53 protein-coding genes and 2 tRNA genes (2 of these 55 cut by a window edge) are annotated in these 56,050 nt (G+C 74.3%); 32 read left to right on the forward strand and 23 right to left on the reverse strand.

The window, feature by feature from the left end; genetic code table 11:
- A protein-coding gene (locus ABT403_RS20145; protein WP_344166595.1) for a GAF domain-containing protein crosses the window boundary here: on the forward strand, positions 1–456 show its 3' portion. 90 nt of this gene lie to the left of the window's left edge; only the last 456 of its 546 coding nucleotides appear in the window; its start codon lies beyond the left edge, outside the window; its stop codon occupies positions 454–456.
- 7 nt (positions 457–463) lie between these two features.
- On the opposite strand, the gene ABT403_RS20150 is transcribed toward ABT403_RS20145, so the two are convergent.
- Positions 464–1,354: a transketolase family protein gene (locus ABT403_RS20150; protein WP_344166784.1), complete on the reverse strand. Its 891-nt coding sequence runs from the start codon at positions 1,352–1,354 to the stop codon at positions 464–466.
- A gap of 47 nt (positions 1,355–1,401) precedes the next feature.
- The gene (locus ABT403_RS20155; protein WP_344166597.1) at positions 1,402–2,103 is read right to left on the reverse strand and encodes a thiamine pyrophosphate-binding protein; all 702 of its coding nucleotides are present in this window, start codon (positions 2,101–2,103) and stop codon (positions 1,402–1,404) included.
- 125 nt (positions 2,104–2,228) lie between these two features.
- Here ABT403_RS20155 and ABT403_RS20160 point away from each other — a divergent pair.
- Both ABT403_RS20160 and ABT403_RS20165 read left to right on the forward strand, forming a co-directional pair.
- Positions 2,229–2,302, forward strand: a tRNA-Pro gene (locus tag ABT403_RS20160).
- A 234-nt stretch (positions 2,303–2,536) separates the two neighbouring features.
- Positions 2,537–3,841 carry a phosphatase PAP2 family protein gene (locus ABT403_RS20165; RefSeq protein WP_344166599.1) on the forward strand — a complete coding sequence of 435 codons (1,305 nt, stop codon included), beginning with the start codon at positions 2,537–2,539 and terminating at the stop codon, positions 3,839–3,841.
- On the opposite strand, the gene ABT403_RS20170 is transcribed toward ABT403_RS20165, so the two are convergent.
- The 3 genes from ABT403_RS20170 to ABT403_RS20180 form a co-directional block, all read right to left on the reverse strand.
- On the reverse strand, positions 3,745–4,764 hold the full coding sequence (locus ABT403_RS20170) for a SigB/SigF/SigG family RNA polymerase sigma factor (protein ID WP_344166601.1): 1,020 nt from the start codon (positions 4,762–4,764) through the stop codon (positions 3,745–3,747). The two genes, ABT403_RS20165 and ABT403_RS20170, sit on opposite strands and share 97 nt — an antisense overlap.
- A gap of 84 nt (positions 4,765–4,848) precedes the next feature.
- Positions 4,849–7,146, reverse strand: a complete 2,298-nt coding sequence (locus ABT403_RS20175; protein WP_344166603.1) for a SpoIIE family protein phosphatase — start codon at positions 7,144–7,146, stop codon at positions 4,849–4,851.
- Positions 7,147–7,155: 9 nt separating this feature from the next.
- Positions 7,156–10,119: a hybrid sensor histidine kinase/response regulator gene (locus ABT403_RS20180; protein ID WP_502966012.1), complete on the reverse strand. Its 2,964-nt coding sequence runs from the start codon at positions 10,117–10,119 to the stop codon at positions 7,156–7,158.
- 226 nt (positions 10,120–10,345) lie between these two features.
- Here ABT403_RS20180 and ABT403_RS20185 point away from each other — a divergent pair, with 226 nt between their 5' ends.
- Genes ABT403_RS20185 through ABT403_RS20215 form a run of 7 tightly spaced genes read left to right on the forward strand, consistent with a single transcriptional unit; the run spans position 10,346 to position 14,819 of the window.
- Positions 10,346–10,840 carry a hypothetical protein gene (locus ABT403_RS20185; protein ID WP_344166607.1) on the forward strand — a complete coding sequence of 165 codons (495 nt, stop codon included), beginning with the start codon at positions 10,346–10,348 and terminating at the stop codon, positions 10,838–10,840.
- Positions 10,837–11,220, forward strand: a complete 384-nt coding sequence (locus tag ABT403_RS20190; RefSeq protein WP_344166609.1) for an MrpF/PhaF family protein — start codon at positions 10,837–10,839, stop codon at positions 11,218–11,220. Before ABT403_RS20185 ends, ABT403_RS20190 begins: the two co-directional genes overlap by 4 nt.
- Positions 11,217–11,531: a monovalent cation/H(+) antiporter subunit G gene (locus tag ABT403_RS20195; protein WP_344166611.1), complete on the forward strand. Its 315-nt coding sequence runs from the start codon at positions 11,217–11,219 to the stop codon at positions 11,529–11,531. Before ABT403_RS20190 ends, ABT403_RS20195 begins: the two co-directional genes overlap by 4 nt.
- A complete protein-coding gene (locus ABT403_RS20200; RefSeq protein ID WP_344166613.1) occupies positions 11,528–11,818 on the forward strand; it encodes a Na(+)/H(+) antiporter subunit B in 291 nt (96 codons plus the stop codon). Before ABT403_RS20195 ends, ABT403_RS20200 begins: the two co-directional genes overlap by 4 nt.
- Entirely contained in the window at positions 11,815–12,543 is a 729-nt protein-coding gene (locus ABT403_RS20205; protein WP_425580299.1) for an MnhB domain-containing protein, read from the forward strand. The genes ABT403_RS20200 and ABT403_RS20205 overlap by 4 nt, the downstream gene beginning before the upstream one ends.
- Entirely contained in the window at positions 12,540–12,938 is a 399-nt protein-coding gene (locus ABT403_RS20210; protein WP_344166615.1) for an NADH-quinone oxidoreductase subunit K, read from the forward strand. Before ABT403_RS20205 ends, ABT403_RS20210 begins: the two co-directional genes overlap by 4 nt.
- Before the next feature lie 15 nt (positions 12,939–12,953).
- Positions 12,954–14,819 (forward strand): complex I subunit 5 family protein, encoded by a 1,866-nt coding sequence (locus ABT403_RS20215; RefSeq protein WP_344166617.1) that lies wholly within the window; start codon positions 12,954–12,956, stop codon positions 14,817–14,819.
- A gap of 30 nt (positions 14,820–14,849) precedes the next feature.
- Here the strand turns inward: ABT403_RS20215 and ABT403_RS20220 are convergent, their stop codons facing one another.
- From ABT403_RS20220 to ABT403_RS20230, 3 genes are all read right to left on the reverse strand, one after another.
- Positions 14,850–15,305, reverse strand: coding sequence for an iron chaperone (locus tag ABT403_RS20220; protein ID WP_344166619.1), 456 nt, complete (start codon positions 15,303–15,305; stop codon positions 14,850–14,852).
- Positions 15,306–15,373: 68 nt separating this feature from the next.
- The gene (locus tag ABT403_RS20225; protein WP_344166621.1) at positions 15,374–15,826 is read right to left on the reverse strand and encodes a pyridoxamine 5'-phosphate oxidase family protein; all 453 of its coding nucleotides are present in this window, start codon (positions 15,824–15,826) and stop codon (positions 15,374–15,376) included.
- Positions 15,823–16,179 (reverse strand): VOC family protein, encoded by a 357-nt coding sequence (locus ABT403_RS20230; RefSeq protein WP_344166623.1) that lies wholly within the window; start codon positions 16,177–16,179, stop codon positions 15,823–15,825. The genes ABT403_RS20225 and ABT403_RS20230 overlap by 4 nt, the downstream gene beginning before the upstream one ends.
- A 133-nt stretch (positions 16,180–16,312) precedes the next feature.
- On the opposite strand from ABT403_RS20230, the gene ABT403_RS20235 reads away from it, so the two are divergent.
- Positions 16,313–19,111 (forward strand): ATP-binding protein, encoded by a 2,799-nt coding sequence (locus ABT403_RS20235; protein ID WP_344166625.1) that lies wholly within the window; start codon positions 16,313–16,315, stop codon positions 19,109–19,111.
- 199 nt (positions 19,112–19,310) lie between these two features.
- Here ABT403_RS20235 and ABT403_RS20240 read toward each other — a convergent pair whose 3' ends face one another.
- Both ABT403_RS20240 and ABT403_RS20245 read right to left on the reverse strand, forming a co-directional pair.
- Positions 19,311–20,411, reverse strand: coding sequence for a carboxylate-amine ligase (locus ABT403_RS20240; protein ID WP_344166627.1), 1,101 nt, complete (start codon positions 20,409–20,411; stop codon positions 19,311–19,313).
- A 66-nt stretch (positions 20,412–20,477) separates the two neighbouring features.
- On the reverse strand, positions 20,478–20,708 hold the full coding sequence (locus tag ABT403_RS20245) for a hypothetical protein (protein ID WP_344166629.1): 231 nt from the start codon (positions 20,706–20,708) through the stop codon (positions 20,478–20,480).
- Positions 20,709–20,923: 215 nt separating this feature from the next.
- Between ABT403_RS20245 and ABT403_RS20250 the strand changes: the two genes are divergently transcribed.
- The gene (locus ABT403_RS20250; protein WP_344166631.1) at positions 20,924–22,990 is read left to right on the forward strand and encodes a SpoIIE family protein phosphatase; all 2,067 of its coding nucleotides are present in this window, start codon (positions 20,924–20,926) and stop codon (positions 22,988–22,990) included.
- A gap of 76 nt (positions 22,991–23,066) precedes the next feature.
- Here the strand turns inward: ABT403_RS20250 and ABT403_RS20255 are convergent, their stop codons facing one another.
- The 4 genes from ABT403_RS20255 to ABT403_RS20270 form a co-directional block, all read right to left on the reverse strand.
- Positions 23,067–23,708 carry a DUF305 domain-containing protein gene (locus ABT403_RS20255; protein WP_344166633.1) on the reverse strand — a complete coding sequence of 214 codons (642 nt, stop codon included), beginning with the start codon at positions 23,706–23,708 and terminating at the stop codon, positions 23,067–23,069.
- Between the two features lie 69 nt (positions 23,709–23,777).
- Positions 23,778–24,359, reverse strand: coding sequence for a DUF6153 family protein (locus ABT403_RS20260; protein WP_344166635.1), 582 nt, complete (start codon positions 24,357–24,359; stop codon positions 23,778–23,780).
- Positions 24,360–24,422: 63 nt separating this feature from the next.
- Complete coding sequence (locus ABT403_RS20265; protein ID WP_344166637.1) at positions 24,423–25,460, reverse strand: NUDIX domain-containing protein; 1,038 nt, start codon at positions 25,458–25,460, stop codon at positions 24,423–24,425.
- Between the two features lie 131 nt (positions 25,461–25,591).
- Positions 25,592–26,215: a LysE/ArgO family amino acid transporter gene (locus tag ABT403_RS20270; protein WP_344166639.1), complete on the reverse strand. Its 624-nt coding sequence runs from the start codon at positions 26,213–26,215 to the stop codon at positions 25,592–25,594.
- A 69-nt stretch (positions 26,216–26,284) separates the two neighbouring features.
- Between ABT403_RS20270 and ABT403_RS20275 the strand changes: the two genes are divergently transcribed.
- The 8 genes from ABT403_RS20275 (at position 26,285) to ABT403_RS20310 (ending at position 35,319) form a co-directional block, all read left to right on the forward strand.
- Positions 26,285–27,226 carry a LysR family transcriptional regulator ArgP gene (locus ABT403_RS20275; RefSeq protein WP_344166641.1) on the forward strand — a complete coding sequence of 314 codons (942 nt, stop codon included), beginning with the start codon at positions 26,285–26,287 and terminating at the stop codon, positions 27,224–27,226.
- A gap of 149 nt (positions 27,227–27,375) precedes the next feature.
- Positions 27,376–29,157: a serine/threonine-protein kinase gene (locus ABT403_RS20280; protein WP_344166788.1), complete on the forward strand. Its 1,782-nt coding sequence runs from the start codon at positions 27,376–27,378 to the stop codon at positions 29,155–29,157.
- Between the two features lie 32 nt (positions 29,158–29,189).
- Positions 29,190–29,582 (forward strand): TOBE domain-containing protein, encoded by a 393-nt coding sequence (locus tag ABT403_RS20285; protein WP_344166643.1) that lies wholly within the window; start codon positions 29,190–29,192, stop codon positions 29,580–29,582.
- A 73-nt stretch (positions 29,583–29,655) separates the two neighbouring features.
- On the forward strand, positions 29,656–30,738 hold the full coding sequence (corA, locus tag ABT403_RS20290; RefSeq protein ID WP_344166645.1) for a magnesium/cobalt transporter CorA: 1,083 nt from the start codon (positions 29,656–29,658) through the stop codon (positions 30,736–30,738).
- A 106-nt stretch (positions 30,739–30,844) separates the two neighbouring features.
- Positions 30,845–31,459 carry a GNAT family N-acetyltransferase gene (locus ABT403_RS20295; RefSeq protein ID WP_344166647.1) on the forward strand — a complete coding sequence of 205 codons (615 nt, stop codon included), beginning with the start codon at positions 30,845–30,847 and terminating at the stop codon, positions 31,457–31,459.
- Between the two features lie 118 nt (positions 31,460–31,577).
- Positions 31,578–32,387: a chitosanase gene (locus ABT403_RS20300; protein ID WP_344166790.1), complete on the forward strand. Its 810-nt coding sequence runs from the start codon at positions 31,578–31,580 to the stop codon at positions 32,385–32,387.
- 160 nt (positions 32,388–32,547) lie between these two features.
- Entirely contained in the window at positions 32,548–32,901 is a 354-nt protein-coding gene (locus ABT403_RS20305) for a DUF805 domain-containing protein (RefSeq protein WP_344166649.1), read from the forward strand.
- Between the two features lie 198 nt (positions 32,902–33,099).
- A complete protein-coding gene (locus ABT403_RS20310) occupies positions 33,100–35,319 on the forward strand; it encodes an NADP-dependent isocitrate dehydrogenase (RefSeq protein WP_344166651.1) in 2,220 nt (739 codons plus the stop codon).
- Positions 35,320–35,399: 80 nt separating this feature from the next.
- On the opposite strand, the gene ABT403_RS20315 is transcribed toward ABT403_RS20310, so the two are convergent.
- Together ABT403_RS20315 and ABT403_RS20320 are read right to left on the reverse strand one after the other, a co-directional pair.
- A complete protein-coding gene (locus ABT403_RS20315) occupies positions 35,400–35,876 on the reverse strand; it encodes a hypothetical protein (protein ID WP_344166653.1) in 477 nt (158 codons plus the stop codon).
- Positions 35,877–35,997: 121 nt separating this feature from the next.
- Positions 35,998–37,335, reverse strand: coding sequence for a DUF2254 domain-containing protein (locus ABT403_RS20320; RefSeq protein WP_344166655.1), 1,338 nt, complete (start codon positions 37,333–37,335; stop codon positions 35,998–36,000).
- A gap of 161 nt (positions 37,336–37,496) precedes the next feature.
- Here ABT403_RS20320 and ABT403_RS20325 point away from each other — a divergent pair, with 161 nt between their 5' ends.
- On the forward strand, positions 37,497–39,059 hold the full coding sequence (locus ABT403_RS20325; RefSeq protein WP_344166657.1) for a glycoside hydrolase family 71 protein: 1,563 nt from the start codon (positions 37,497–37,499) through the stop codon (positions 39,057–39,059).
- A 269-nt stretch (positions 39,060–39,328) separates the two neighbouring features.
- Complete coding sequence (locus tag ABT403_RS20330; RefSeq protein ID WP_344166659.1) at positions 39,329–40,471, forward strand: aminotransferase class V-fold PLP-dependent enzyme; 1,143 nt, start codon at positions 39,329–39,331, stop codon at positions 40,469–40,471.
- A 22-nt stretch (positions 40,472–40,493) separates the two neighbouring features.
- On the opposite strand, the gene cobF is transcribed toward ABT403_RS20330, so the two are convergent.
- Positions 40,494–41,246: a precorrin-6A synthase (deacetylating) gene (gene cobF, locus ABT403_RS20335; RefSeq protein WP_344166661.1), complete on the reverse strand. Its 753-nt coding sequence runs from the start codon at positions 41,244–41,246 to the stop codon at positions 40,494–40,496.
- Positions 41,247–41,264: 18 nt separating this feature from the next.
- On the opposite strand from cobF, the gene ABT403_RS20340 reads away from it, so the two are divergent.
- From ABT403_RS20340 to ABT403_RS20355, 4 genes are read left to right on the forward strand one after another with little or no spacing between them, the layout of a single operon-like run.
- Entirely contained in the window at positions 41,265–42,020 is a 756-nt protein-coding gene (locus ABT403_RS20340; RefSeq protein WP_344166663.1) for a (Fe-S)-binding protein, read from the forward strand.
- Positions 42,017–43,495, forward strand: a complete 1,479-nt coding sequence (locus ABT403_RS20345; RefSeq protein ID WP_344166665.1) for a lactate utilization protein B — start codon at positions 42,017–42,019, stop codon at positions 43,493–43,495. Before ABT403_RS20340 ends, ABT403_RS20345 begins: the two co-directional genes overlap by 4 nt.
- Complete coding sequence (locus ABT403_RS20350) at positions 43,492–44,118, forward strand: LutC/YkgG family protein (RefSeq protein WP_344166667.1); 627 nt, start codon at positions 43,492–43,494, stop codon at positions 44,116–44,118. The genes ABT403_RS20345 and ABT403_RS20350 overlap by 4 nt, the downstream gene beginning before the upstream one ends.
- Before the next feature lie 4 nt (positions 44,119–44,122).
- Positions 44,123–44,518, forward strand: a complete 396-nt coding sequence (locus ABT403_RS20355) for a VOC family protein (protein ID WP_344166669.1) — start codon at positions 44,123–44,125, stop codon at positions 44,516–44,518.
- On the opposite strand, the gene ABT403_RS20360 is transcribed toward ABT403_RS20355, so the two are convergent.
- On the reverse strand, positions 44,498–45,007 hold the full coding sequence (locus ABT403_RS20360; protein ID WP_425580300.1) for a DUF309 domain-containing protein: 510 nt from the start codon (positions 45,005–45,007) through the stop codon (positions 44,498–44,500). The genes ABT403_RS20355 and ABT403_RS20360 overlap by 21 nt on opposite strands.
- A 93-nt stretch (positions 45,008–45,100) precedes the next feature.
- Between ABT403_RS20360 and ABT403_RS20365 the strand changes: the two genes are divergently transcribed.
- A tRNA-Pro gene (locus ABT403_RS20365) sits at positions 45,101–45,177 on the forward strand.
- Positions 45,178–45,288: 111 nt separating this feature from the next.
- Here the strand turns inward: ABT403_RS20365 and ABT403_RS20370 are convergent.
- Entirely contained in the window at positions 45,289–48,063 is a 2,775-nt protein-coding gene (locus ABT403_RS20370) for a molybdopterin-dependent oxidoreductase (RefSeq protein WP_344166673.1), read from the reverse strand.
- Positions 48,060–48,884, reverse strand: coding sequence for an FAD binding domain-containing protein (locus tag ABT403_RS20375; protein ID WP_344166675.1), 825 nt, complete (start codon positions 48,882–48,884; stop codon positions 48,060–48,062). The genes ABT403_RS20370 and ABT403_RS20375 overlap by 4 nt, the downstream gene beginning before the upstream one ends.
- Positions 48,885–49,135: 251 nt before the next feature.
- Here ABT403_RS20375 and ABT403_RS20380 point away from each other — a divergent pair, with 251 nt between their 5' ends.
- Positions 49,136–50,635: a PucR family transcriptional regulator gene (locus tag ABT403_RS20380; protein WP_344166677.1), complete on the forward strand. Its 1,500-nt coding sequence runs from the start codon at positions 49,136–49,138 to the stop codon at positions 50,633–50,635.
- Between the two features lie 149 nt (positions 50,636–50,784).
- On the opposite strand, the gene ABT403_RS20385 is transcribed toward ABT403_RS20380, so the two are convergent.
- Positions 50,785–51,876: a hypothetical protein gene (locus ABT403_RS20385; RefSeq protein WP_344166679.1), complete on the reverse strand. Its 1,092-nt coding sequence runs from the start codon at positions 51,874–51,876 to the stop codon at positions 50,785–50,787.
- A gap of 64 nt (positions 51,877–51,940) precedes the next feature.
- Positions 51,941–53,017, reverse strand: coding sequence for a serine-rich family protein (locus ABT403_RS20390; RefSeq protein ID WP_344166681.1), 1,077 nt, complete (start codon positions 53,015–53,017; stop codon positions 51,941–51,943).
- A gap of 391 nt (positions 53,018–53,408) precedes the next feature.
- Here ABT403_RS20390 and ABT403_RS20395 point away from each other — a divergent pair, with 391 nt between their 5' ends.
- Positions 53,409–53,540, forward strand: a complete 132-nt coding sequence (locus ABT403_RS20395) for a hypothetical protein (protein ID WP_344166683.1) — start codon at positions 53,409–53,411, stop codon at positions 53,538–53,540.
- A 19-nt stretch (positions 53,541–53,559) separates the two neighbouring features.
- Positions 53,560–53,982, forward strand: a complete 423-nt coding sequence (locus ABT403_RS20400) for an arsenate reductase ArsC (RefSeq protein WP_344166685.1) — start codon at positions 53,560–53,562, stop codon at positions 53,980–53,982.
- A gap of 100 nt (positions 53,983–54,082) precedes the next feature.
- Here the strand turns inward: ABT403_RS20400 and ABT403_RS20405 are convergent, their stop codons facing one another.
- A complete protein-coding gene (locus ABT403_RS20405; protein WP_344166687.1) occupies positions 54,083–54,868 on the reverse strand; it encodes an ABC transporter ATP-binding protein in 786 nt (261 codons plus the stop codon).
- Between the two features lie 10 nt (positions 54,869–54,878).
- Here ABT403_RS20405 and ABT403_RS20410 point away from each other — a divergent pair, with 10 nt between their 5' ends.
- Together ABT403_RS20410 and lpdA are read left to right on the forward strand one after the other, a co-directional pair.
- A complete protein-coding gene (locus ABT403_RS20410) occupies positions 54,879–55,316 on the forward strand; it encodes a substrate-binding domain-containing protein (protein WP_344166689.1) in 438 nt (145 codons plus the stop codon).
- Positions 55,317–55,517: 201 nt separating this feature from the next.
- Positions 55,518–56,050: the beginning of a dihydrolipoyl dehydrogenase gene (lpdA, locus tag ABT403_RS20415; RefSeq protein WP_344166691.1), read on the forward strand. Its footprint extends 868 nt past the window's final position; 533 of the gene's 1,401 nt are visible here — the first part of the coding sequence; it begins with the start codon at positions 55,518–55,520; its stop codon lies off the right edge, out of view.

The raw sequence follows: 56,050 nt of genomic DNA on the forward strand, positions 1-56,050 counted from the left end.
CTGGGGGAGCGGGTGGACGCCGAACTCGACGCCTTCGCCCGCCGTTTCGCGCAGACCCTCGACGCCCCGTACGCGGGGGTCAACTTCGTCGGTGAGGACCGCCAGTTCTTCGCCGGACTGCACCACGGGCCGGACGCCCCGGCGAGCGGCTACCCGGCGCGGGTACTGCCCCGCGACCACGGCTACTGCCCGCACGTGGTGGTGCGCCGCCGGGCCCTGGTCCTGGAGGACGTACGGGACTTCGCGCGCTTCGCGGGCAACGCCGTCGTGGACGGGAGCGGGGTCCGCTCCTACCTGGGGGCGCCGCTCACCGACCGGCGGGGCATCGTCCTGGGCACCGTGTGCGCGGTGGACACGGTGCCCCGGCGGTGGGGGCTGGCGGGCCTGACGACGGCCAAGGCGCTCGCGGCGGAACTCGCCGGCCTGCTCCAGGAGCGCGCGGACCGCACGGCCTGAGGGCCCGTCAGCGCAGGAAGGACGTGATCCGCCGCCGCAGGGAGGCGGCGTCCAGGCCGTGGGCGGCGGTGTGCTCCCCGATCGTCCCGAACCGGCGCAGCTCGGCGCGCCCCACCCCGAGCGGCAGCACCCGGTGCGGGACGTCGAGCAGCGCCCGCCCGGCCGCCGCCGCGGAGGTCCCGGCCAGGTACGGCTCGACCAGGACCACGTCGGCCGTGGCCCGCCCGGCGGCGGCGCGCAGGGCGGCGTCGTCGAAGGGGCGCACCGTGGCGGCGTACAGGACGGTGACGTCGAGCCCCTCGGTCGCGGCGAGGACCCCGTCCAGCATCGGCCCGACGGCGAGCACCACGCCCGCGCCGCCCTCCCGCACGGTCTGGAACCCCAGGTCCCCGCCCGGGGCCAGCGGGGCCGCGTTCGACATCTGCGAGAGCCGGACGTAGACCCGGTCGTCCCCGGCGGCGTACGCGTGGCGCAGCAGCGCCTCCGCCTCGTCGGGGTGCCCGGGCACGTGGACGGTCCAGCCGTCGAGGGTGTCCAGCAGGGCGACGTCGCCGGGGGCCATGTGGGTGTATCCGCCGGCGGGCCAGTCGTAGCTGGCGCTGGAGCTGACCAGGACCCCGCCCGTGTCCTGGTGGCCGAAGTCCAGCTTGACCTGCTCGAAGGGGCGCTCCACGAGGAAGCTGGCGAAGGTGTGGACCACCGGCCGCATCCCGGTGAGGGCCAGGCCGCCGCCCACGCCGACGAGCAGCTGCTCGCGGATCCCGACGTTGATCACGCGGTCGGGGTGGCGCCGCTGGGCGGGCCGGAAGCCGTCCATGGTGATCTCGGCGAGTACGAGGGCCAGCCGCGGGTCCTCGTCGAGGAGCCGCGAGGTGACCTGGACGAACCGCTCGCGCATGGTGTCCGCGGTGGTGACGGTGTCCGTGGTGTTCACGGGGTTCCCCCTCAGTACTTCTTCTCGACACGGGCGACGACGGCGTGCGGCCGGCCCGGATGCGGTGCGGTGAAGGCGGCGTGCAGGGCCGCGTGGTCGCGTCCGTCGACGGTGGCGGTGCTCCAGCCCGCGGCCTCGAAGCGGGAGGCGATGCCGCCGGGCCAGCCGTGCGTGGCGGAGCCGTTGTCGACGACCACGGTGTGCAGGGCGTCCAGCCCGGCCGGGCCGGCGTAGGCGATGGCCTCGTGGTTGCTGCCCTCGTCGAGCTCGGCGTCCCCGATCAGCACCCAGACGGCGGGGTCGTCCAGCCCCTGGGCCCGCAGCCCGAGCGCGCTGCCGACGGCGAGCGGCAGGCCGTGCCCGAGGGAGCCGCTGGAGATCTCCACGCCGGGGACCAGGACGCGGTCGGGGTGGTGCCCGAGGGGGGAGTCGAAGGTGCCGAAGCCGGACAGCCGGTCCACGGGGAAGAACCCCTTGGCGGCGAGCACGGCGTAGTAGGCCATCGGCCCGTGCCCCTTGGAGAGCAGGAACCGGTCCCGCCCGGGGTCCTCCGCGCTTCCGGGCGAGACCCGCAGCACCCGGTCGTAGAGCACCCACAGCACGTCCAGGGTGGACGTGGCGGCGGGTCCGTGCTTCTCGTCCCCGGTCATGAGGGCCATCAGACGGCCCAGGTCCTCGTAGCGGAAGCGGGTGTCCGCGGTTGCGTGTGTCATGCGGGAACCATGCGACCTCAAGCGGACTTGAGGTCAACACCGTAAAAGGTGCGCGCGACCACCCGTGGAAGTGCGGTATGGTTCTCATGCCGGTTCAGCCGGGGGAAACCCCAGGTCAGCGGCATCGGGACGTGGCGCAGCTTGGTAGCGCACTTGACTGGGGGTCAAGGGGTCGCAGGTTCAAATCCTGTCGTCCCGACTGTGCGGAAACGCAGGTCGGAGGCCGTTCTCTCTACGTGAGGGGACGGCCTTTCGCGTACCCTCGGAGGTCGCCCGGTGGCCCTCCGTCGCCGTCGTAATGGGCTAATCCCCGCAGCTCCGATAGCATGTTCGGCCTAACAATGATCACGTCGAAACATGAACATCGGCTGAAAAATTGATATCTGCGGCATCGCGAGTGTTTTCCGGAAATGACGGTGGAATCGAGCCCCCCGTGTGGCGCCGGCCCCGGGTGGTGCTCTGGGCTGCCGCGAGCGTGGTGGGTCTGGCATTCCTCATCGGTCTGGAGATCATCTCGCGCCATTACGGCACGCCGGGGCCGATCACCACCCAGGCGCGGGAAGTGATCTTCCCTCCCAAGTCGGGGACGGTGCTGTACGCCGCCATGACGCTGATGCTCGTGACGCTCCCCTGGCGGCAGCGGTTCATCGCCGTCGGCGCCGCGGTCGGCATCGACCTGGTCTTCTGGCTCGTGCGCCGGCTGGCCGACGCCCCCACGATGTTCGGCAACGGCGCGCTGATCGTCACCCTGGCCTGCGCCGTCATCGCCGTCACGCGCCGCACCGGCCGGGAGCGCGTCCTGCTGCTGAAGGGCGTCGGGCTGGCCCTGCTGCTGGTGGCCGGCCGCAAGACCGGCTACACCTGGCTGGACATCACCGCGCAGACCCGCCCGATGGTGCTCGACCAGTACGTGGCCACCGCCGACCACGCGCTCGGCAACCCCTCCTGGGTGGCCGGGCAGATCGTCCGGGCCACCGGCTCCGTCGGGGCGCACGTCCTGGAGTGGGTCTACATCCAGCTCGCGGTGGGCGCGGTCGTCGTCGCCCTCTACCAGCTGCGCCGGGTGGCGGCCGAGCGCCGCTTCCCGACGCACCACCTGGTGCGCACCTTCCTCGTGATCGGGCTGCTCGGACCGGCCGTCTACATGATCTACCCGGTGGTCGGCCCGATCTTCGCCTACGGCGCGGACGGCGGGCGGTGGGCCCTGGCCGACCTCTGGCCGAACACGCCCGCGCCGCTCGGAACTCCGCAGGCGATGATTTTCGACGGAACCACCCCGCGCAATTGCATGCCGAGCCTGCACACGGCATGGGCCACCGCGATCTTCATTCATTCGCGCAAGGGGCCGCGCGCCCTGCGTTTCCTCGGCGCGTTCTGGCTGGTCGCGACGCTCGGGGCGACGCTGGGATTCGGTTACCACTACGGCGCCGACATCCTCGCCGGCGTGGTGTTCACCGCCACGATCGAAATGGCGCTGCGCGCCTACGACCGGGGCTGGGACCGGCGGGGAATGCTGCTGGCGGGCTTCGGAACCGCCGTCTTCACGGCGCTGCTGCTCTCCTACCGCTTCCTGTCGCAGGAGCTGGCCGCGCTTCCGTGGCTGTGCGGGCCGCTGCTGGTGCTGGCGACCGCCTCGGTCGTCTACGGCGCCGTGCGGACCGTCCGGCTGTGGGACCGCGAGACCCCGGCGGCCTCCGTGCCGGCGCCGCGCCGCGAGGCGCAGCCCGAGCTGGTCTGAGCCGCGGGCGCGCCGTCGGGGGAATCCGGCGGCAGGTCCGTCAGCAGGCCCGTCCGCAGGCTCTCCAGCGTGCGGGTGAGCAGCCGGGACACGTGCATCTGCGAGATGCCGAGCCGCTCGCCGATCTGCGACTGGGTGAGCTCCTGCCCGAAGCGCAGGGACAGGATCTCCCGGTCCCGCGCGGGGAGCTCCGCCAGCAGCGGCTTGAGGGACTCCAGGCACTCGATGCGCTCGTAGACCGGCTCCTCCTCGCCCAGCGGGCGCTGGGCCGTCCCCGAGTCGGCGTCTTCCTGCGCGGGCGCGTCCAGCGAACGCGAGGCGTACACCTGGGCGGCCCGGCGGCCCTCGGCCAGCTCGTCCTCCGTCAGCCCCAGCCGCTCGGCGAGCTCGACGTCGGTGGCGCCGCGTCCCAGGTCCTGTTCCAGTTCGTCGGAGGCCTTGGCCAGGTTCAGCCGGAGCTCCTGGAGCCGGCGGGGGACCTTCACGGCCCAGCTGGTGTCGCGGAAGAAGCGTTTGATCTCACCGGTGACGGTGGGCAGCGCGAAGGTGGTGAACTCCACCCCGCGGTTGACGTCGTACCGGTTGATGGCCTTGATCAGGCCGATCGTGCCCACCTGGACGATGTCCTCGAACGGCTCGCTGCGGCCGCGGAAGCGGCGGGCGGCGTACTTCACCAGGCTGAGGTTCAGCTCGACGAGGGTGTTGCGCACGTAGGAGTACTCGGGCGTGCCCTCCTCCAGTGCGTCCAGCCGGCGGAACAGGGACCGCGACAGGGTCCGGGCGTCGGCGGTGCTGGCCTTGAGCGGCTCGGCCAGGAGGTCCGCCACGGGCTCCTCCAGGGGGGCCTGCGGCGGAGTGGTATGGCAGGTGCCCGAGGGGCTCGTGCGAGCGGTTCGGGTGCGGGTCTGCTGGATTCGGGTCATGGAACGGACCTCCGGCCCGTGGTGGTTTACTCCTGTTTCATACCCGTTCACAGCAGAACGACCCTTTTATCCTGCCGGTGCGTCTCAGGTCACCCGTACCACCACCAGGCTCGTGTCGTCGTCCGTGTCCCCGAGGACCGCCGCCATCAGCCGGTCCGCGAGCTCCTCCGCCGGTCCGGGAGGCAGCCGCTCCGCCGCCCCGCGCAGCGCCTCCAGGCTCTCGTCCAGCCCCACGTGCCGGCGCTCGATGAACCCGTCCGTGTACAGCAGCAAGGTGTCCCCGGAACGCAGCTCCGTGTACGTCTCCCCGTACCCCGCCCCCGGCAGCGCGCCGAGCAGGATGTTGTACGCCCCGTCCAGGAAGCGGGCCCGCCCGCCGCGCAGCAGCAGCACCGGGGGATGCCCGGCCCCCGACCAGTACAGCGAGCGGTCGGCCGGATCGAACAGGGCGCACAGGGCCGTCGCCGTGGGCTGACCGGGCGTGCGCAGCGCCACCTCGTTCAGCCACTCCATCAGCCGGCCGGGGGAGTTCCCGGTGAAGGCCAGACCGTGCAGCGCCCCGCGCAGGGCGATCATGGCGGTGGCCGACCCGATCCCGTGCCCGGCGATGTCCCCCACCGTGACCAGCACCTTCCCGTCGGGCAGGGACTGGACGTCGTACCAGTCGCCGCCCACCCGGTACTCGGCGGCGGCCGGCCGGTAGCGGGCCGCCACCCGCAGCCCGGGCGGGGTCTCCAGGGCCGGGGCCTCGGGGACGATGGCGTGCTGGAGCCGCAGCACCAGGTGGTCGCGCAGCTCCGCCTCGGTCTGCGCGGCGGACAGCTGGTCATAGGTGGCGGTGAGCGCCACCTCCGTGTGGTGCTGCGACGAGACGTCCTGGAACACGCCGACGATCCCGGTCAGCGCGCTGCCCGTGAGCACCGGCTCGGCCGCCACGCGGACCCGGCGCACCCCGCCGCCCGGCCGCACCACCCGCACCAGGACCTGACCGCCCTCGTGCCGGTCGGTGAGCGAACCCAGCAGGCCCTCCAGCCGCGCCGTGTCCTCGGGGTGCAGCCGCGCCCCCAGCGCCCGCAGCGGCACCGCCGGGTCCTCCGGGTGCAGCCCGAAGACCGGGTACGCGTGCGAGCTCCACACGGTGGTCCCCGCGACGAGGTCCTCCTCGAAGACCGCCAGCTGGTCCAGCCGTGCCAGCGCCCGGGTCACCGGCGGCCCGCGCCGGTCGTCCGCCCGCCACATCACCGCGGTGCGCCCGCCGCCCAGGGGCAGCACCCGGACCTCGGCCATCACGGGCCCGGCCGCCCCGGCCTTCGGGGGCGCGGCGCTCGCGGGGGCGGTCGGCAGGGCGGGGGCGTACTGCGGCGCGCCCGTGGCGTTCGCCCGCGCGAGCAGCCCCAGCAGCTCCTCGTACACGGCGGGGAAGAGCTGCGCGAGGGGCCGGCCGGCGGGTGCGGGGACCGGGCCGAGGACGCGCGCCGCGGCCGGGTTCAGGTAGTCCACGGTGTGGGCGGGGCCGAACCCGTGGGCCTCCCCCTCCCCGGCCGGGAGCGCCACGCTCACCAGCATCGCCGGCAGCACCAGCTCGGCCAGCACGGCGGTGAGCCGGGGCGCCGCGGCCGCGTCGGCGGCGCCCCGGTCCAGCACCTGTCCGGCCGGGCGGCACAGGGCCGCGACGGTGGCGCGCACCTGGGGGTCCAGGGCCCGGGCGGCGGGCCAGACGACCAGCGCGAGCCCCGCGCTCCGCCCGGCCCGGTCCAGGGGGATCAGCCCCCGGGCCGCCTCGGCACGCGGACCGGGCAGCCGGCCCTCCGCCCCCGGGCCGTCGGGGAACCAGGCGGGCAGGCCCACCGTGAGCGCGCGGTGCAGGGGCCCGTCCGTCTCGGGTGGGACCCAGCGCCAGTGCGCGGCCTCCAGCGGGCTCGCCCCGGCCTGCCCGGCCAGCTCCAGGCAGTCGGTCTCCGTACGCCGCCACAGGTAGACGGATTCGGCGCCGAGCCGCCGCAGCCCGCCCTCCAGCAGGGCCGACGCCGCCGCCTCCGCCGTGTCGGAGGCCAGGACGGCGGTGGTCCCCCGCCGGATCCGGCGGGCCTCCGCCGCCGGCGCGGCGCCGGGAGCCGGCCCCGGCACCGGGTCACGGCCGGCGTCCGGGCCGACGGCCGCGTTGACGATGTCCGCCGCGAGGTCGGCCGCGCTCAGCCCGGTCGACACGGCCAGCCGCAGCAGGTGGTCGGCCGCCTCGGCGGGGGACAGCGACAGCTGGCCCATGAGCACCCCGCACGCGAGGTCCAGGAGGCTGCGCCGGGCCCGGTCGGCGTGCAGGGCCGCCACCTCGGCCGTGAGATCCGCGACGGCCGAGGAGAGTCCGGTCTCGGGCAGGGCCATCACGCCTCCTCAGCGGGGTGCCAGCCAGGTGCGCAGGGCGGTGAGCAGCCGGTCGGGGGCCACCGGCTTGACCACGTAGTCGGACGCCCCGGCGGCCAGGGCCTCCGTCCGGTCGCCCGGCATCGCCTTCGCGGTCACCACCACCACGGGCAGCTCCGCCTGGCCCGGCATGGCCCGGATGGCCCGGGTGGTGGCGTAGCCGTCGAGGCCGGCCATCATCAGGTCCATCACGACCAGGTCGACCTCCGGGTGCGCGGCCAGCAGCCTGATCCCGGCCTCGCCGTTGTCGGCGGTCAGCACCTGCATGCCCGCCGACTTGAGCACCTCGGTCAGGGCGTAGACGTTGCGGGTGTCGTCGTCGACGAGGAGCACCGTCCGGTCCCGCAGGCCCTCGTCGTCCACCGGCGCCGCCAGGGAGAGCGCGGGCGCGGCGTCGTCCCGCTCCTCGCCGGCCCCTTCCCGGTCCGCCCGGGCCTGCGCCCGGCCGTCGTTCTCCGGCAGGTAGAGGGTGAAGCAGCTGCCCTGGCCCGCCGTGCTCTCGGCGGTGATGGTCCCGCCGAGCAGCTTGGAGACCTCGCGGCTGATGGACAGGCCCAGCCCGGTGCCCCCGTACGCCCGGTCCGCGCCGCTCTCGCCCTGCTGGAAGGCGTCGAAGACGGACTCGAGCTGTTCGGCGGGGATGCCGATGCCGGTGTCGATGACCCGGAAGGAGAGCACGGGGCCCGTCCCGCGCAGGGAGCCGGGCACCTCCTCGGGGGCGGCCCGCTCGACGCGCAGGGAGACCCCGCCCGTCCTGGTGAACTTCAGGGCGTTCGAGACCAGGTTGCGCAGCACCTGGCGCAGCCGCCCCTCGTCGGTGACCAGCCCCTCGCCCGCCGACGGCGCCCCGCTGACGGTGAACTCCAGTCCCCGCTCGTCCGCCACGGGCCGGAAGGTCACGTCCACGTAGTCCAGGACGCGCTGGAGGGAGACCGGCTCCGGGTGCACGTCCATCCGTCCGGCCTCGACCTTCGACAGGTCGAGGATGTCGTTGATCAGCTGGAGCAGGTCGGAGCCGGCCGAGTGGATGACCGCCGCGTAGTCCGCCTGCTTCTCCGTCAGGTTGCCCTCCGGGTTCTGCGCGAGGAGCTGGGCGAGGATCAGCAGGCTGTTGAGCGGCGTGCGCAGTTCGTGGCTCATGTTGGCCAGGAACTCCGACTTGTAGAGGGAGGCCCGGGCCAGCTCCCGGGCGCGTTCCTCCAGTTCCTGACGGGCCTGCTCGATCTGGTGGTTCTTCCGCTCGATGTCCCGGTTGCGGTCGGCCAGCAGGGCCGCCTTGTCCTGGAGTTCGGCGTTGCTGCGCTGGAGTTCGCGCTGGCGGGCCTGGAGTTCGCCCGACCGGGCGCTCAGCTCGGCCGTCAGCCGCTGCGAGCGCTCCAGCAGCTCGTCGGTCCGGGCGTTGGCGGTCAGGGAGCTGACGTTGACCCCCAGGAGCTCGGTGAACTGCTCCAGGAAGGCGCGGTGCAGGGGGGCGAGGGGGCGCAGGGACGCGAGCTCCAGGGCGCCGAGCACCTGCCCCTCGAAGACGATGGGCAGCACGATCAGGGCGGACGGGTCGGCGGAACCCGTTCCGGTGACGACCGGCGCGTACCCGGGCGGCAGGTCCTCCACGACGAGGACCCGGTGGTCGGCGGCCGCCTGGCCGACGGGGGACCGGCCCACGCGGAAGCGGCGCGGGGCGGACGCGGGGTCGTCGGGCAGCCCGTACGAGGCGATCGCCACGAGCTCGGTCCCCCCGGTGCCCCCGTTCCTCCCGGTGCCCCCGGTCCCCTCGGGGCCGTCCTGGGCGAGGAAGAAGCAGCCGTACTGCGCGTGGACCAGCGGCGGCACCTCGCGCATGACCAGCTGGGCGACCGTGGTGAGATCGCGCCGGCCCTGGATCCCGCCGGAGATCCGCGCGAGGTGGGTCTTGAGCCAGTCCTGCTCCTCGTTGGCCCGGGTGGTGGCGCGCAGCGACTCCACCATCGCGTTGATGTTGTCCTTGAGCTCCCCGACCTCGCCGGGGGCCTCGACGGCGACGGTCCGGGTCAGGTCCCCGCGGGCCACGGCGCTGGTGACCTCGGCGATGGCCCGGACCTGGCCGGTCAGGTTGGCCGCGAGCTCGTTGACGTTCTCGGTCAGCCGGCGCCAGGTGCCGGAGACGTCCGCGACCTCGGCCTGGCCGCCGAGCCGTCCCTCGCTGCCGACCTCGCGGGCCACCCGGGTCACCTCGGCGGCGAACGAGCCCAGCTGGTCGACCATCGTGTTGATGGTCGTCTTCAGTTCCAGGATCTCCCCGCGCGCGTCCACGTCGATCTTGCGGGTGAGGTCGCCCTCGGCGACGGCCGTGGTGACCTGGGCGATGTTGCGGACCTGGTTCGTCAGGTTGTCGGCCATCGAGTTCACGTTGTGGGTCAGGTCCATCCAGGTGCCCGACACCCCGTGGACGGTGGCCTGGCCGCCCAGTTTCCCGTCCGTGCCCACCTCGCGGGCCACGCGGGTGACCTCCTCGGCGAACGAGGACAGCCGCTCGACCATCGTGTTGATGGTCTCCTTCAGCTCCAGGATCTCCCCGCGCGCGTCGACCCTGATCTTCTGCGTGAGGTCGCCCCGGGCCACCGCCGTGGCCACCTGGGAGATGTTGCGCACCTGCGAGGTCAGGTTGTCGGCCATGCTGTTGACGCCGTCGGTCAGCTCGCGCCAGACGCCGCCGACGGGCTGCGCCACCCGGGCCTGGCCGCCGAGCCGCCCCTGCCCGCCGACCTCCTGGGCCACCCGGGTGACCTCGGTGGTCACCAGGGACAGCTGGGCGACCATGCCGTTGAAGACGGCCGCGATGTTCCCGGGCAGGCCGCCGGCGTCCTCCGGAAGCCGGATGTCCAGGTTGCCGTCGCGGACCGCCATCAGGCCCGCGAGCAACTGCTCCAGCGTTCTGTCTGTGTCGTCCATGGCCAGTCCTGAAGAGGAACCGTCGCCTCCACTGTGACACGGGAATGCCTTGAGGGGACGTCTGCCCCCGCCGGGCCCTCCTACTCCGTACCGGTGACGTCACGGCCCCCGCCCGGCGTGCCCGCCGCCCGCCCGGGGCCCGGCGCGGGGGAGGGCGGTAGACCTGGCCCGGCAGGCGGGACGACGGCGCCGCGGGCACGGGGCACGGCGCACGGACGACGCGGAGGCGCGGATGACGGGTACGGCGGGAGGCGCCACGGCCGCGGCCGCCGCGGCGGAGCTGTTCGGGTGGTGGGCCGCGGCCCTCCTCCTCCAGGTGCTGTTCATCAGCACCCTGTCCTGGCCCGAACTCGCCGTCGCCGCGGCCGGCGCCCTCCTCGCGGCGGCGGCCGCGCGGGCGGTGCGGCGCGCCGCCACGGCCCGGACCGGCGGCCGCGCCCGGCTCCTCACCGCCCTGCTGCTGTTCCCCGGCGCCCTGCTCACCGACACCGCCCGGCTCGCCGCCGCCACCGCGCGCGTCCTGCGCGGCCACCGCGTCACCGGCCGCTTCCACACCGTGCGCCTGCGCCCCGGCAGCGGGACGGCCTGGGTCTGCGGGCTGCTCTCCGCCACCCCCGGGCTGTACGTCGTCGACCTCGACCCCGCCGGCCCCACCGTCCTCGCCCACACCCTGCCCGGCCGCCCCACCGCCCTGGAGCGGGCCCTGACCACCGGCGGCCGCCGGTGAACGGGGGCGCGGGCGGGGAATGGAACGTCTGGCTCGGCGCGGCCGCCCTCCTGCTGCTCCTGGGGCTGCCGCCCGGCCTGGTGGCCGGCTGCCGGGGAACCCCGCAGGAGCGGCTGGCCGGCCTGGCCCTCACCGGCACCACGGCCACCGCCGTCCTGCTGCTGGCCGCGCGGGGCTTCGGCCGCAGCGGCTACGAGGACCTCGCGCTCGTCCTGGCCGTCCTGGGACCGGTCGGCGTGCTCGTCTTCGCCCGCGTCCTGCGCCGCCCGCAGGGCCCGCCGCCGGGCACCCGCCCGGGCCCGGCCGCCCCGTCCGGCACGGGTTCCCGGCCGCCCGCCTCCGGTACCCCGGGCGGCGGCCGTTCCGGGGGAGGGGGGTGACGGTGGAGCCGCGCGAGGCCTGCGCCGTCGTCCTGCTCGCCGCCGGGACCGGCGTCCTGCTGCTGTCGGGCGCCGCCCTGCTGGCGCTGCCCCGGCCCCACGCGCGGCTGCACGCCCTGACGCCCGCCTCCTCCCTGGGGGCACCGCTGTGCGCCCTCGCCCTCGCGGTGGCCGCCGGGCCCGGCCGCGAGGCGGGAAAACTACTGGTCGTGGCCGCGCTCATGGTGCTCGGCGGAACCCTGGCCACCCTCGCCGTCGGCCGTTCCACCGCCGTCGACGAGGGCCGCGTCCCCCGGGACTCCCCGCCGTGACCCCCGCCGGGCTCCTCATCGACGCCACCGTGCTGCTGGTCGCCGTCGTCGCCACCGTCGCAGCCCGCACCCGCGACCCGGTCCGCCAGGCCGTCGTGCTGGGCCAGCTCGGCCTGCTCCTCGCCCTCCTGTTCACCTTCCTCCAGGCCCCCGACGTCGCCCTGTCCCAGCTGGCCGTGGGCACCGTCGTCACCCCGCTGCTGATCCTCCTGACCGTGCGCAGGATCCGCCGGCGGCCCGGTGCGGGCCCGGACGGGGGACGGCGCGTCCGGGACGGGGACCGGTGAGCCGCGCCGCCCGCACCCTGGTGTTCCGGTGCGCGGCCGTGGCCATCGCCCTCTGCTACGCGCTCTCCTGCGTCCACCTCCCCGTCTTCGGCGGCCCCTTCCACCCCTACGCCGACCGGGCCGTCCCCGCGGCCCTCGCGCGGCGCACCGCGAACGCGGTGGCCTCCGTCAACTTCGACCAGCGCGGATTCGACACCCTCGGCGAGGAGTTCATCCTCTTCACCGCCGTCCTCGGCGCCGCCCTCGTCCTGCGCCGCGCCCGCGACGAGCACGCCGTCAGCCCCCGCCCCGGCCGCGTCCTGCCCACCGTCCGGCTGGCCGGCACCGTCCTGCTGCCCGTCGCCCTGGTCACCGGCGTGTACGTGGTCGCCCACGGGCAGCTCACCCCGGGCGGCGGCTTCCAGGGCGGGGTGGTCCTCGCCACCGGACTGCACGTCGCCTACCTGGCGGCCGACTACCGGGTCCTGCGCGCGGTCCGGCCCCGCACCGTCCTCGACCTCGCCGACGCGACGGCGGCCGGGGCCTTCGCCGTCCTCGGCCTGGCCGGCCTGGCGTGGGGCTCGGCCTACCTGGAGAACGTCCTGCCCTGGGGCACGCTGGGCCGGATCACCTCCGGCGGCACCGTGCCCCTGCTCAACGCGGCCGTCGGGGTGGAGGTCGGCTCCGCCCTCGTGGTGCTCCTCGCCGCCTTCCTCGACCAGGCCCTGGAGATCGAGACCGGATGACGACGACCACGACCCACCTGGCGACCGGTCTGCCCGCCGACGCCCTCACCGGCGACCCACTGCCCTACCTCGCCGCCGGCTGGATCCTCCTCGCCGGCCTCCACGGCCTGGTCACCAGCCGCCACGCGGTACACGCCGTCGGCTGCCTGAGCGTGGTCCAGGCGGGCACCTACGTCCTGCTCCTGGCCGTCGGCTACCGGCGCGGCGGCACCGCCCCCTACTTCACCGACATCCCGCCCGGAACCCCGGTGACCGATCCCGTCGCCCACGCCCTCACCCTGACCGACGTCGTCGTCGGAGCCGCCGTCAGCGCCCTGCTGCTCGCCCTCGTGCTCCAGACGGCCAAACGCCACGGCACCGCCGACCCCGACGCCCTCACCGGCCTCAAGGGCTGAGAGCGGGCACCCGCCGTGACGCACGCCGCCGCCCTGCCGCCGCTCACCGTCGCCTGGCCGCTCCTCGGGGCCGTCCTCCTCGCCGGCCCCGGCCGCTGGCTGCCCAGGACCGCCGCCGACGCCCTCGCCACCACCTGGGCCGCCGCCCAGCTGGCCCTCCTCGCCGTACTGTGGTCGGCCGCCGGGGACGGACGGATCATCAGCTGGGTCGCCGCCTGGACCCCGGTGGGCGGCCACGGCGTCGGCATCGTCCTCGCCGCCGACCGCACCGGCGCCGGGCTCGCGCTCCTCGCGGCCGCGCTCGTCCTGGCCGCCCTCGGCTACGCCTGGCGCTACTTCGACGAACCGGAGGCCGAACGGGGCCACGGCGGCGCCTTCCCCGCCCTGCTGCTCCTCTTCGAGGCCGGCATGTGCGGGTTCGCCCTCACCGGCGACCTGTTCGACGCCTTCGTCTTCTTCGAGCTGATGGGCGTCGCCGCGTACGCCCTCACCGCCTACCGCGTGGAGGAGCCCCGCCCGCTCCAGGGGGCCCTCGCCTTCGCGCTGACCGGGTCGGTCGCCGGCTACTGCGCCCTGCTCGGCACCGGCCTGCTCTACGCCCGCACCGGCGAACTCGCCCTCGCCCGCATCGGCGAGGAACTCGGCGCGCGGCCGGCCGGACCGGTGGCCGCCGCCGCGTTCGCCCTCATCGCCACGGCCATGCTGGTCAAGGCGGCCGCCGTGCCCTTCCACTTCTGGCTCCCCGACGCCCACTCCGAGGCCCCGTCCCCGGTGTGCATGCTGCTGTCCGGGGTGATGGTCGAACTCGGCCTCTACGGGCTGCTCCGCGTCTACTGGACGGTCTTCTCCGGCCCCGGCGGCATCCCCGCGGAGGCCTTCCGCACCACCTTCCTCGTCGTCGGCGCGCTGACCGCGCTGACCGGCGGGGTGCTCTGCTGGCAGCAGCGGCACCTCAAACGGATGCTCGCCCACTCCACCGTCGGGCACATGGGGCTGTTCCTGTGCGCGACCGCCCTGCTCACCCCGGCGGGCACGGCCGGGGCCGCCCTGTACGTCCTCGGCCACGCCGGGGCCAAGGCCGCCCTGTTCGCGGTGGTCGGCGTCCTCCTCGACCGGTTCGGCTCGGTCGACGAGCACGGGCTGTACGGGCGCGGCCGCGGCCTCCCGGCGGCCGCCGCGCTGACCCTGGCGGGCGCCCTGGCACTGGCCGGCCTGCCGCCCTTCGGCACCGGCCTCGGCAAGGCCGTCGCCGAACACGCCGCCGCCGGGGCGGCGCCCTGGCTGCTGCCGCTGTTCCTGCTCGTCCCCGCCCTCACCGCCGGCGCCGTCCTGCGGGCCGGGCTACGGGTGTTCGCCGGGGCCGGGACACCGCCCCGGCAGCGGCACGCGGGCCCCGAGACCACCGGGAGCGGGGAGGAGCCCGAGGTACGCGACCCCCGCCGCGGGGTGCCGCACGTCATGCTCGCAGTCCCCGCCCTGCTGCTCGCCGGCTCACTGGCGGTCGGTCTGCTGCCCGGGATCGCCCGCTCCGTCGCGCGGGCCGCCGCACGGTTCTGCGACCCAGCCGGGTACGCCGCCGCGGTGGCCGGCCGCACGGCCGCGGCGCCGGGCCCGCCGGTACCGGAGGCCGGCTGGACGGCCCAGGGCGTCCTGCTCGGGCTGGCCTGCGCCCTGCTGGCGGCCGCCCTGGCCGCCGCCGCGCTGTGGGGGCCCGCCCTGACGGGCCCGGCGGCCGGGGCCGTACGGGCCGCGGCCGGCCGCGCCACCGGCTTCGCGGTGGTGCCGCTGCGCCGCCTGCACTCCGGGCACGTGGGGGACTACGTCACCTGGCTGGCCGCCGGACTGGCCGCGCTGATGGTGGTGTTCACCCTGACGGCCTGATCCGCCGGACACCCCCCACGGGGGCGCCCCCTACCGCACCGCCCGCTCCACCAGGGCGGCGATCCGCTCCTCCACCTCCGGCGTCACCTCGGTCAGGGCGAAGCCGGCCGCCCACATCGGGCCGTCGTCCAGCTTCGCCAGGTCGCTGAACCCGAGCGTCGCGTAACGCGCCTTGAACTTCTCCGCGCACTGGAAGAAGCAGACGATCTTGCCGTCCAGGGCGTAGGCGGGCATCCCGTACCAGAGCTTCGGCGCGAGGACCGGTGCGGTGGCGGTCACGACCGCGTGGACGCGCTCGGCCATGATCCGGTCGGAGTCCCGCATCTCGGCGATCTTCGCGAGCACGTCCTGTTCCTCCTGCGCCGCCTTCTCCGCCTTCGAACCGCGGCGCGCCGCCGCCTTCTTGAGGTCCCGCGCATGGTCCTTCATCGCGGCCCGCTCCTCGGCCGTGAACCCCTGCTGCGTGCTGACGTCGGTGCCGGTCATGGTGATCTCCCTTGAGGATGTGAACGTGAGGACGTGAAGGTGTGGACCGTGAGGAGGAGGGCCGGGCGTCAGGCCAGCCAGCGGCCCTCGCGCATCAGCTCCCGGCCGGCCAGCTCGTCCGCCTCCCGCCAGGCCTGGACACGGCGGGGGGTGATGCGGAACCAGCGGTAGGCGGTGGTGAGCGAGCGCGGGTCGAAGCCGGTACGGGCGGCGAACCGGTCGCCCCGGTCCGGCGGCAGCGCGTCCAGGTCGAGGACCTCGACGTCGCCCTCGATCATCGCGACGTCGCGGGTGTGGCCGAGGGCCAGCCGGGCGGTCCGGGTGGCGGCCAGGTTCAGGCCGGTGGGGCTCTCGGCCGGGGTGGCCGCCAGCAGCGCCTCGCCGTCCCAGTCGAAGGACAGCGGCACCAGATGGGGGGCGCCGTCCGGTGAGGCGCTGGCCACCCAGACGTCGACGTCGTGTGCGAGCCGGTGCTCGGTGTCCCGGCGGCGCTGCGCGCGGGAGCGGGGCGGGGTGCTCACCGGTCCTGCACCAGGCCGAGGAGGTTGCCGTCGGGGTCGATGACGGTGGCCACGAGGCGGCCGCCGCCGACGTCGTGCGAGGGCTCCTTGACGGTGGCGCCCGCGGCGGTCACCTCGGCGAGCTTCGCCTCGATGTCCGCGACGTGCCAGTGGGCCAGCGGGGTGGTCAGGCCCTGCGGTCCGCCGTTCGGGAGGAGGCCGATGTGCTGGCCGGCGACGTCGAAGCCGACGTAGTGGGGGGTGTCGGTCTGCGGCGCGACACCCAGCAGCGCGGTGTACACGGCCTTGGCCTGGGCGAGGTCGGACACGGGGTGCAGCACGGTCTTGATCCCCTGGGTGGAAGAGCTGGTCACGGTCACTCCTGTCGTCGCGGGTCCCGGTCACCCGGCGGTTCGCCGGGCCCGTTCCCTGTGTGCACAGCCTCCCCCGGCCGGGGTGCGTGGCGCCTCCGTGCCCACCACGGAAAGCACTACGGATAATGACCCGGTGTCCACTCCAGTGATCTCCGCCCGGGAAGCCGACGTGCTCGCGCTGCTCGGGGAGCACCTGAGCAACGCGGAGATAGCCGCGCGGCTGTTCATCTCCGTCCGCACGGTCGAGTCCCACGTCTCCTCGCTGCTGCGGAAGTTGGAGGTCGCGGACCGGCGGGCGCTGTCCCGCCGGGCGCCCGCGCCGGCGCCCGCCGGGCCGGCGCGCATGGCACCCGCGCTGCCGGCCCCGCTGACCGCGTTCGTCGGCCGGACCCGTGAACGCGGGGAGCTGGCACGGGCGGTGACGGAGCGTCGGCTGGTGACCGCCGTCGGCCTGGGCGGGGTCGGCAAGACCCGGCTCGCCCTCACGGTGGCGGCCCAGGTGGCCGGCGACTTCGCCGACGGGGTGTGCTTCGTCGACCTGGTCCCGGTCACCGACCCGGCGCGGGTGGGCGCGGCGGTCGCGGCCGCCATGGGCGTGGGCGAGCAGCCCGGACGCGGCATCGACGACGCGCTGATCGCGGCCTTGACGGACCGTCAGGCACTGCTGGTGCTGGACAACTGCGAGCAGGTGCGCGACGGGGTGGCGCCCTTCCTGGAACGGCTGCTCGTGGCCTGCCCGGGGATACGGGTGCTCGCGACCAGCCGGGCCCGGCTGATGGTGCCCTTCGAGTGGGTCTTCCCGGTGCCGGCGCTGTCCCGGGTCGGCGGCGGCGGGTCGGAGGCGGTCGCCCTGTTCCTGGAGCGGGCGGCGGCGGTCGGCAGGGCCCCGGACCCGTCGGAGCACGACCGCATCGCGGCCCTGTGCGAACGGCTCGACGGCATGGCGCTGGCCATCGAACTGGCGGCGGCCCGGTGGTCCACGCTCGGCCTGGACGGTCTGACGGCCGGCCTGCGCGACCAGCTCCGGATCCTCGCCGGCGGCCCCCGTGCCGACGGCAGGCACCGGTCGGTGCGGGCCGTCCTGGACTGGAGCCACGACCTGCTCGACCCGCAGGACCGGGCCCTGCTGCGCCGGGTGTCGGCGTTCGTCGCCCCGTTCACCGCCGAGGCGGCGGCGACGGTGGCCGGGTTCGCCCCGCTGGAGGCGGCCGCGGTCGCCGACGGGCTGGGCCGGCTCGCCGAGCAGAGCCTGCTCGCCGTGACGCCGTCCGGGACGGGCACCCGCTACCAGGCGCTGGAGACCCTCCGCCAGTACGGCACGGAGCGGCTCGACGAGGCCGGTGAGCTCGATGGTGTCCGCTCGCGCCACCTGGCATGGTGCCTGGCCGGCGCCGCCGGGCTCCAGGACGGTGAAGACCCGCACCGGCGGGTCCGGTTCGACGCGATCGCCGAGGACCTGCGGGCCGCCCTGGCCTGGGCCGCCGACCGGCCGGAGCGGCGGGCGGACGCGTACCGCCTCGCCGTGTCCCTGGCCGGGGCGGCCTTCACCCGCAACCTGCTGGGCGAGGCGCAGCAGCGGTACGAGCAGGCGGCGCTGTTCGCCGCCACCGACGCCGAGGCCGCCTCCGCGCTGCGGCAGGCCGCCGGGGTGGCCGGCTGCCGCAGGCTCGGCGACGACATGTACCGGCTGCACCGGGCCGCCGCCGAAGCCGCCCGGCGGGCCGGGGACACTGCCCGGGCCGCCCGCGACCTGGCGGCGGCCGCCACGGCCGCGTACCGCTTCTCCAGCACGTTCGTCCGGGTTCCGCCCGCGGACGAGGTGACCGGCCTGCTCGCGCGGGCGCGCGGCCAGGCCGCCGAGGACGATCCGGCCGCCGTGGCGGCCGTCGCGCTGGCCGAGGCGGCGGTGGCCGCGGACGCCTTCGGCGCGGTCCAGGGGGCCCCGGACAACGCCGCGCCGGACACCGTCGCCTGCGCCGAACGGGCCGTCGCGCTCGCCCGGACCGCGGGCGATCCGGTGGCCCGGTCCGCCGCCCTCGACGCGCTGTCCGGAGCACAGAGCTGGGCCGGGGAGACCTTCGCCGCAGCGGCCGCCGCCCGGGAGCGGATCGACGTCCTGGCCTCGGCGCCGAGCACCCCCGCCCGGACGCACGAGCTCATCGACGCCCTCGCCATGGCCGCCGCGACCGCCGTCGGCGCGGGCGAGCTGCCGGCGGCCCGCCGGTGGGGCGCCGAGCTCGCGGACCAGCCCCAGCTGGCCGACGTCGGCGACCACGCCACCTCCTGGCTGCTGGTCGCGGACGCGTTCGCGGGCCGCGGCGACGAGGTGCTCACCGGCAGTGTGCGCTTCCTCGACGCGTGGGAGCGGACCGGCCGGCAGCGCTCGTTCTCCCTCGGCCCGGCCGCCTCGGCCGTCGCGATGGTCCACGGTCTGCGGGGCGATGACGCGGAGCGGGCCGCGTGGCTCGCGATCACCGACCGGGCGGGCGGCAAGGAGGACAACCGCTACGGGCACGGCGCCGTCTTCGACGCCCTGGTCCTGCTCCACCACGGCGATCCGCACGCGGCCCTGGAGCGGCTGGCGCCGGAGCCGGAGCGGGTCTGGAAGTGGGTCTGCTGGGTCTGGCTGCACTGGTACGAGGCCCTCCGGGCGGAGGCCGCCGTCCTCGCCGGACATCCGGACGCCCGGGCCCGCGTCGCCGCCGCCCGGGCCCGCGTCGCCGGGAACCCGGTCGCCACCGCCCTGGTGGAGCGGGCGCAGGCGCTGCTCGACTGCGACCCGGGCCGACTGCCGGCGAGCGCGGCGGCGTTCGAGGCGGCCGGCTGCCGCTACCAGTGGGCGCGCACGCTGCTCCTCGCCGGGGGCGAACACGCCACGACCGGGGCGGCCGCACTGGCCCGCCTCGGATTCGCGCCGATGGCCGCCCGGTAGGGCGGTTCTAGGCCGTCTCTTTTGGATCTTGCCGGTTAAGCCCGCGTCGTTCGGTGCCGTGCATCGGTGCCTTGGCTGGGCGCCGGAGTACTGGACGTACTTGGCGCCCGGCCAAGGCGGCGAGGTGCGGTGCCGGGCGGCGCGGGTCTGGGGGCACCTCCCAGCGGTAGCTGGGGGAGCAAGATCCGGAAGAGACGGCCTAGACCGAGGCCGTGGTGTCGGCGAGGGAGTCGACGACCTCGGTGAGGCGGCCGTGCCGGTGCAGTACCGCGCGCTGGCGGGCGGCTCCGCTGCCCTCGTGGCGCAGCCGGCGCAGCAGCTCCTGCGCGAGGCCGAGGTCCCCGTTGGCCTCCAGCCCCGGGGTCGCGCGGGCCAGGAGGCGGTCCACCAGCGTTCCGGCGGGCAGCCGTTCGCCGGTGCCGGGGTCGAGGCCCCAGCCGTCCAGCCCGTTGGCGGCCGCGAGCTCGTGTGCGGCGCGCAGCCGCCGGTCGGAGACCTCCGGGGGCGGCCGGTGGTGTTCGTCCTCCACCAGCAGGGACTGCGCGAGGCCGCGGATGAGGGCGGCGAGGAGGACCACCGTGTCGAGGTCGGCGTTGGTGTCGGCGACCCGGATCTCCAGGGTGGGCACGTGCTCGGAGGGGCGGGCGTACCAGTAGAGCATCCTCCGGTCCATCAGGATCCGGTCCTTGACGAGGGCGCCCACGTACGCCTCGTACTGCGCTTCGCGCATCACCGGGGCGGGGCCGACGGTGGGCCAGCGGGCGAACTGCTTGAAGCGCCAGCTGTCGAATCCCGTGTCACGGCCCAGGGTGAAAGGGGAGTTGCCGGTCAGGCTCTGGAGCACCGGCAGCCAGGGGCGCATCCGGTGGGACAGGTCCAGGGCGGTGGCCCGGTCCATGGTGCCCAGGTGCACGTGGCAGCCGCAGACCAGGCCGTCGTAGCGGCCCACCAGCGGGGCGAACGCGCGGGCCATGCGCCGGTAGCGGTCGCAGTCGGTGACGGTCAGCGGCCGGTCGGGAGGGAGCGCGGGGGTCCCGGTCGCCACCAGCCTGCACCCGTGTTCCCCGGCGGCGGCCACGGCGGTGCGCCGCAGCCGCGCCAGCTCCGCACGCAGCCCGGCCGTGTCGGAAACGGGCCGTGTGCACACCTCCACCTGCGCGTTGTAGAACTCCGACTGGACCTGCTCGCCCAGCTCGACGGCGGCGGCCGCGATCACGTCGGGCGCCCGTTCGGCAGGGCGCCTGCTGGCCCGGTCGACGAGCAGGAACTCCTCCTCCACTCCCATCGTCAGCGTACGCATCGCGGTCTCCTCCCTCGGGACCCGGCGTCTACCCGCCCGTGGCGGGCGCAGTCGCGCGTCCGGCCGTCAGCGGTCGTCGCGCATGTCGTCCAGGTCCTCCTCGCGCAGGTCCCTCATCACGTCGCGCATCGTCGCGTCCTCCCGGCCCCGCTCGTGCGTGATCTCGTCGGGGGTGCGCGGCCGTCCGCCCGTCCTCAGCTGCCCGGGCTCCGGCGACCGCCCGCGGATGCGCCGCCCGTGGTCCCGCTCGGGGGTCCGGCCCCGGTCCCGGCCCTCGTCCCGCTCTCTGTCACCCATGGCGCACGCTCCTCAAGCCCCGCCCCTTCTGTTCAGGTTCCTCCCCTTTAGAAGCTACCCCTGTGCGTTTGCCCGTACCGCCTCCGGGCAGACGCCGACGTGCCGCCCCGTGGTCTCGAACGCGGGGCGGACCACGTTGGGGGCCCGGGAGGCGGCGGGGCGGGGGGCGGACCACGATGGAGGGGGAACGGGCTCGGGTGTGGGGTGCGTGCCGGATGAACGAGGACATCCAGGTCGACGACCTGATCGACGCGGCGCAGGCCGCCGGCGGCTGGCTGGGCTCCCTGCCGGTGGCGCTGATCGCCACCAGTCCCGCCGGCACGATCGTGCGCTGGAACCAGGTCGCCCAGGAGCTGCTCGGCTACTCCCCGCCGCAGATGCTTGGCCACAACATCGCCGACCTCCTCCACCCCGGATCCGACCGCAGCCTGGGCCGCACCCTGTGGGAGACCGCGGCCACCGGACGGGGTGTGATGGGCACGGTGACCGCCTGGCACCGCGACGGGCACCCCATGGAGCTGGAGATATGGGCCTCACCCGTGGCGGACCGGCAGGGACAGGGCACCGCGACGGTCCTGGTCTTCGCCGCCGACGCCCCCGCCGCCCGGCGCATCCGCGGCTCCTCGGCGGTATGGGACGGCCTGTTCGCCCGCTCGCCCGTCGGCATCGCGATCCTCGACACCCAGCTGCGGTTCCTCCAGGTCAACGCCGCCCTGGAAGCCATGAACGGGCTGCCCGAGTCCGCCCACGTGGGGCGCCGCCTCGCCGAGATCCTCCCCGCGGTCAACGCCCACGAGATGGAGGAGGCCATGCTCCAGGTCCTGGAGAGCGGCGAGCCGGTCCTCGGCCGCCGCCGCGTCGGGCGCACCCCGGCCGAACCGGACCACGACCGGGTGTGGTCCTGCTCCTACGTCCGTGTGGAAGACCCGGCTCACATGCCCATCGGCGTCATCGCCTCCCTCGTGGACATCACCGAGCAGCGGCGCGACCACGTCGAGGCGGAGGCGGGCCGGCGCCGGCTCGCCCTGCTCAGCGAGGCCAGCATCCGGATGGGCTCCAGCCTGGACCTGGAGCGGACCGCGCAGGAACTCGCCGACCTCGCCGTCCCCCGCCTCGCCGACGCCGTCACCGTCGACGTCCTCGACGCCCTGGCCCGGGGAGAGGAACCCGGCATGGGCCTCAGCGGCGGGGTGGCCCTGCGCAGGCTGGGCCGGGCCCCGCTCGGCGGCTCGCGGGTGACGGACATCCTCGCCCCCCTGGGCCGGACCCTGTTCTTCCCCGCGACCGCCCCCTACACCCAGGCCCTCGCCGGGCGGCAGCCCTTCCTGGTGGCACACCTCGACGACCAGTCGATCGCCCCCGCCGCCCGGCACACGGCCAGACCCGCGCAACTGCTGGGGGCGGGGGTCCACTCCCTCGTCATGGCCCCTCTGGTGGCCCGGGGCCGGGTCCTCGGCGTGGCGGGCTTCTACCGCACCCGCCCGGTCGGCGCCTTCGGCTCCGAGGACGTCACCCTCGCCACCGAACTCGCCGCCCGCGCCGCCCTCAGCATCGACAACGCCCGCCTCTACCACCGCGAGCACGAGACCGCCGTCATCCTCCAGCGCAGCATGCTGCCCCAGCACATCACCCCGCCGGCGGGCATCGAGGTCAGCCACCGCTACCTGCCCGCGAGCGACGTCAACGAGGTCGGCGGGGACTGGTACGACGTCCTGCCCCTGGCCGGCGGCAAGGCCGCGCTGCTGATCGGCGACGTGATGGGCCACGGCATCGGCGCCGCCGCCGTCATGGGCCGGCTCTCCGCCTCCGTACGCTCCCTCGCCCGCCTGGACCTGTCGCCCGTCCGGCTGCTGCACCAGCTGGAGGCCGCCCTCGCCGACCTCGCCGAGCCGATGCTCGTCACCTTCCTGTACGTGGTGGTCGACCCCGCCGCCGGCCGCTGCACCGTCACCCGGGCCGGGCACCCCCCGCCCGCCCTGGCCCTCCCCGACGGCACCGTCCGGATCCTCGACACCCCGCCCGGCGTCCCCCTCGGGGTGGGGGGCATCGCCTTCACCCCGACCGAGGTGGAGGTCCCCCCGGGCAGCCTCCTCGTCCTCTACACCGACGGCCTGATCGAGGCGCGGGGCAGCGACCTCGACGAGCGGCTGGCCGAGCTCACGCAGCTCCTCGCGGACCCGAGGCGCGGGCCGGACCACGTGTGCGACTCGCTGATCAGCCACCTGGTCCCGGCCGCCGCGGACGACGACATCGCCCTGCTCGTCGCGCGGGTCGGCGGCTGACCCCGCAGGGCCGCAGCCCCCGCGCCGCCCGGTGCGGGAACGGGCGGGGGCTGCGGCCGAGGTGCCGGCGCCCGAGTCAGTTCTTGCCGAGGAGGCCGTTCATGCGGGTGATCTCGGCGCTCTGCGAGCCGATGATCGAGGCGGCCATGTCCTTGGCGGGCTGGTACCGGCCGCCCGTCTGCTCCGTCTTCGCCATGGCGACGGCGCCCTCGTGGTGCTTGACCATCAGCTGGAGGAACGCGGTGTCGAAGGCCTTGCCGGAGGCCTTCGACAGCTGGTCCATCTCCTCGCCCGTCATCATCCCGGACATGGAGTGGCCCGAGTGGCCGCCGCCCTCGGCGGCGGGCACCTGCTCGCCCCAGGAGGTGAGCCACCCGGAGAGGGTCTTGATCTCCGGGTCCTGGGCCTTCTCGATCTCGCCGGCGAGCGCCTTGACCTCGGCCGACTCGGCGCGGGTCGCGGCGAGCGAGGCCATCTCCAGGGCCTGGCGGTGGTGGGGGATCATGCCCTGGGCGAAGGCGGTGTCGGCGGCGTTGTTCGCGCCCGAGCCCCGGGCGGGGCCCGAGGGGGAGGCGGAGGCGGACGGGGAGGCCTCGTGGCCTGCGCTGTGCCCGGAGGCGCCGTCGCTCTTCCCGCCGCAGGCGGCGAGGACGAGGGTGGCGGTGGCGGCCGCGGCGAGCGCGGTGGTGCGGCGGATCAGGGAACGCTTGGCGTACATGGTGGTGCTTCTCCTGTGCTGGAACGTGTCGGAACGGGCTCGGTCGGCGGGAAACGCCGGAGGGCCGCCCTATATGCGCAGGAGCTGGAGTTCGCTGAGGGAGGGGGGTGCGCGCCCGGACGCCGTTGCCCCGGGCGGCGCCGTGTGCGCGGCCGCGCACGCGGCGGCGACACCGCCGGGCGCGGGGGCGAGCGGGGGCAGGACCGGGGCACCGCTGGTGCCGGAGGCCGCGCAGGTGGGGTCCGCGTGCACGGCGTGCCCGCCCCCGCGCCCGCCGTGCTCGGCGCCGGCGTCGGCGTGCTCCGCGTCGGCGTCCCGCCCGGAGGCGGCGCGGGTGTGGGCGGCGGGCCCGGTGTGGGCGTCTGCGTCGCTCCGGACGGTGCGGGGCCCGGTGTGGGCGGTGGGTTCGTGGCCGGGCGCGGTGTGGACCGGGGCGGGCTCGGTGGCCTCCATGGGGCCGGAACCGGCGCGGACCGCTTCGGGCCGGGTGTGGAGGGCGCCGGTGGGGGCCGTCTCCGTACCGGTGGGCCGGGGGAGGCCGCCCGGGCCCAGGCCGTGCATGGCCACCAGGCCCGTGAGGACCGCCAGGACGAGCAGCAGGAAGGCGGGCGGCCCGCAAGGCCTCCCCGTTCGTCCCGCTCGCGTACCCATGCCCGGCATCGTATGCGAGCGAGCGCCGCATACTCCACACGGGTAGGGGGTATGCGGCCGGTCTCACACCGGCCGGCCCCGGTGCAGCTCCAGCGGGCCGGTGCCCTCGGCGAGCGCCTTCAGGCAGGCCTTGATCTGCCGGCGCAGGTGGGGTCCGGCCAGCCCGCGCAGCTCCCGCCGGGGCGCGGTGCGCCACTCCAGCAGTTCCCCCGGCGCCAGCCGGATCCGGGCCAGCGTCCCCGCGTCGAGCACCCCGCCGTCGTAGAGGAACCGCACCCGCGCCGGGTACCCCGGCCGGTGGGACCAGTTGACGGCGAGCAGCCGGCCGGGGGCCCGCTCCAGGCCGAGCTCCTCGCGGACCTCCCGGGCGGCGGCGGCCCGGGGCGTCTCCCCGAGGTCGCTGTCGACCCCGCCGCCGGGCAGCAGCCAGCGGCCCGGCTCGCCGTAGCCGGGCCGGACCAGCAGCACCCGGCCGGCCGCGTCGGTGAACAGCACGTTCGCCGCCGTGAGGGCCTTGGGCCGGGCCGCCCGGTGGGCGGCCGCGTCGTAACCGCCCGCGTGCTCCCGGGCCGCCCGGTCCGCCGGGGCGAAGCCGGCCGGTGAGCCGGGCTGCGGAACGCCGTCGACGAGGTGCGCGAGCGAGCCCGAGTACAGGGCCGCCAGCGCGGCGCGCAGCCGGGGCGCGAGCCGTGGGGGCAGCTGCCGCACCGCCTCGTCGGGGGAGAGCCAGCGGGCCTCGGAGACCTCGCCGTCCGGGAAGGAGAGTGCCCCGGCCCGGTCGGCCGGGAGCGGCCCCACCAGGTACACGTGCACCACGAGCGAGCGCCCGAGCGTGCCCGGCGCGCAGGAGTCCACGGCGAGCAGCCGCCCCACCGCAGCCGTCAGGTCCAGCTCCTCCTTCAGCTCCCGCGCGAGCCCCTCCTCCGGGGTCTCGGTGTCCTCCACCGTGCCGCCCGGCAGTTCGAGGCCGTCCTTGTAGGAAGGGGTCAGGACGAGGACCCGCCCCGCCCTGTCCAGGACGATCCCGGTCGCGGCGACCAGCGGGGACGGCTGGGCGGCGTAGTAGGCGCGCAGGGCCTCGGGTGACGGGCGGTCGGGCACGGTGACGGCTCCTGGGATCGGCGGACCGGGGCATCGGGGGCGGCGAGGCGGCGAGGGAGGGGAGGTGGTGAGGGCGGCGGGGTGCCGCGCACCGGGATACCTACCACGGCGCGCGCGGCCCCGTCCGGACCTCAGGCCCGGGCCAGGAGCATGCCGCCCATCGTGACCATGGTCGCGGCCACCAGCCCGTCCAGCACCCGCCAGGCGCCCGGCTTCGCGAGCACCCCGCTGAGCAGCCGGGACCCGTAGCCGAGGGTGGAGAACCAGATCAGGCTGGCCACCACGGCCCCGGTCCCGAAGGCCCAGCGCAGATCGCCGCGGTCGGCGGCGAGCGAACCCACCAGCAGGACGGTGTCCAGGTAGACGTGCGGGTTCAGCCAGGTCATGGCCAGGCAGGTCAGTACGGCCGCGCGGGCGGACCCGGTGGTGGCGCCCTCCGTGGTGAGGGCCGCGCCCGGGGCCGGGCGCAGCACCCGGCGCGCGGCGAGGAGCCCGTAGCAGACGAGGAAGCCGCCGCCGGCGATGCCGACGGCCGTCAGCGCGGCCGGCCACGCCGTGACGAAGGCGCCGACGCCGGCCACGCCGAGCCCGATCAGGACGGCGTCGGACAGGGCGCAGATGGCGACCACCCACAGCACGGCGTGCCGGCGCGCACCCTGGCGGAGCACGAAGGCGTTCTGGGCGCCGATGGCGACGATGAGGGAGAGGCCGGTGCCGAAGCCGGCCAGGAGCGCTGAGGTGATGCCGTTGTTCATGTCCCCGACGGTAGACAGCGCACGGTGCACAGTACAGCTAAAGATTTTTACGTACCCTTAGCGTTCGTGATGGACGAGCTTCCCCTGGACCAGGTGCGCACCCTCCTCGCGGTCGTCGACGAGGGCACGTTCGACGCGGCGGCCGCGGCACTGCACGTGACGCCCTCCGCCGTCAGCCAGCGCGTGAAGGCCCTGGAGCAGCGAACCGGGCGGGTCCTGCTGATGCGGACCAAACCGGTCCGGGCCACCGAGTCGGGCGAGGTCGTCGTCCGCTTCGCCCGCCAGCTGGCCCGCCTGGAGCGCGACGCCCGGGCCGAGCTGGGGATGGGGACCGCCGACGGGCTGGGGCCGGTCCGGCTGCCCATCGCCGTGAACGCGGACTCGCTGTCCACCTGGTTCCTGCCGGTGCTGAGCCGGGTCCCGCAGGACCCGCCCGTCTGCTTCGAGCTGTACCGCGAGGACGAGTCCCACACCACCGCGCTGCTGCGCGAGGGCCAGGTGATGGCGGCCGTCACCTCCTCGCCGGACCCGGTGGCGGGGTGCACCGTACGGGCGCTGGGACTGGTCCGCTACCTGCCGGTGGCCAGCCCCGGCTTCGCCGCCCGCCACCTGACCGGGGACCCGGCGGCGGACCTGCGGCGGGCTCCGACCATCGTCTTCGACCGCCGCGACGACCTCCAGGACTCCTTCGTCCGCGCCCTCACCGGGGACGTCGCGGGCGCCTCGCCCGTCCGCCACCGGGTGCCGACCTCGGAGGGCTTCCGCGACGCGGTGGCCGCCGGCCTCGGCTGGGGGCTGGTGCCCGGCCCGCAGGCCGAACCCCTGCTGCGCGCCGGGGCCCTCGTCCGGCTGACACCGGGGCGGACCCTCGAGGTACCGCTGTACTGGCAGCAGTGGAAGCTGGACTCGCCCGCCCTGGCGACGGTCGCCCGGCTGGTCGCCGAGACCGCCCGCGAGGCGCTCCTGCCGCCGGGGCGGCCCGCTCCCGGCGCGGGGGAACGCTCGCGCTGACCGCGCCGCGCGGGGCGCGCCCGAAACGGGGCACGTCCCCGGGCACGGCTCCGCCGACCGGGTGGACCCCGGTGTGATCATGCCCTCTACGCTTGGCCCCGGCAGGCCGTGGACGGACGGCCGGTGAGGGAACGGAGCGGGCGGTGCCGGTGCCATCGGAGCAGGCGAACGACGGGGACCTCGTCGGCAGGGCGCTCGGGGGGCGCTACCGGGTGACCTCGGTGATCGGCCGCGGCGGCATGGGCGTGGTCGCGCGGGCGGTCGACGAGCTGCTCGGCCGGGAGGTCGCCGTCAAGCTGCTGCGCGCCTACACCGACGCCGGCCCCGCCGAACTGGCCGACCTACGCACCCGGATGCGGCGGGAGGCACAGGCCGCCGCGCGCATCCGGCACACCGGGGTGGTCACCGTGCACGACGTGACCGAGGAGCAGGGGCTCCCGGTCATCGTGATGGAACTCGTCGACGGCCCCTCGCTCGACGCCGTCGTGGAGCAGCGGGGCGCGCTCGACCCGTACGAGGCCGCCGCCGTCGGAGCCAAGCTGATGGACGCCCTCGACGCCGCCCACCGGGCCGGGGTCCTGCACCGGGACGTCAAGCCGGGCAACGTGCTGCTGGAGCGCGGCGGCCGGGTCGTCCTCACCGACTTCGGCATCGCCAGCATGCAGAACCCCGACGACGAGGAACTGGCGAAGCTGACCCGCAGCGGCGAGATCGTCGGCTCGCTCGACTACCTGCCGCCGGAGCGCGCCCAGGGCCGCGAGCCCGGACCCGCCTCGGACATCTGGTCGCTGGGGATGACCCTGTACGCGGCCGTGGAGGGCGTTTCGCCGTTCCGCCGGACCTCGGTGTGGTCGACGCTGTCCGCGATCGTCGCGGAACCGCTGCCGGAGGCCGGACGGGCGGGGCCGCTCGGGCCGGTGCTCCAGGCGCTGATGGCGAAGGACCCCGACGCCCGGCCCACCGCCGACCAGGCCCGGGCGATGCTGGAGGCGGTCGCGTCCGGGGCCGCTGCCGGGGCCGGGGGAGTGGCCGGGGCGCACCCCGCCCCGCCGGGCGCCGCCGGGGCGGGTGCGGCCGTACCGCGGCCGCCGGCCGGTGTGTTCGGGCCGACGCCCACGGCGCCGTCCGCCGTGGCACCGCCGTTCGGTGCCGCGCCCGCCGGGCCGTCCGCCGGGCCCGGGGCGGCGCCCTTCGCGGCGTCCGGTGCCGGGGCGCCTCCCGGGTTCGGGCCGCCGCCTGCCGCAGCCGGTACGGGTCCCGCCGGATCGTTTCCGCACCAGCCCCACCCCGCACACCAGCCCCACCCCGCCCCCCACTACGCCCCGCCCGCCGGCGCTCCCGGCGCTCCCGGCGCGGACGGGGGACGGGTGCGGCGGCGGGGGCGGGTCGCGGTGGCCGTCGCCGTGGTCGCCGTACTCGCGGCCGGAGGCGTCACCTACGCCCTGACGTCCGGAGGCGGCGGGAAGAAGACGCGCACCACGGCCACGCCGCCGCCGGCCGCCCCCGCGACCACCGGCCCGGGCGACCTGCCCGGCACCGCGAGCCCGGGCCCGTCCCCCTCCCCGTCCAGGAGCGGCCCGTCCCCCAGCGCCTCGAAGAAGACGGCCTCGCCCTCCGCGTCGGCCTCCCCGTCCACCGCCCCGGCCAAGCCGGCCCCCGTGCCGACGGGCTGCGCCGGCTGGACCCACAAGGACCCCAAGCCGGGCACCTACGGCTTCATATCGGGCGACCACCACCTGCTGGCCGCGCCCTACCAGCAGTGCGCCCAGGGCGCCCTGGTCAAGAGCGGCACGAAGCTCTGGTACCACTGCTACATCGTCAACTCGTACGGGAATCAGTGGACGTTCGTGCGCGTGGACGGCACCAACCAGACGGGCTGGCTCTACAACCGCGACCTCACCGGCCAGAAGGGCTCTTCCCCCGCCTGTTAGGACCCCGCCCGCCCCCGGCCTAAGCTGCGCGCATGGAGTCCTACACCATCGGCCAGGCGGCCCGGCTGCTCGGCGTCAGCGTCGACACGGCCCGCCGCTGGGCCGACGCCGAGCGCTTCCCCACCCGCCGCGAGGGCACCCGCCGCATGGTCGACGGCCCGGACCTGGCCGCGTTCTGCGTGGAGGCCGCGCAGGAGGCCGCCGAGGGCGAGGAGGCCCCGCACACCTCGGCGCGCAACGCCTTCCCCGGCATCGTCACGGGCGTCAAGCTCGGCACGGTCGACGCGCAGGTCGAGATCCAGGCCGGCCCGCACCGCGTCGTCTCCCTGCTGACCCGGGAGGCGGTGGAGGAGCTGGGCCTGGAGGTGGGCTCGCGGGCCACGGCGCGGGTGAAGTCGACCAGCGTCTTCGTCGACCGGGGCTGACCTGGCACGGGTCGCCCGGCGCGGCGGTGGCAGACTGGCCGCTGATCCGCCGAAGGGGAGTACCGCGTTGTCCATGTTCAGCAACCTGCGCCGGGCCGTCCGTCGCGGCTACCGGAGGGCCGTCGACCTCAGCCACCCGGCCCGCTCCCCGCTCGGCAGCTCCGTGGTCAACTGCGTGGTCTACCAGGACGGCATCCGCCAGGAGGGCTGCGCCGAGGTCGAGGAGGCGCTGCGCCGGGTCCGCAAGACGGGCGAGGGCTTCGTCTGGATCGGCCTGCACGAGCCCTCGCAGCTGGAGCTGGCGGGACTCGCGGAGCTGCTCGGACTGCACCCGCTGGCCGTGGAGGACGCCGTCCACGCCCACCAGCGGCCCAAGGTGGAGCGCTACGACGACACCCTCTTCGCGGTGTTCAAGACCGTCCGCTACGTCGAGCACGAGGAACTGACGGCGACCAGCGAGGTGGTGGAGACCGGCGAGCTGATGGCCTTCGTCGGCGAGGACTTCGTCATCACCATCCGGCACGGCGGCCACGGCACCCTCGGCCCCGTCCGCGAGGCCCTGGAGGCCGAGCCGGAGCAGCTGGCGAAGGGGCCGGCGGCCGTGCTGCACGCCATGGCCGACCACGTGGTCGACGACTACGTGGCCGTGACGGACGCGGTGCAGAGCGACATGGACGCCGTGGAGACGGCCGTGTTCAGCGAGCACGGCGGACGCGGCGACGCCGGCCGGATCTACCAGCTCAAGCGCGAACTCCTCGAACTGCGGCGGGCGGTGGCCCCGCTGGGGCGGCCGCTGGAACACCTGGCCACCCAGCCGATACCGGTGATCCCGGCGGAGGTCCGGGCGTACTTCCGCGACGTGGCCGACCACCTGACGCGGGCGACCGAGCAGATCGCCGCGTACGACGGCCTCCTCGACTCGATCCTCCAGGCGCACCTGGCGCAGGTGACGGTCGCGCAGAACGAGGACATGCGGAAGATCACGGCGTGGGCGGCGATCGTGGCGGTGCCCACGATGGTGTGCGGGGTGTACGGCATGAACTTCGACCACATGCCGGAGCTGCACTGGACGTACGGCTACCCGCTGGTCCTCGGCGTGATGGCGGTGGCCTGCTACGTCATCCACCGGGGCTTCCGCCGCAACGGCTGGCTCTGATCCCGTCCGCCGCCCGGCGAAAACCGATGGCGTGGACGACCCCTCCCCGCATTAGGGTCCGGCTGTCGGAAGACGGATCGGATCAGCGCGAACGGGCGGGTCAGGCATGGCGGAACAGGCAGTGGCGGAACAGGCGGTGGCGGAACTCACCGGCGGGCGGGTACGGCTGGAGCCGCTGGACCACCGGCACCACGACGGCCTCTGCGAGGCGGTCCGCGACGGCAGTCTCTGGGAGCTCGCCGTCACCCTCGTCCCGCACCCCGACGACGTACGCGCCTTCATAACCGACGCCGTCGCGGGGCGCGAGGCGGGCACGGACATCGCGTACGCGACGGTGGACCTCGCCACGGGCCGGATCGCCGGCTCGACCCGGCTGATGAGGATCGACACCGCCAACCGGCGCCTGGAGATCGGCTGGACCTTCCTCGGCCGGACCTGGCAGCGCACGGGTGTGAACGCCGAGGCCAAGCTCCTCATGCTCACCCACGCCTTCGAAGAGCTCGGGATGAACCGCGTCGAGCTGCTCACCGACGTCCGCAACGCCGCCTCCCGCGCCGCCATCGCCCGCCTCGGCGCGACCCAGGAGGGGATCCTGCGCCAGCACATGGTCATGCGGGACGGCCATGTGCGCGACACGGTGGTCTTCTCACTCACCCGGCCCGAGTGGCCCGCCGCGAAGCGGGCCCTGCGCGAGCGCCTGGCGGCCCGCCGGGAGTCCTGAGCCGGTCCTTCCGAGGGGTGTCCTCCGCCTTCTCCGTCTGGTAGGAAAGTTTCCTAACGGAACAGGGAAGGCTCAACCCCCCTACGGAGGCCTCGTGTTCACCACCCCCCGCGCCGTCATGGCCGTCGGCGCCCTCCTCGGCGCCACCCTCCTCGCGGTCCCGGCGGCCCAGGCCGTGCCCGCCGCCCCCACCCCGCCGGCCGCCGCCGCCCGCGCGGCCGTCGGCCTCGACGATCCGGCGAAGAAGGACGTCGCCATGCGGATCGTCTCCAGCGCCGAGAACTCCTCCCTCGACTGGAAGGCCCAGTACAAGTACATCGAGGACATAGGCGACGGCCGCGGCTACACCGCCGGCATCATCGGCTTCTGCTCCGGCACCGGCGACATGCTCGACCTCGTCGAGTACTACACCCAGGTCAAGCCCGGCAACGTGCTCGCCAAGTACCTCCCGGCCCTGCGCAAGGTCAACGGCGGCGACTCCCACGCGGGCCTGGACCCGAACTTCACCAAGGACTGGGCCAAGGCCGCCCAGGACGCCGAGTTCAAGAAGGCCCAGGACCACGAGCGCGACCGGGTCTACTTCAACCCGGCCGTCAAGCAGGGCAAGGCCGACGGCGTCGGCGCCCTCGGCCAGTTCATCTACTACGACGCCATCGTCATGCACGGCGACGGCGGCGACGCCACCAGCTTCCGCAACATCCGCAAGCGGGCGCTGTCGAAGGCCAAGCCCCCGGCCCAGGGCGGCAACGAGACCACCTGGCTGAACGCCTTCCTCGACGCCCGCGTCTGGGCGATGAAGCAGGAGGAGGCGCACAGCGACACCAGCCGCGTCGACACCGCCCAGCGCGTCTTCCTCCGCAAGGGCAACCTCAACCTGAACACCCCGCTTGACTGGAAGGTGTACGGGGACTCGTACCACATCGGCTGAACGCGGCCCGTCGAGCGGCACAACTGCCTTTGAAACCAGGGGTGCTGGCCTTATTCGGTTGGCTCGAAGTGGCTTGAGGGCGTCGTCGTGAGGGCATAAGTCCGGCCCGGCCCCGTTTTTTCAGGGGAGGGGCCGCAGGTTCCGTCCCAAGGGGGGACTCGTGAACTACTACCTCGACGTCATCAAGCGGTACGCCGACTTCCAGGGCCGCGCCCGCCGCCAGGAGTACTGGATGTTCCTCCTCTGGAACATCCCGATCGTCATCGTCCTCACGATCCTCGACTACGCGCTCGGCAGCTACCCGGTTCTCTCCTGGATCTACACCCTCGCCGTCTTCCTCCCTTCCCTGGGGGTCTCGGTCCGCCGGCTGCACGACACGGGCAAGTCCGGATGGTGGTACCTGATCAGCCTCATCCCCTTCATCGGGTTCATCTGGATGCTCATCCTGATGGCCACCGAGGGTGACGCCGGGCCGAACGCGTACGGCCCCAGCCCCAAGCAGATCGCCGCCTGACGCACCTCCGGGCGGACCCGCACCCCACAGCGCCGCCACCGGCTCGTAGCAGCCGGTGACGGCGCTTTCGCGTGCCGGGGTGACGCGCGTCTCCCCCGGGTTGCGGCAGGGGGCTGTCCTGACCGGGCCGATCACGAGATATCTTGATGTCGAGCAATGTTGCAGACGAGAGACGCAGACTGTGGAGCGGAGCATCCGGTGACTGACTCGACCATCATCTACACGCACACTGACGAGGCCCCGGCCCTCGCGACGTATTCCTTCCTGCCTGTGATCCAGGCCTACGCGTCGACGGCCGGTGTGAATGTCGAGACCCGTGACATCTCCCTGGCCGGTCGGATCATCGCCGTGTTCCCCGAGTACCTCGAGGAGGGGCAGCGCATCGCCGACGCCCTCGCCGAGCTCGGCGAGCTGGCGAAGACCCCCGAGGCCAACATCATCAAGCTGCCCAACGTCTCGGCCTCGATCCCGCAGCTGAAGGCCGCGATCGCCGAGCTCCAGGGCCAGGGCTACGCCCTTCCGGACTACCCGGACGACCCGAAGTCGGACGAGGAGCGCGACGTCCGCGCCCGCTACGACAAGATCAAGGGCAGCGCCGTCAACCCGGTCCTGCGCGAGGGCAACTCCGACCGCCGCGCCCCCGCCTCGGTGAAGAACTACGCCAAGGCCCACCCGCACCGCATGGGCGCCTGGACCCCCGAGTCGAAGACCAACGTCGCCACCATGGGCGCCGACGACTTCCGCTCCACCGAGAAGTCCACCGTCATCGCCGAGGCGGGCACCCTGCGCATCGAGCACGTCGCCGCCGACGGCGCCGTCACCGTGCTGCGCGAGTCCGTACCGGTCCTGGCCGGCGAGGTCGTCGACGCGTCCGTCATGCACGTCGACGCGCTGCGCACCTTCCTCAACGACCAGATCGAGCGCGCCAAGGCCGAGGACGTCCTGTTCTCCGTGCACCTCAAGGCCACGATGATGAAGGTCTCCGACCCGATCGTCTTCGGCCACGTGGTCCGCGCCTTCCTCCCGAAGACCTTCGCCCGCTACGGCGAGACCCTGGCCGCCGCCGGCCTCTCCCCGAACGACGGCCTCGGCACCATCCTGAACGGCCTGGGCGCCCTGCCCGACGGCGACGCGATCAAGGCCTCCATCGACGCCGAGATCGCCGAGGGCCCGGCCCTCGCGATGGTCGACTCCGACAAGGGCATCACCAACCTGCACGTGCCGTCCGACGTCATCGTCGACGCCTCGATGCCGGCCATGATCCGCACCTCCGGCCACATGTGGGGCCCGGACGGCGCCGAGGCCGACACCCTCGCCGTCCTCCCGGACAGCAGCTACGCCGGCGTCTACCAGGCCGTCGTCGAGGACTGCCGCGCCCACGGCGCGTTCGACCCGGCCACCATGGGCTCGGTGCCGAACGTCGGCCTCATGGCCCAGAAGGCCGAGGAGTACGGCAGCCACGACAAGACCTTCGAGATCGCCGCCGCGGGCACCGTCCGCGTCGTCGACGCCGCGGGCAACGCGCTCCTGGAGCAGGAGGTCGCCGCCGGCGACATCTTCCGCGCCTGCCAGACCAAGGACCTGCCGATCCAGGACTGGGTCAAGCTCGCCGTCACCCGCGCCCGCGCCACCGGCGCCCCGGCCGTGTTCTGGCTCGACGAGACCCGCGCCCACGACGCGCAGCTGATCGCCAAGGTCAAGACGTACCTGGCCGAGCACGACACCGACGGTCTGACCATCGAGATCCTCTCCCCGGTCGAGGCCACCAAGTTCTCCCTGGAGCGCATCCGCCGCGGCGAGGACACCATCTCGGTGACCGGCAACGTGCTCCGCGACTACCTGACCGACCTCTTCCCGATCCTGGAGCTGGGCACCAGCGCCAAGATGCTGTCGGTCGTCCCGCTGATGGCGGGCGGTGGCCTCTTCGAGACGGGCGCCGGCGGCTCCGCCCCCAAGCACGTCCAGCAGCTGGTCAAGGAGAACTACCTGCGCTGGGACTCGCTCGGCGAGTTCTTCGCGCTGGCCGCCTCCTTCGAGCACCTCGCCACCACCACGGGCAACGCCCGCGCCCAGGTGCTGGCCGACACCCTCGACCGCGCCACCGGCACCTTCCTCAACGAGGACAAGTCGCCGACCCGTCGCCTCGGCGGCATCGACAACCGCGGCAGCCACTTCTACCTCGCCCTGTACTGGGCGCAGGAGCTGGCCGGCCAGAGCGACGACGCCCAGCTGGCCGAGGCCTTCGCGCCGCTGGCCAAGACGCTGGCCGAGCAGGAGGAGACCATCGTCTCCGAGCTCATCGCCGTCCAGGGCTCCCCGGCCGACATCGGCGGCTACTACCAGCCCGACCCGGCCAAGGCCGCGGCCGTCATGCGTCCGTCCGCGACGCTGAACCAGGCGCTCACGATCCTGGGCTGACGCCCGGGGCCCACAGCGGTGGTACGGGTCCGCCCCGGCCGGCACACGCCGGCCGGGGCGGACCCGTACCCGTGTCCGGATCAGAGGCGGTGGACCCGGCCCTGGCCGACGGCCAGGGGGTGGCGGCCCGCCGCCAGGATGCGCAGGCCCGGAGCGACGGCGAGCAGCCGCCGCAGCCACGCCAGCGCCTCGGGGGAGAGCCGGTCGCTGTCGTCCAGCACCAGCAGCATGTCCCGCTCGGCGAGCCAGGAGGCGGCGTTCGCGGTCCCGCAGGGCAGGAAGGGCATGCCGGGCACGCAGCCCAGCGCGGCCACGAGGTCGCGCACGCCGCCGTCCCCCCGGAGGGAGACCACGGCGGCGCCGTCGCAGAAATTGGACGAGATACGGCGCGCGATGTCCCGCACCAGCAGGGCGCGCGGTGCGCGGAAGCGGCCCGTGACGGTCAGGACCCGGCCCCGCCGGACGGCGGTGAGCAGGACCGACAGTTCCGCGGACGTGGCCGGCAGCGTCCCGGCCGTCCCGGCCGCTCGGGCCGGTCCGGTTTCCCCCATCATCACGATGCCCCCCATTGCATGCGTGACCGGTGCGGCAGCAGGGATCGTTCGAGCCGCGTGTCGACGATTATGCGCCACTTCACACATATGACCAGGGGAATGTCGCATTCCGCAGCCGTGCGGTTCAGCCGATGCCCTGCCGGTCCGGCTGGAGGGCGAACGCCGCGCGCTGCGGGGTCGCCGCCGTGATGTGGACGGCCTCTTCGAGGAGGTCCCGGTGGCGCCGTACGGGCTCGCGCCGCTCGGGCGGGGCGAGCCGCTCCAGGTCGTCCAGGCAGGCCGCGATGCGCCGGGTGATCTGCGCCGAGCCGATCCCATAGTCCCGGACCTCCGTCAGGGCCAGGTCCAGCAGCTCCGGCCAGCTCGGCAGGGTCTCCACCAGCCGCACCGCGCCCCGCGCGTCCCGGTGGTACGCCCGCCCCAGGGGCTGCCCCGCGAAGGCGGTCAGCAGCACCTGGATCCGGTCCAGGGCCTGCACCGCCGTCGTCGGGTCGTTGACCGACGGGGACAGGGCGCGCGAGGCGATGTCGGCGAGCTGGCGGATCCCGAAGGCCAGGTCCTGCTCGGTGGTCCGCTCCACCCCCAGCTCCAGGGCCGCCTGGAGGTCCGCGTCGGAGGGCGCCGCCCCGCCCGCGACCCGGAACAGCGGGGTGTACGGCACGAGGTAGTCCCCGATCCGGGGGACCAGGTGCAGGACCAGCCCCTCCCGCACGGCGAGCGCCACCAGCCGGGGCACGTCCACGGCCTGGAGCACACCGGGCCGCCAGACGTGCGCCACCGGCGTGCCGCCCGGCTCCGCGCCCCGCTCCCCGGGGCCGCCGTCCCCGCCGCGCGCGGGACGGGCGCTGTCGCGGATCAGCCGCAGGCTCTCCCCGCACACCCGGTCCATGACGTACGTGACCCGCATCAGCCGGATGGTGGAGTGCACGTAGACGACGAACAGGGCGAGACTGAGCAGCAGGAAGCCCATGGCGAGCGAGGCACCCAGGTAGGGCACGACCGTGTCGGAGCCGTCCGTCGAGGAGCCGTACTCCTTCTGCACCCGCAGCGTGTACAGGAAGGTGCACAGGAACGTCCCCAGGGTCAGTTTCGTGACCCCGCTCTCCACGTAGATGCGCAGCACCCGGGGCGAGAACTGGCCCGCCGCCATCTGGAGCGCGACCAGGGTGATCGAGAAGACCACGCCGATGAACGTCAGCATCGCCGAGCTGACCGCGGCGACCGCCGTCTTCGCCGCCGACCCAAAGTCCGCCGCCGTACGCAGGAACCACTGGTCGGAAAGGTCCACATCGGCCCAGCGGGCGTCGAGGTCGTGGATGAGGGAGTCGGCCTGGACCACGACCGTGGCCAGCAGCCAGCCGATCAGCAGACCCGCGAACGGAACGAACAGGAAGGAGTTGCGCATGCGTTTGCGCAGCTTCGGGAGCATCCCTCGGCGGCGCCGCACCACGGTCATCGGCATGAACGCCAAATTAGCCCGGGCAAAGCGGTCTTCACGGTTGCGGCGATCCCCGTGCGGTACGCGCCGCGCCCCGGCCCGGCGAACGGTTGTCCGCGGCCCGGACATCGGCTCTACTGCTGTGCAGCCCCCGGCGGGGGCGGGCCCAGGGGAGGGGATCGACGATGACGGCCGAGCGGCGGACCGACGGGCGCGTGCGCGCGGCCTCCACCCACCGGCGCCCACGCGGGAGGCCGTTACCGGCGCTGCTGCTGTGCGTCCTGCTCCTGGCCGGCGCCTGCGCCGCCGCCGGCGTCGCCTGGGACCCCTTCCGGGCCGGCGCCGCCGATCCGGCCGCCGCCCCCGACGGCGCCGTCCGCCCCGCCGGAGCCCTCCCCTTCGACCTCCCCGCTCCGGCCGCGCTGCGCTCCGGCGAGGCAGGCCGGAAGCTGGTGTTCGCCCACTACTTCACCCCGTACCCGCTCTCCCTGGACAACGCGCCCGCCGAGAGCGACTACTACACCCGCGGCTACCTCGACCCCGACGGCGAGGGCGGCAAGCACCGCCAGTACGGCGGCCTGCTGCGCGACCGCCCGCTGCCCGTCCCGCCCAAGGACGGCGACTGGGAGTACGCCAACCTCCGGCAGGAGGTGCGCACCGCGCGCGACGCCGGCATCGACGGCTTCACCCTCGACCTGCTCTCCCTCACCGGCAAGAACCGGGAGCGGGCCGAACTGCTGCTGAAGGCGGCCCACGCGGTGGACCCCGCCTTCCGGATCATGCTGATGCCCGACATGACCGCGCTCGACACCGACGACCCCGCCGTGCTCGCCGACGCCGTCGCCGCCCTCGCCCGGTACCCCGCCGCCCACCGGCTCGGCGACGGCCGCCTCGTCCTCTCCCCGTTCAAGGCCGAACAGAAGGAGCCCGGCTGGTGGAGCCGGGTCATCGACGACCTCGCCGCCCGGCACGGCGTCCGGACCGCCTTCGTCCCGCTCTTCCTCGACCTCGACGCCCACGCCGCCGCCTTCGCCCCGATCAGCCACGGGTTCTCCGAGTGGGGCAGCCGCAGCTACGCCGGCCAGGAGGGGGCCACCGCCGACGTCCGCCGGGCCCACGGCCTGGGGAAGATCTGGATGCAGCCCGTGTCCGTCCAGGACGCCCGCCCCAACCAGGGGATCTACGACGAGGCCGGCAACACCGCGACCCTGCGCGCCACTTGGAACCACGCCATCGACGACGGCGCCGACTGGGTCCAGCTGACCACCTGGAACGACTACTCCGAGGGCAGCCAGTTCGCGCCGTCCCTGCACAACGGCCACGCCTACCTCGACCTCAGTTCGTACTACCTGACCCGCTTCAAGACCGGAGCGTGGCCGCGCATCGTCCGCGACACCCTGTACCTCACCGGCCGCACCCAGTTCGCGGACGCCGGCCCGACCGGCGCCCAGTCCCGGCTGATGTCCCTGCGCCAGGGCAGCGCCGCCGCCCGGGACACGGTGGAGGTGCTCAGCTTCCTGACGGCCCCCGGCACCGTCCGCACCGCCGTCGGCCGCACCACGGGGGAGTACGGGGCCCCGGCCGGGCTCCACTCGCGGCTGCTCCCGCTGGGACCGGGCATCAGCTCCGCCCGGCTGGTGCGCGACGGCAGGGCGGTGGCGGAGGTGGAACTCCCGTACCCGGCGGACCGCACGGTGCCGGTGCAGGACCTCCAGTACTACGCGGCCACGAGCGGCCGCCCCCGCTAGCGGCGGGCGGGGCGTCGAGCCGGGACGCCGGGCGGGGGAGCGGTGCCCGCCGTACCGGGCCCGGGCGCCCATGCCCGGCAGCCGGGCCGGGCCGGGGGCGGAACGGGCGGAGGCATCCGCGCACAGACGCCGAAATCGGGCGCGGCGCATCCCCTGCCAGGCCAATCCCGCCCAAGCGGCCCTTTCGCCGCACCCCGGACCCGCCGCATGCTGCCGGAGCCGGCCCCCGAGGTCAGGCACGCCCGCCCGTCCCCGACCCGGAGGCATCCGTGACCGAACCGACCGCCCCCTCCGCCTTCCCCGGCGGCCCCGCCCTCTTCCGGCTGGACCCCGCCGTCGCGCACCTCAACCACGGCTCCTACGGGGCGGTCCCGCTGCCCGTCCAGGAAGCCCAGGAGGCCCTGCGCACCCAGGCCCACGCCGACCCCGACGCCTTCTTCAACGGGGTCTCCGAACGGCTCACCGCCGCCCGGGGCCGGATCGCGGCGCGCCTGGGAGCGGACCCGGACGGCCTCGCGTTCATCTCCAACGCCACCGAGGGCGCCAACCTCGCCCTCGACGCGATCCCCCTCGCCGAGGGCGACGAGATCCTGGTCACCGACCACGGCTACGGCACCGTCGTCGACGCCGCCGCCCGCCGGGCCAAGCTGGTCACCGTGGCCCTGGACCCGCTCCTCCCCGACGAGGACGCCGTCCGCGAGGCCGTCCTCGCCGGGATCACCCCCCGCACCAAGGTGGCCGTCCTCGACCACGTCAGCTCGCCCACCGCCCGCCTCATCGCCGGCCCCCGGCTCCTGGCCGACCTCGCCGCGCGCGGGATCACCACCGTCGTCGACGGCGCCCACACCCCCGGCATGCTGGCCGAGCCGGTCGCCGCCGGCGCCGACTTCTGGTTCGGGAACCTGCACAAATGGGGGTACGCCCCCTCCGGCAGCGCCCTCCTCGCCGTGGCCCCCGCCCACCGCGCCCGGGTCCGCTCCCTCAGCCCCTCATGGGAGGACCACCAGGGCTTCCCGCTCTCCGTCGAGTACCGCGCCACCTTCGACTACACCGGCTGGCTGGCCGCCCCCGAGGGCCTCGACCTCCTGGAGCGGCTCGGCGCCGACCGGGTCCGGGAGCACAACAGCGCGCTGGCCGGCTACGGCGCCGGGCTGCTCGCCCGGATCCCCGGCCTCACCCCGCTGCCGCACACCCCGGGCCTGGCCCTGCGCTCCCTGCTGCTGCCGCCCGGCGTCGCCGAGACCCGCGAGGCGGCCACCGCCCTGCGCGAGGAACTCGCCGCGAAGCTCCGCATCCGGGTCCTGGTCTGGCCCCGCGAGGGCGGCGGCGGGCTGCGGGTCTGCGGGCAGGTCTACAACCGGGCCGAGGAGTACGAACGCCTCGCCGCGGCCCTGCCCGCCTTCCTGCGGTGATCCGCCGGCCGGCTCCGGGGCCTCAGGGGCGCCGCAGCAGATAGGTGTCCATGATCCAGCCCTTGCGGGCCCGGGCCTCGGTCCGCAGCTCCTCGATGCGGCCGGACACCTCCGACAGCTTCCCCGACACCAGGATCTCGTCCGGGGTGCCCACGTACGCGCCCCAGTAGATGAACAGGTCCTGGTCGAGGTGGGCGGTGAACGCGTGCCGCGCGTCCAGCATCACCACCACGTCGTCCACGTCCTGCGGCCAGCCCTCCGCCAGCCGCCGGCCCGTGGTGATCTGGACCGGGCGCCCCACCCGGTTGAGGTTGGTGCGGTGCCGCGCCAGCAGCGCCGACACGCTGCTGATGCCGGGCACCACCTCGTGCTCGAACGCCACGCGCCCGTGCTCCAGCACCTCGTCGAGGATCGCGAGCGTGGAGTCGTACAGGGAGGGGTCGCCCCACACCAGGAAGGCCCCGGTCTCACCGTCCGCGAGGTCCTCGGCGATGAACCGCTCGAAGATCTCGGCCCGGGCGCTGCGCCAGCCGTCCACGGTCGGGGCGTACTCCGCCGGAGTCCGGTCGCGGTCCGGGTCGCGGCCCTCCACCAGCCGGTGGCCGGGCCGGGCGTGCGCCTCCAGCATGGCGCGCCGCAGCCCCGTCAGGTCCGCCTTCTCCTCCCCCTTCTCCAGGATGAGGAATGCGTCCGCCGCGCCGATCGCCTTGACCGCCTGGAGGGTCAGGTGGTCCGGGTCGCCCGCGCCTATACCGATCACTGAGAACTTCTTCACCGGGCTATTGTGCCCACCATGCGTGTCGCCCTGTTCGTCACCTGCGTCAACGACGCCCTCTACCCCCGTACGGGCATCGCCGTCGTCCGCCTCCTGGAGCGGCTCGGCGTCGACGTGGACTTCCCGGCGGCCCAGAGCTGCTGCGGCCAGCCGCAGTACAACACCGGCTACCGGCGCGAGAGCGAACCGCTGCTGCGCCGCACGGCCGAGGCCTTCGCCGGCCACGACCACGTGGTCACCCCCTCCGGCTCCTGCGCCGCGATGATCCGCGCCCACTACCCGCGCATCGCCCGCCAGGCCGCCCGGGAGGGGCGGGGGAGCGGACTGGAACGGCTCGCGGAGGACCTCGTACCGCGCGTGTACGAGCTCACCGAGTTCCTCGTGGACGTGCTCGGAGTGACCGACGTCGGCGCGTACTTCCCGCACACCGTCACCTACCACCCCTCCTGCCACGGCCTGCGCACCCTGGGCCTGGGCGAGCGCCCCCGGCGGCTGCTGGCCGCCGTCAAGGGCCTGGAACTCGTCGAGCTGCCCGGCGCCGAGGAGTGCTGCGGCTTCGGCGGCACCTTCGCCGTGAAGAACCCGGACGTGTCGGCCGCCATGGCGGCCGACAAGACCGCCGCCGCCCGCGCCACGGGCGCCGAGGTGCTGTGCGGGGCCGACAACTCCTGCCTCGCCCACCTCGACGGCACCCTGCGCCGCGCCGGCTCCCCGCTGCGGACCCTGCACCTCGCCGAGATCCTGGCGTCGACCGAGGAGGACCCGCTGCCATGACGCCCACGCCGCTGGGCATGCCCGCCTTCCCGCCCTTCCCCGAGGCGGCGAAGGAGGCCGTACGGGACGAGGTCCTGCGCGCCAACCTGCGCCGCGCCACCCACACCATCCGCGACAAGAGGGCCCGCGCGGTCACCGAACTCGCCGACTGGGAGCAGCTGCGCGCGGCCGGCAAGGCCGTCAAGGACCACACCCTGCGCCACCTCGACCGCTACCTCCTCCAGCTGGAGGCCGCCGTCACCGCGGCGGGCGGCACCGTCCACTGGGCGGCCGACGCCGAGGAGGCCAACCGGATCGTCACCGCCCTCGTCCTGGCCACCGGCGCACGCGAGGTCGTCAAGGTCAAGTCGATGGCCACCCAGGAGACCGGCCTCAACGAGGCCCTGGAGGCCGCCGGGATCGCCGCCTACGAGACCGACCTCGCCGAACTCATCGTCCAGCTCGGCCACGACCGGCCCTCCCACATCCTCGTCCCCGCCATCCACCGCAACCGCGACGAGATCCGCGACGTCTTCCGCTCCGAGATGGGCCGCTGGGGGCGCCCCGCCCCCGAGGACCTCGGCGACGACCCGCGCGAACTCGCCGAAGCCGCCCGCCTGCACCTGCGGGAGAAGTTCCTGCGCGCCGAAGTCGCCGTCTCCGGCGCCAACTTCATGGTCGCCGAGACCGGCACGATGGTCGTCCTCGAATCCGAGGGCAACGGCCGGATGTGCCTGACCCTCCCCGACACCCTGATCTCGGTCGTCGGCATCGAGAAGGTCGTCCCCACCTTCCGCGACCTGGAGATCTTCCTCCAGACCCTGCCGCGCTCCTCCACGGCCGAGCGGATGAACCCGTACACCACCATGTGGACCGGCACCCTCGACGGCGACGGCCCGTCCGCCTTCCACCTCGTCCTCCTGGACAACGGCCGCACCGACACCCTCGCCGACGAGACCGGCCGCCAGGCCCTGCGCTGCATCCGCTGCTCCGCCTGCCTCAACGTCTGCCCCGTCTACGAACGCGCCGGCGGCCACGCCTACGGATCCGTCTACCCCGGCCCCATCGGCGCCGTCCTCAGCCCCCAACTGCGCGGCACCGCGAGCCCGGTCGACGCCACCCTGCCCTACGCCTCCACCCTGTGCGGGGCCTGCTACGAGGTCTGCCCCGTCGCCATCGACATCCCCGAGATCCTGGTCCACCTGCGCGAACGCGTCGTCCAGGGCGGCCCCGTGACCCGCGAGGGGGTCCGCGTACGACTGCGCCCCGCGCACGGCCACACCGCCGAACGGGCCGCCATGCGCGCCGCCCGGCTCCTCCTCGACCACCCCGGCGCCCTGCGCGCGGGCGAACGCCTGCTGGCCCGTGCCCGCCGCCTGCGCCCCCGCCGCCTCCCGGGCCCGGGCCGCGCCTGGACCGACACCCGCGAACTTCCCGACCTCCCGGCGGAACCCTTCCGCGACTGGTGGCTCCGCGAACGGGGGACCCGCACATGACCACGAGGGACCGCATCCTGGCCCGTATCCGCCGCGCCACCTCGGGCGCCCCGGCCGCGGACCCCGTCCCCCGGGACTACCTCCGCGTCCACGGCACCCGCACCCCCGCCGAGACGGCGGACCTCCTCGCCGCCCACCTGACGGAGTACCGGGCACGGGTCCACCGCACGGACGAGGACGGCATCGCGCCGCTCCTGGCACGGCTGCTCTCCGCCTCCCGCACGGTCCTCGTCCCCCCGGCCCTGCCCCCGCACTGGCTCGCGGCCTCGGCCGCGACCCGCGTCCACGACCGGTCCCGGTCCACCCCGCACGAGCTCGACCGGGTCGACAGCGTCGTCACCGGCTGCGCCCTGGCCATCGCCGAGACCGGCACGATCGTCCTCGACGGAGGCCCCGACCAGGGCCGGCGCCGCATCACCCTCATCCCGGACCATCACGTCTGCGTGGTCCGCGTCCCCGGGCAGGTCGTCGACTCCGTCCCGCAGGCCCTCGAACGCCTCGACCCGGCCCGCCCGCTGACCTGGATCTCCGGCCCGTCCGCCACCAGCGACATCGAACTCGACCGGGTGGAGGGCGTACACGGCCCCCGCACCCTGGACGTCGTCCTCCTCGGCGCACAATAGCCGCATGCCATCCCACATCGCCCTGACCGCCCTCGTGGTCCACGACTACGACGAGGCCATCGACTTCTACACCCGCGCCCTCGGCTTCGAACTCGCCGAGGACACCCCCCGGCCGGACGGCTCCCGCTGGGTCGTCGTCCGCCCGCCCGGCGCCCGGGAGTCCGCCCTGCTGCTGGCCCGCGCCAAGGACGACGCCCAGCGCGCCCGCGTCGGCGACCAGACCGGCGGCCGGGTCGGCTTCTTCCTCTACACCGCCGACTTCGCCGCCGACCACGCCCGCATGACCGCCGAAGGCGTCCGCTTCCTGGAGGAGCCGCGCCACGAGCCGTACGGCTCCGTCGCCGTCTTCGAGGACCTCTACGGAAACCGCTGGGACCTGCTAGAGCCCGCCTCCGCCTAGTCTCGGCGCCTCACGGGCCGCGTCCACCGCACCCCCGGCCTCGACCCGGTGGCCCAGCTCCCCGGCCCACCGGACCAGCCCCGGCAGGTCCACCCCGTACGCACGCTCCACCCCGCCCAGCGAAGCCGCCCCGCGCCGCAGCAGCCGCGCCCCGCCGAGGGCGTTCCCGCGCGCGGCGTGCGTCAGCCCCACGGCCAGCTGCGCCAGCCCCCGCCACAGGGCGGCGTCCGCCGCCGGCCCGGACTTCCAGGCGTCCTCGAACACCTCGTGCGCGTGGAACGGCATCCCGGCGTCCAGCAGCCGCTGCGCCTCCACGACCGTCTCACGCGGCGACCGCACGACCCCCTCGGGCTGCCGCGCCACGCCCTCGGCCCCATAGGCCAGGGGCCGCCCCAGCCCGTCCCGCGGCCGCGCACTCCGCGCCCGCCCCGCACCATCCCGATCCCGCTCCCGACCGTCCACCGCCCCATCCTCCCCCGCCCCCCTCACCGGTGCACGCGCACCCCTCAACGTGCGGTAATGTTCTGCGTGTGCCCGGCGCACGAGGGGAAACCCCAGGTCGCAGGGACACAAGCAGTACAACGGGACGTGGCGCAGCTTGGTAGCGCACTTGACTGGGGGTCAAGGGGTCGCAGGTTCAAATCCTGTCGTCCCGACCATGCTCTATGCAGGTCGGAGGCCGTTCTCTCATCCGTGAGAGGGCGGCCTTTCGCGCGTCCGGGGCCATGGTGGTCGAACGTCCGGCCCGCAGGTCGCCCGACGGTGTCTGATCAGACGGCTCTGCCGTGGTCGAGGGCGAGCCACATGCGGTCGCGGGTCACCGGCAGTTCGGTGAAGCGGATCCCGGTGGCATCGCGCAGGGCGTTGGCCAAGGCCGGGGCGACCGGGTTGAAGGGGCTCTCGCTCATCGACTTGGCGCCCAGCGGCCCGATGGCGTCGGAGGTTTCCATGAAGTGGACCTCCGTACGGGGGACGTCGGCGTACTGCGGGAGGCGGTACCGGCGGAAGGCGGCGGTGGTGACCTCGCCGCGCCCGTCGACGCGTACGTTCTCGAAGAGCGTGGCCCCGAGTGCCTGGGCGACGCCGCCCTCGACCTGGCCCCGGCACTGCACGGGGTTCATGACCTTGCCCGCGTCGGCGGCGTGCACGCTGCGCAGGATGCGGATCTCGCCCGTGCCGGGGTCGACGGCGACGCGGAACCACTGGGCGTTGAAGGCGACGGAGCGCGGGGAGCCACCCCAGTGGCCGTCGGCCGCCAGCTCCTCCTCGGCGCCGTGGGCGTGCGCGGCCTCGTACAGCTCCTTGAGGGTGACCACCCGGCCCGCGCAGTCGAAGGCCTCGGCGCCCGGCGCGCACAGGTGCCGGGCGACGCCGGTGTGGCGGGCGGCCAGGGTCTTCAGCCGCTCGGCCAGGGACGTCGCGGCGAGGAGCACGGCCTTGCCCGCGACGACCGTGCCGGCGGAGGCGAAGGCGCCGGTGTCGTGCCGGACGACGTCCGTGTCGGACTGCCGGATGCGGATCCGGTCCTCGGTGGTGTTCAGGGCGCCGGCGGTGATCTGCTGGTGGACGGTGGTGGTGCCGTTGCCGAACTCGGCGGTGCCCACGGCGACGTCGTACGTGCCGTCCTCCAGCAGAGAGACCCGCGCGTCGGCGTAGTGCCCGCCGGGCGGACCGGTCGCGATCATCGCCATGGCGGCGCCCTGGCCGGTGAGCCAGCCTTCCGGGGCCTCCTCGGCGCTGGTGTCCTCGGCGAGGGCCCGGCGGACCACGCCGAGGCACTGGTCGAGTCCGTAGGAGGCGATGTGCAGGTCCTCCTCCTCGCCGATGGGGCTGACCATGTGATCACCGGCGCCGATGATGTTCTTCTCGCGGAGAACCAGCGGGTCCATCCCGAGGCGGCGGGCCAGTTCGTCCATGGCCGATTCCACGGCGAAGGTGACCTGGCCCAGTCCGTAGCCGCGGAAGGCGCCGGCCGGGACGCAGTTGGTGTAGACGGAGTACGCGTCGACCTTTTTGTGCGGGGCGCGGTAGACGGCGAAGGACTCACCGACGCTGTGGAACATCACGGCGGGGCCGTGGTTCCCGTACGCGCCGGTGTTGGCGACCACACGCATCCGGACGGCGGTCAGGGTGCCGTCGGCGCGGGCGCCGAGCTTGATGCCGATGGTGAACGGGTGCCGGGTGGTGGCGCCGTGGAACTGCTCGGCCCGCGTGTACTCCAGCTTGACCGGGCGGCGCAGTTTCAGCGCGGCGAGGGCGACGATGTCCTCGGTCAGCATCTCCTGCTTGCCGCCGAAACCGCCGCCGACCCGGCCCGCCACCACGCGTACCCCGTCCTCCGGCAGCCCGTACAGCGCGCACAGGGCACGGCGGGTGAGGAAGGGGGCCTGGGTGGAGGAGCGTACGGTGAGCCGCTCGCCGGTCCCGTCCTCCTTCGGCTCGAAGTAGGCCACGCTGCCGTGGGTTTCCAGGCTCGCGTGCTGCACCCGCTGGGTCCGGAAGGTCTCCTCGTAGACCACGGCCGCCTCGGCGAAGCCGTCCGCCACACAGCCGATCTCGCCGTGTACCTCTCCGGCGACGTTGTTCTCGGCCCGGGCTATCCGCGACTCGGGGCCCTTGTCGCCGTGCAGGGCGGGGGCGCCCGGCCGCATGGCCTCCTCCGGGTCGGTGACGTACGGGAGTTCCTCGTAGACGACCCGGACGAGCCGGCAGCCCTCCTCGGCGGCCCGCTCGCTGTCGGCCACGACCGCGGCCACGCGCTGGCCGACGTGGCGGACGACGTCGTCCAGCACCCGGGTGTCGTCCGGGTCCTCGGTGGGGTGCTCGTGCCGGGCGGTGGAGTAGAGCGTGGCCGGGGCGTCCTCGTGGGTGAGGACGGCGTGGACGCCGGGCACGCGCAGGGCGTCGGCCGTGTCGATGGACACGATCCGGGCGTGCGGATGCGGGGAGCGCAGCAGCTTCATGTGCAGCAGCCCGGGGACGTCGACGTCGAAGGTGTAGCGGGCGGTGCCCGTGACGACCTGGGGGCCGGCCGGGGCGCCGGGACTGCGGCCCACCGCCTGGCCCGCGCACGGCCGTTCGGTGTGCCGGACGCCCCGGACGGCGTCCTCGATCGCCCGGTAGCCGGTGCACCGGCAGATGTTGCCCTTGAAGGCCCGGGGCAGGTCGTCGAGCTTGCCGTCGTCCTGCTCGGTGCCGCGCTCCGCCTCCAGGGCGGCGGTGGTCATCAGGAACCCGGCGGTGCAGAAGCCGCACTGGAAGCCCTGGGCGTCGAGGAACCTCTGCTGGACGGGATGGAGTTCCCCGTCGGGGCGGGCCAGCCCCTCGACCGTGGTCACGCTGCGGCCCTCGGCGCGGAAGGCGGGGTACAGGCAGCTGTGGACGGGCTCGCCGTCCACGTGCACCGTACATGCCCCGCAGTCGCCGGCGTCGCAGCCCTTCTTCACGCCGAACCAGCCCTGCTCGCGCAGGTAGGTGCGCAGGCACTGGCCCGCACGGGGTGCGGTATCGGCGGGCTGATGGTTGATGTGCGTACGGAAGGTCATCGGGCACCGTCCTGGGTCAGTTCGCGGCGGATCTCCTCGGCGAAGCGCAGCGTCATGTGCCGCCGCCACTCGGGCAGTCCGTGGATGTCGTCGAACCACTCGCCGTCGGCGACGGCGGAGCGGATGGCGTCCCTCAGGCCGTCCGGCTGCGGGGGCAGCGGGAACCACAGGCGGAACGGGCGGGTCGTGGCCGCCGTGATGGTGATCGCGAGAGAGCCGTCCCGCGGGTCGAGCGTGCCGATGATCAGCACGCCGGACCGCCCCAGGCCGTAGAGAGACGCCTGGCGGAAGGCCGTACGGCAGGCGAGGCCCGACGCGGGCAGGGTCACCGAACGCAGCAGCTCCCCGTCGGCCAGGTCCTTGCGCCCCGCGCCGAGGACGAAGCCGGCCGCCTTCACGCGACGCGTGGCGCCGTCCTGCGACCGGAGCAGGCACGTCCCGTCCAGGGCCGAGGCCAGAGAGATCATCGGTCCGGCCGGCAGCGCGTTGCAGAGGTTCCCGCCGACGGTCGCCATGTTCCAGATCTTGAAGGAGGCGAGGAAGGCACGGCAGCACTGCTCGAACAGCGGCCCCGCCGGCTCCGCGAGGCGCCGTCCGTACCGGGAGAGCTGCGCGATGGTGCAGGTGGCGGCGATCTCCAGCGAGCCGTCGGGCAGCCGGGTCAGCGGCTCCCAGCCCATCCGGCTCAGGTCCACCAGCCGCCGGATCCGCGGCTGCGGCTCGGAGAACAGGTACGTGCCCCCGCCGAGCCACGCGTCACCCGGCCGCCACGGCTCGCGTCGACGCGCGTCCCGCACGTCCAGCACCGTGTTGAGATCCATGACCCACCCCCCGTTCGCGACCTTCTCGTCCCCTTCAGTGAAGTCGCCGGGATGGCCGGAAACGACTGGAGCCGCACACGGAAAACACCGGGGCCGTCAGCGTCCTCCTGGTTGATCGACCAGTGCGCTCGCATCGCTGGTGCCGGTGTTTCCGGCCGTCAGCATGGCATTTACGATGCCTGGAGCCGCATCATCCTGGTGAATGCGGATCGGCGGATTTCCTGTCCGTCGCCACGCAAGGAGGCTGGAACATGCACGTCGGACAACTCCTCCAGGACGAGGACCTCAGACTGCGGCTGCTGTGGGCGGAGGACCCGCTGCTGCGCAGGGAGATCAGCGGGCTGACCGCCACGGACCTCGAGGACCCGATGCGCTTCCTGCAACCGGGCGAGATCGTGCTCAGCGGGCTCGTGTGGTGGTCGGCCGACGGCGGCCGCCGCAAGGCCGAGCAGTTCGTCTCCTCGCTCAGCGGGGCCGGGACGGCCGCCCTGCTGGCGGGGGAGGAGACGCACGGGGCGGTGCCCGAGGACATCGTCGTCGCCTGTATGAACCACGAGATCCCGCTCATCGCGGTACCGGCGGAGGTCAGCTTCCGTACCATCACGGACGCCTTCTACCTCCGGCAGTGGGGCCAGCTCAGCCGGCGTCCCACCGCACACCACGCCCTCCCCGCCGCCGTGCGCACCCGGTTGCAACGCCTGCTCACCGAGGGGGCCGGACCGGAGGAGCTCCTGAACGCGGCCTTCACGCGGCTCGGACCCGCGGCGTGCAGCGTCCTCACCGCCACGGGCCGCATCGTCGCCCGCACGCCGGGGACGCCGGTTCTGGCGCCCCGCCAGGCGGCCGAGCACATCAGGGGCGGGGTCGGCGTGACCATACCGATCGAGGGAGAGGCGTCCCCCTACGACCGCTGGTACCTCAACGTGACGGACGCTACCGACGTACCCCTGCGCGTCCTGTACGAACTCGCGGGCGTGCTGGCCGAGTGCCGCGAGCGGGCGCGCGCGAACCCGGCGGACGAGCGGTCCGCCGAGCTGGTGCGGCTGCTCGGCGCCTCCCCGGCCGATCCGGTGGCCGTCGCGGAGCTGCTGCGCTCCTGCGGCCTCCCGGACGAGGGCCCGTTCCACGTGGTCGCCGCCGGCACGAGTGCGGGCGGTCCGGGGCGAGCCGTCGCCGTGCTCGCCGAGGCCCTCGCCCACCAAGGGGAGGCGCACGTCGTCGCGGAATCGAACGAGGGCGCCGTGGCCGTCGTATCCGGGCCGTCCGCCCGCAGCACACTGGAGTCGGTCTGGCCGCTCCTGCACGCCTGCGATCCGACCACGCTCCTGCACGCCGGCATCAGTTCCCGGGTCGCCGCGTCCGACGGTCTCGAGGGGGCCGTGCGCGAAGCCCGCTACGGTCTGGACTCGGCCCGCAGCACCTCCCCCGACCGCTCGGAGGTGACCGACACCGGCGGCTTCACCACGCTCGCCCGGCTCCTCACCGGTCTTCCGCGTGAAGTGCGCGGAGCCTTCAGCGCGCGGGTACTGGGGCCCCTCGCCACAGAGGACGGCGCCTCGGCCGCCATGCTGCGGGAAACGCTGGAGACGTTCCTCGCCCACAACGGCTCCTGGGCGCGTACGAGCGAATCCCTCCACCTGCACGTCAACACGGTGCACTACCGCATCCAGCGCATCGAGGTCCTCACGGGCCTGGACCTCTCCCGGCTCGACCACCGCCTCGACCTCCGTGCGGCGCTGCTGTGCCGTTGACGTGGTCACCCCGGGCGCGATGACGTCGTCGGCCCGCGCGACGGCCGCACCGGCGTGGCGACTTCGCGGGGTCGTCCGGAGCCTCCTCGGCCACGCGTGCGGGCGGACCCTCCTGGTGCGTGAGGGTCCGCCTGGGGGAAGCCGTCGCGTTACCGCTTGTGCCCGTGCCGCACGTCCAGGCAGAGCGCCCAGACGTCGGAGTAGCTGCCCTGGGAGGGCGAACCGCCGCTGTGGGTGGCTGCCGTCCAGTACGACGGGTCGGCGCCCACGCCGCCGGCCGGGGTGCCGGCGGCGTCGCTGGGGAAGCTGCCGTTGAGGTGGGGGCCGCCCGAGGTCGCCTTGCTGAAGTCGGTCGTGGTGACGTTGCCGCCGCTGATCGCGGCGCCGCCGCTGACCAGCTGCCCGTCCTCGCGGGAGCAGCCCGTCGTCGCGGTCTGTCCCGTGGAGGCCGTGTCGGGGCCGATGACCTCGGTGAAGTGGACCGTCGTGGAGACGTGCTTGAGGACGATGTCGTCGGTGCCGCAGATGGCGTAGGCGTAGGTCATGTTGTCCGCGCCGCGGCCGCCGCCGATGCCGCCGACCGCCGTCCAGGAGTCGGGGTCGTGCTCGCCGTCGCCCGCCGCGATCGAGCCGAAGTGGTGCTCGGCGTCGGCGAAGGTGGGAAAGCTCGCGATCGGCTTGAGGCTGCCGACACTGGCCGGGGTGGTGCGCGCGCCGCCGCCGATCAGGACGGTGCCGGCCGGGCAGGTCGCCGTCACGAGCCTGGACGACAGCCCGCTGGTCGGCCCCTGGGCCTTGTTCATGACGACCTGGGTGTGCCGGATCAGGTTGCTGTGCAGGCAGATCGCGTACGGGGTGGTGGAGAAGGCGTCGCTGCTGCGGCTGCCGCTTCCGCCGAACGCCATCCAGTGGCTGGCGTCGGTGCCGACGATCCCGGGGGTGTCGGTGTATTCGGTGGCGCCGTCGGCGCTGGGGGCCATGCCCATCACGTGGTTGCCGTTGGACATCTCGTCGCTGCCGATGGCCTGGTCGGCGCCGCCGCCGGAGACGAGGCCGTCGGGGCAGTCGGCGTGCGAGGTGACACCGGTGAAGGGGGTCGGGGGGCCCATGGTGGGCCCGGGGGTGACGACGGTGACGTCGGCGGTCCTGGCGTACGCGGCTCCCGGCACCGCCACGGTCAGCAGGGCGGCCAGGAACAGGGCCTTGCCGGTGGCGGAGCCCCGCCGGAGTTGCATGCTCATGGGATTCTCTCTCTGGTGTTCGTGCGCGTGGCCGCTGTCAGGCGGGCGGTCGGGAACGGCTTCCTCAGACGCCGTCGTTGGCGCACAGGGCCCAGGCGTCGGTGTGGGTGCCGGGGGAGGACTGGCCGCCGGTGTGGGCGGAGGCCGTCCAGTACGCCGCCGTCGTGGTCCCGTCGCCGACCGCGCCCCCGCCGGAGGTGCTGGGGAAGCTTCCGTTGAGGTGGTCGCCGCCCGAGCCCGGGCCGGTGAAGCCGGTCGTGGTCACGCTGCCCCCGCTGATCGCGGCGCCGCCGCTGACCAGGTTCCCGTCGCCCTGGCCGCAGCCCACGGTCGCCGTCTGGCCGGTGCTGCCGGTGGTCGGGCCGCTCACCTCGGTGTAGCGGACCTTCACCGTGGCGCCGCTGACACTGATGCCGCTGCCGGTGCAGATGGCGTAGGCGTAGGTGTAGTCGCCGCTGTTGGCGCCGGAGTCCCAGCCGGCCGCCGACCAGGAGTCCGGGTTGGTCTCTCCGTCCGCCGCCGCCTTCGCGCCGAAGGCGTGCGCGGAGTCGTTGAAGGTGGGGAAGCTCGCGATCGTCTTCAGGCTGCCCGTGTTGCCCGGGGTGGTGCGGGCGCCGCCCCCGAGCAGGCGGGTGTTGGCCGGGCAGGTCGCCGTGACGAGGCCGGCGGTCGCCCCGGTGGTGGGGGTGTTGGCCTTGTTCATGACGACCTGGGTGTGGTTGATCAGGTTGCTGGTGAGGCACATGGCGTAAGGGGTGGTGGAGAAGGAGGCGTTGACCTGGCCCCCGCTTCCCCCGATGCCGAGCCAGTGCGTGACGTCGGTGCCGACGACACCGGTGGAGCCGGTGTATTCGGCGGTGCCGTTGGAGCTGGGCGAGGTGCCGTTGACGTGGTTGCCGTTCACGCTCGCCCCGGTGCCGATGGCCTGGTTGAGCCCGCCGCCGGAGACGAGGCCGTTGGAACAGTCGCCGTGGGTCGATATCTCGGAGTTGGCGGAGGCGGGGCCGCTGGTGGCCCCCGGGGTCTTCACGGTCACGCCCACGGTGTTGGCGTGGGCGGTTCCCGGCACTGCCAAGGCGAGAACGGCGCCGAGTACCAGCGTCCTGCCGGTGACGAAACGGCGCAGAGGTCCTGCGGTCATGTGGATCTCCCCATCTGACGGGTGACAAGCGAGGGGCGGTGCGCGGGCGATGGGCCTCGAAGGCGGCATGGGCGGCATGGGCGGCATGGGCGGCACGGAGCGGAAGGGGCGCGCGGGCGTCGTCGGTGCGGAATTGCCACGGCATCACAACGGCCGGCTGCCTCGCGGATGTACGCCGCTCAGGGCAGATCCGGGGTCCGGACCGGCCATCTCGCCACCCTGTCCCGAGCAGCGCATGCGGACTCTAGCAGTCATCTATCCGCGCATCTACCTAGCGATTTTGTACTTTCAAGTAGCAGATGCGTGTTCGGTGGGCCGCTGTTCGGGGGAGTGGTGGGATGGGCTGGTGACGGTGGGGTTGGTGGAGGAGGCGAACCAGTACGCTGCGCCGGTGAACGCCGCCACGCACCTGGGAGAGGCCGTCGCCGGAGACCGCGGAACCGCACCCGCCTCCGTCCCCGCGTTCGTCGCCGCCCAGCTTGGCGGTGCCATCGGCCCGTCCGCCGTCACCGCCGCCCGCTGAACCTCTGGAGCCTCCTGCTGTGAACCCGTCCCCCGCCCGCCCGTCCGTGCTGTTCGTCTGCGTGCACAACGCCGGCCGCTCGCAGATGGGCGCGGCCTTCCTCACCCACCTCGGCCAGGGCCGCGTCGAGGTCCGCTCCGCCGGTTCCGCCCCGGCCGCCGCCGTCAACCCGGCCGTGGTCGAGGCCATGGCGGAGGCCGGCATCGACATTTCCGCCGAGACGCCCAAGGTGCTGACCGTGGAGGCCGTCCAGGCGTCCGACGTCGTGATCACCATGGGCTGCGGCGACGCCTGCCCCTACTTTCCCGGCAAGCGCTACCTCGACTGGACCCTCGACGACCCCGCCGGGCAGGGCGTCGCCGCCGTCCGGCCCATCCGCGACCAGATCGAGCGGCGCGTCCGCGGACTGCTCGACGAACTCGGGATCCCCGTCACCGGATGACCGTCCAAGTCAGGCCGCTCTTCACCCACTTCAGGCCAGGCGGCCGAACGCCGCCGAGGGCGGCTCCGGCGCCGGCCCCCGGGGGCCGGCGTGGTCGTGGTCACCGGGTTGTGGGGAAGCGGCCGCGGCGGGGTACCGAGGACAGGAGGAGGCGGGTGTACGGATGCTCCGGGGCCTCCAGGACCCGCGAGGTCGGGCCCGTCTCCACGACCTGACCGGACTTGAGCACGAGGACCTCGTCGGCGATGTGCCGGACCACCGCCAGGTCGTGCGTGACGAACAGGTAGCTGATGTCCGATGTGCTGCGGATCTGACCCAGGAGCTCGATGATCTGCGCCTGGATCGACACGTCGAGCGCGGCGACGGCCTCGTCGAGGACGAGGACCCGGGGCTCCACGGCGAGGGCCCGGGCGATCGCCACGCGCTGCCGCTGGCCGCCCGACAGGTCGCGGGGGAGGGCGGCGGCCTCGCGTGTGCCGAGGCCGACCTGGTCCAGGAGCCGGGTGACCCGGGTGCCGCGGCCGGCCGCGTCGAGATCCGTGTGGAGGCGCAGCACCTCGTCCAGGCATCCGGAGACGCTCACCCGGGGATCGAGCGAGAGGTACGGGTCCTGGAAGACCATCTGGATCTCCCGGGCCCTGGCCAGCCGTTCCGCCCGCCGCCGGGGCAGCGTGGAGCGGTCCCGGCCGTCCAGGCGGACGGTCCCGCCGTCCGGGCGCTCCAGGCCGACGAGCATCCGGACCGTGGTGGTCTTGCCGCTGCCGGACTCCCCGACGATCGCGAGACAGGTCCCGGGCGCCAGGGAGAAGGACACGCCGTCGACCGCCGTGTGGTCCCCGTACCGCTTCCGCAGTCCCTCGACGACCAGTCCCTCTGAGGCCGTCACAGCGTGTCCGGTGCTCGACTCGGAATCCGCGCTGCGGTCCGCCCTGGAAGCGGCGCGGAGCATCGCCTACTCCACCGGTCCCAGCGGAACGGCCCTGGTCGAGCTGATCGGCCGGCTGGGGCTCACCGCCGCGCTCGCCGGCCGGCTCGTCCAGGCACCGCCGGGCGTGCCGGCCGGCAGCCTGCTGCCCTGCGGCCGGGCCGACTTGGCGTTCCAGCAGCACAGCGAGCTGATGGACCTGCCGGGCGTCGTCATCGCCGGACCGCTGCCGGGTGACACCGCCATCAGCTCGACCTTCAGTGGAGGCGTACCGGCCTCAGCCTCCCAGCCGGAACTCGCTCTCGAGGTCCTCGATTTCTTCGGCTCCGGCACGGGGTCCGAGATCGCCCGTGCCAGGGGCATGCGGGCTTCGGGGGAAGGCGACGGCGCGTCATCGACAGACCGGTGACTGACTCGGATCGGCCATCATCCCGCGCAATCAACTCAAGGCGACTGCAGAGGTATTGACATTTGAGACGCTCTGGGTCATGTGACGGCGATCACGTAGCGTGCGCTGCGTGAATACTGCAAGGATGTGATCGATCAAAGGCTTGCTGAAGTGGCGCTCTGCGCTCCGGCGCAAGCGTTGAGGTGCAAGCACGGGGGAAACGTGATTTCACACTTTGATGTTGTGGTCCTGGGGGCGGGGCCCGGCGGTTACGTCGCGGCAATTCGCAGCGCCCAGCTCGGGCTCAGTGTCGCCATCGTCGAGGAGCGCTACTGGGGCGGTGTCTGCCTCAATGTGGGCTGCATCCCCTCGAAGGCGCTCCTGCGCAATGCCGAACTCGCCCACCTCCTCGGCCACGAAGCCGCGGAGTTCGGGATCTCGGTGGAGGGCACGGTCTCGTTCGACTACGGCGCCGCGTTCCAGCGCAGCCGCCGGGTGGCGGACGGCCGGGTCAAGGGCGTCCACTACCTGATGAAGAAGAACAAGATCACGCAGTTCGAGGGCCGCGGGCACTTCACGGGCCCCCACGGGCTGCGGGTCCAGGGGAACGACGGCGTCGTCCAGGACGTGACCTTCGGCCACTGCATCCTCGCCACCGGTGCCACTCCCCGACTGCTCCCCGGAACCTCGCTGAGCGACCGGGTGGTCACCTACGAGGAGCAGATCCTCGCCGACCGGCTGCCCGGGAGCATCGT

Origin of the sequence: Streptomyces sp. NPDC000075 (assembly GCF_040301925.1) — a bacterium.
GTDB lineage: Bacteria > Actinomycetota > Actinomycetes > Streptomycetales > Streptomycetaceae > Streptomyces > Streptomyces polychromogenes.

Excerpts from the sequence above, each read along its gene's own strand:
- ABT403_RS20150 (WP_344166784.1), bottom strand. The coding sequence starts at position 1,354 with ATGCGCGAGCGGTTCGTCCAGGTCACCTCGCGGCTCCTCGACGAGGAC.
- ABT403_RS20155 (WP_344166597.1), bottom strand. The coding sequence starts at position 2,103 with ATGACACACGCAACCGCGGACACCCGCTTCCGCTACGAGGACCTGGGC.
- ABT403_RS20170 (WP_344166601.1), bottom strand. The coding sequence starts at position 4,764 with ATGACCCGAATCCAGCAGACCCGCACCCGAACCGCTCGCACGAGCCCC.
- ABT403_RS20175 (WP_344166603.1), bottom strand. The coding sequence starts at position 7,146 with ATGGCCCTGCCCGAGACCGGACTCTCCTCGGCCGTCGCGGATCTCACG.
- ABT403_RS20185 (WP_344166607.1), top strand. The coding sequence starts at position 10,346 with ATGACGGGTACGGCGGGAGGCGCCACGGCCGCGGCCGCCGCGGCGGAG.
- ABT403_RS20210 (WP_344166615.1), top strand. The coding sequence starts at position 12,540 with ATGACGACGACCACGACCCACCTGGCGACCGGTCTGCCCGCCGACGCC.
- ABT403_RS20220 (WP_344166619.1), bottom strand. The coding sequence starts at position 15,305 with ATGACCGGCACCGACGTCAGCACGCAGCAGGGGTTCACGGCCGAGGAG.
- ABT403_RS20240 (WP_344166627.1), bottom strand. The coding sequence starts at position 20,411 with ATGCGTACGCTGACGATGGGAGTGGAGGAGGAGTTCCTGCTCGTCGAC.
- ABT403_RS20245 (WP_344166629.1), bottom strand. The coding sequence starts at position 20,708 with ATGGGTGACAGAGAGCGGGACGAGGGCCGGGACCGGGGCCGGACCCCC.
- ABT403_RS20250 (WP_344166631.1), top strand. The coding sequence starts at position 20,924 with ATGAACGAGGACATCCAGGTCGACGACCTGATCGACGCGGCGCAGGCC.
- ABT403_RS20255 (WP_344166633.1), bottom strand. The coding sequence starts at position 23,708 with ATGTACGCCAAGCGTTCCCTGATCCGCCGCACCACCGCGCTCGCCGCG.
- ABT403_RS20260 (WP_344166635.1), bottom strand. The coding sequence starts at position 24,359 with ATGGGTACGCGAGCGGGACGAACGGGGAGGCCTTGCGGGCCGCCCGCC.
- ABT403_RS20270 (WP_344166639.1), bottom strand. The coding sequence starts at position 26,215 with ATGAACAACGGCATCACCTCAGCGCTCCTGGCCGGCTTCGGCACCGGC.
- ABT403_RS20275 (WP_344166641.1), top strand. The coding sequence starts at position 26,285 with ATGGACGAGCTTCCCCTGGACCAGGTGCGCACCCTCCTCGCGGTCGTC.
- ABT403_RS20285 (WP_344166643.1), top strand. The coding sequence starts at position 29,190 with ATGGAGTCCTACACCATCGGCCAGGCGGCCCGGCTGCTCGGCGTCAGC.
- corA (WP_344166645.1), top strand. The coding sequence starts at position 29,656 with ATGTTCAGCAACCTGCGCCGGGCCGTCCGTCGCGGCTACCGGAGGGCC.
- ABT403_RS20295 (WP_344166647.1), top strand. The coding sequence starts at position 30,845 with ATGGCGGAACAGGCAGTGGCGGAACAGGCGGTGGCGGAACTCACCGGC.
- ABT403_RS20300 (WP_344166790.1), top strand. The coding sequence starts at position 31,578 with ATGGCCGTCGGCGCCCTCCTCGGCGCCACCCTCCTCGCGGTCCCGGCG.
- ABT403_RS20320 (WP_344166655.1), bottom strand. The coding sequence starts at position 37,335 with ATGCCGATGACCGTGGTGCGGCGCCGCCGAGGGATGCTCCCGAAGCTG.
- ABT403_RS20325 (WP_344166657.1), top strand. The coding sequence starts at position 37,497 with ATGACGGCCGAGCGGCGGACCGACGGGCGCGTGCGCGCGGCCTCCACC.
- ABT403_RS20340 (WP_344166663.1), top strand. The coding sequence starts at position 41,265 with ATGCGTGTCGCCCTGTTCGTCACCTGCGTCAACGACGCCCTCTACCCC.
- ABT403_RS20345 (WP_344166665.1), top strand. The coding sequence starts at position 42,017 with ATGACGCCCACGCCGCTGGGCATGCCCGCCTTCCCGCCCTTCCCCGAG.
- ABT403_RS20350 (WP_344166667.1), top strand. The coding sequence starts at position 43,492 with ATGACCACGAGGGACCGCATCCTGGCCCGTATCCGCCGCGCCACCTCG.
- ABT403_RS20355 (WP_344166669.1), top strand. The coding sequence starts at position 44,123 with ATGCCATCCCACATCGCCCTGACCGCCCTCGTGGTCCACGACTACGAC.
- ABT403_RS20370 (WP_344166673.1), bottom strand. The coding sequence starts at position 48,063 with ATGACCTTCCGTACGCACATCAACCATCAGCCCGCCGATACCGCACCC.
- ABT403_RS20375 (WP_344166675.1), bottom strand. The coding sequence starts at position 48,884 with ATGGATCTCAACACGGTGCTGGACGTGCGGGACGCGCGTCGACGCGAG.
- ABT403_RS20380 (WP_344166677.1), top strand. The coding sequence starts at position 49,136 with ATGCACGTCGGACAACTCCTCCAGGACGAGGACCTCAGACTGCGGCTG.
- ABT403_RS20385 (WP_344166679.1), bottom strand. The coding sequence starts at position 51,876 with ATGAGCATGCAACTCCGGCGGGGCTCCGCCACCGGCAAGGCCCTGTTC.
- ABT403_RS20390 (WP_344166681.1), bottom strand. The coding sequence starts at position 53,017 with ATGACCGCAGGACCTCTGCGCCGTTTCGTCACCGGCAGGACGCTGGTA.